Annotated in this window: 46 protein-coding genes and 1 pseudogene; 26 read left to right on the forward strand and 21 right to left on the reverse strand. The window is 60.1% G+C overall.

Going from position 1 to position 57,671, the window contains the following annotated elements:
* From msrB to msrA, 3 genes are all read left to right on the forward strand, one after another.
* Positions 1-498, forward strand: a 498-nt coding sequence (msrB, locus tag K0H48_RS13545; RefSeq protein WP_257626936.1) for a peptide-methionine (R)-S-oxide reductase MsrB, incomplete at its 5' end; no start/stop codon positions are given.
* A 38-nt stretch (positions 499-536) separates the two neighbouring features.
* Entirely contained in the window at positions 537-2,297 is a 1,761-nt protein-coding gene (locus K0H48_RS13550) for a cytochrome c biogenesis protein DipZ (RefSeq protein ID WP_219267854.1), read from the forward strand.
* Positions 2,298-2,365: 68 nt separating this feature from the next.
* On the forward strand, positions 2,366-3,061 hold the full coding sequence (gene msrA / locus K0H48_RS13555; RefSeq protein WP_219267855.1) for a peptide-methionine (S)-S-oxide reductase MsrA: 696 nt from the start codon (positions 2,366-2,368) through the stop codon (positions 3,059-3,061).
* Between the two features lie 122 nt (positions 3,062-3,183).
* Here msrA and K0H48_RS13560 read toward each other — a convergent pair whose 3' ends face one another.
* The 3 genes from K0H48_RS13560 to K0H48_RS13570 all read right to left on the reverse strand — a co-directional run bounded on the left by K0H48_RS13560 (position 3,184) and on the right by K0H48_RS13570 (position 6,083).
* Positions 3,184-3,612 carry a nuclear transport factor 2 family protein gene (locus tag K0H48_RS13560; RefSeq protein WP_219267856.1) on the reverse strand — a complete coding sequence of 143 codons (429 nt, stop codon included), beginning with the start codon at positions 3,610-3,612 and terminating at the stop codon, positions 3,184-3,186.
* A gap of 108 nt (positions 3,613-3,720) precedes the next feature.
* Positions 3,721-4,671, reverse strand: a complete 951-nt coding sequence (locus K0H48_RS13565) for an alpha-E domain-containing protein (protein ID WP_219267857.1) — start codon at positions 4,669-4,671, stop codon at positions 3,721-3,723.
* A gap of 2 nt (positions 4,672-4,673) precedes the next feature.
* Positions 4,674-6,083 (reverse strand): circularly permuted type 2 ATP-grasp protein, encoded by a 1,410-nt coding sequence (locus K0H48_RS13570; protein ID WP_219267858.1) that lies wholly within the window; start codon positions 6,081-6,083, stop codon positions 4,674-4,676.
* A 365-nt stretch (positions 6,084-6,448) separates the two neighbouring features.
* On the opposite strand from K0H48_RS13570, the gene K0H48_RS13575 reads away from it, so the two are divergent.
* The 3 genes from K0H48_RS13575 to K0H48_RS13585 all read left to right on the forward strand — a co-directional run bounded on the left by K0H48_RS13575 (position 6,449) and on the right by K0H48_RS13585 (position 7,431).
* The gene (locus K0H48_RS13575; RefSeq protein WP_219267859.1) at positions 6,449-6,994 is read left to right on the forward strand and encodes a hypothetical protein; all 546 of its coding nucleotides are present in this window, start codon (positions 6,449-6,451) and stop codon (positions 6,992-6,994) included.
* Positions 6,995-7,066: 72 nt separating this feature from the next.
* Positions 7,067-7,279, forward strand: a complete 213-nt coding sequence (locus tag K0H48_RS13580) for a hypothetical protein (RefSeq protein WP_219267860.1) — start codon at positions 7,067-7,069, stop codon at positions 7,277-7,279.
* An 11-nt stretch (positions 7,280-7,290) separates the two neighbouring features.
* Positions 7,291-7,431: a hypothetical protein gene (locus tag K0H48_RS13585; protein WP_178112669.1), complete on the forward strand. Its 141-nt coding sequence runs from the start codon at positions 7,291-7,293 to the stop codon at positions 7,429-7,431.
* Here the strand turns inward: K0H48_RS13585 and K0H48_RS13590 are convergent.
* The 3 genes from K0H48_RS13590 to K0H48_RS13600 form a co-directional block, all read right to left on the reverse strand.
* Positions 7,422-8,774 carry a sodium:proton antiporter gene (locus K0H48_RS13590; RefSeq protein WP_219267861.1) on the reverse strand — a complete coding sequence of 451 codons (1,353 nt, stop codon included), beginning with the start codon at positions 8,772-8,774 and terminating at the stop codon, positions 7,422-7,424. The two genes, K0H48_RS13585 and K0H48_RS13590, sit on opposite strands and share 10 nt — an antisense overlap.
* Before the next feature lie 71 nt (positions 8,775-8,845).
* Positions 8,846-13,750: a glycosyltransferase gene (locus K0H48_RS13595; protein WP_257626938.1), complete on the reverse strand. Its 4,905-nt coding sequence runs from the start codon at positions 13,748-13,750 to the stop codon at positions 8,846-8,848.
* A gap of 149 nt (positions 13,751-13,899) precedes the next feature.
* On the reverse strand, positions 13,900-14,826 hold the full coding sequence (locus K0H48_RS13600; RefSeq protein WP_219267862.1) for a LysR family transcriptional regulator: 927 nt from the start codon (positions 14,824-14,826) through the stop codon (positions 13,900-13,902).
* 112 nt (positions 14,827-14,938) lie between these two features.
* Here K0H48_RS13600 and K0H48_RS13605 point away from each other — a divergent pair, with 112 nt between their 5' ends.
* The 8 genes from K0H48_RS13605 to K0H48_RS13640 all read left to right on the forward strand — a co-directional run bounded on the left by K0H48_RS13605 (position 14,939) and on the right by K0H48_RS13640 (position 23,509).
* Entirely contained in the window at positions 14,939-15,922 is a 984-nt protein-coding gene (locus K0H48_RS13605; RefSeq protein WP_219267863.1) for an aldo/keto reductase, read from the forward strand.
* Between the two features lie 57 nt (positions 15,923-15,979).
* Positions 15,980-16,735 (forward strand): CDP-diacylglycerol diphosphatase, encoded by a 756-nt coding sequence (locus K0H48_RS13610; protein WP_219267864.1) that lies wholly within the window; start codon positions 15,980-15,982, stop codon positions 16,733-16,735.
* A gap of 30 nt (positions 16,736-16,765) precedes the next feature.
* Complete coding sequence (locus K0H48_RS13615; RefSeq protein WP_219267865.1) at positions 16,766-17,755, forward strand: DUF3443 domain-containing protein; 990 nt, start codon at positions 16,766-16,768, stop codon at positions 17,753-17,755.
* A 475-nt stretch (positions 17,756-18,230) separates the two neighbouring features.
* Positions 18,231-20,225: an aminotransferase class I/II-fold pyridoxal phosphate-dependent enzyme gene (locus tag K0H48_RS30950; protein WP_219267866.1), complete on the forward strand. Its 1,995-nt coding sequence runs from the start codon at positions 18,231-18,233 to the stop codon at positions 20,223-20,225.
* Positions 20,226-20,249: 24 nt separating this feature from the next.
* Positions 20,250-21,104 carry a transporter substrate-binding domain-containing protein gene (locus tag K0H48_RS13625; RefSeq protein ID WP_219267867.1) on the forward strand — a complete coding sequence of 285 codons (855 nt, stop codon included), beginning with the start codon at positions 20,250-20,252 and terminating at the stop codon, positions 21,102-21,104.
* A complete protein-coding gene (locus K0H48_RS13630) occupies positions 21,104-21,808 on the forward strand; it encodes an ABC transporter permease (protein ID WP_219267868.1) in 705 nt (234 codons plus the stop codon). The genes K0H48_RS13625 and K0H48_RS13630 overlap by 1 nt, the downstream gene beginning before the upstream one ends.
* A 7-nt stretch (positions 21,809-21,815) precedes the next feature.
* The gene (locus tag K0H48_RS13635; protein ID WP_219267869.1) at positions 21,816-22,514 is read left to right on the forward strand and encodes an ABC transporter permease; all 699 of its coding nucleotides are present in this window, start codon (positions 21,816-21,818) and stop codon (positions 22,512-22,514) included.
* Positions 22,511-23,509, forward strand: a complete 999-nt coding sequence (locus tag K0H48_RS13640) for a DMT family transporter (RefSeq protein ID WP_219267870.1) — start codon at positions 22,511-22,513, stop codon at positions 23,507-23,509. Before K0H48_RS13635 ends, K0H48_RS13640 begins: the two co-directional genes overlap by 4 nt.
* Here the strand turns inward: K0H48_RS13640 and K0H48_RS30775 are convergent.
* Positions 23,465-24,010 (reverse strand): annotated as a pseudogene (locus K0H48_RS30775) (TetR/AcrR family transcriptional regulator); the annotation flags it as partial. The gene K0H48_RS13640 and the pseudogene K0H48_RS30775 sit on opposite strands and share 45 nt — an antisense overlap.
* Positions 24,011-24,094: 84 nt before the next feature.
* On the opposite strand from K0H48_RS30775, the gene K0H48_RS13645 reads away from it, so the two are divergent.
* A complete protein-coding gene (locus tag K0H48_RS13645) occupies positions 24,095-25,093 on the forward strand; it encodes a succinylglutamate desuccinylase/aspartoacylase family protein (RefSeq protein WP_219267871.1) in 999 nt (332 codons plus the stop codon).
* A 293-nt stretch (positions 25,094-25,386) separates the two neighbouring features.
* Here K0H48_RS13645 and K0H48_RS13650 read toward each other — a convergent pair whose 3' ends face one another.
* The 3 genes from K0H48_RS13650 to K0H48_RS13660 are packed head-to-tail and all read right to left on the reverse strand — an operon-like array spanning position 25,387 to position 28,355.
* Entirely contained in the window at positions 25,387-26,634 is a 1,248-nt protein-coding gene (locus K0H48_RS13650) for an EAL domain-containing response regulator (protein ID WP_219267872.1), read from the reverse strand.
* Positions 26,635-26,643: 9 nt separating this feature from the next.
* Complete coding sequence (locus K0H48_RS13655; protein WP_219267873.1) at positions 26,644-27,027, reverse strand: response regulator; 384 nt, start codon at positions 27,025-27,027, stop codon at positions 26,644-26,646.
* Complete coding sequence (locus tag K0H48_RS13660; RefSeq protein ID WP_219267874.1) at positions 27,027-28,355, reverse strand: HAMP domain-containing sensor histidine kinase; 1,329 nt, start codon at positions 28,353-28,355, stop codon at positions 27,027-27,029. Before K0H48_RS13660 ends, K0H48_RS13655 begins: the two co-directional genes overlap by 1 nt.
* A gap of 286 nt (positions 28,356-28,641) precedes the next feature.
* Between K0H48_RS13660 and K0H48_RS13665 the strand changes: the two genes are divergently transcribed.
* Positions 28,642-29,310 (forward strand): DUF3313 domain-containing protein, encoded by a 669-nt coding sequence (locus tag K0H48_RS13665; protein ID WP_219267875.1) that lies wholly within the window; start codon positions 28,642-28,644, stop codon positions 29,308-29,310.
* A gap of 88 nt (positions 29,311-29,398) precedes the next feature.
* On the opposite strand, the gene K0H48_RS13670 is transcribed toward K0H48_RS13665, so the two are convergent.
* From K0H48_RS13670 to K0H48_RS13680, 3 genes are all read right to left on the reverse strand, one after another.
* Positions 29,399-30,799 (reverse strand): DUF1254 domain-containing protein, encoded by a 1,401-nt coding sequence (locus K0H48_RS13670; RefSeq protein ID WP_219267876.1) that lies wholly within the window; start codon positions 30,797-30,799, stop codon positions 29,399-29,401.
* A 225-nt stretch (positions 30,800-31,024) separates the two neighbouring features.
* The gene (locus tag K0H48_RS13675) at positions 31,025-31,390 is read right to left on the reverse strand and encodes a response regulator (protein ID WP_219267877.1); all 366 of its coding nucleotides are present in this window, start codon (positions 31,388-31,390) and stop codon (positions 31,025-31,027) included.
* Between the two features lie 206 nt (positions 31,391-31,596).
* Positions 31,597-35,508 (reverse strand): hypothetical protein, encoded by a 3,912-nt coding sequence (locus K0H48_RS13680; RefSeq protein WP_219267878.1) that lies wholly within the window; start codon positions 35,506-35,508, stop codon positions 31,597-31,599.
* Between the two features lie 277 nt (positions 35,509-35,785).
* Here K0H48_RS13680 and K0H48_RS13685 point away from each other — a divergent pair, with 277 nt between their 5' ends.
* The 5 genes from K0H48_RS13685 (at position 35,786) to K0H48_RS13705 (ending at position 42,353) form a co-directional block, all read left to right on the forward strand.
* A complete protein-coding gene (locus K0H48_RS13685; RefSeq protein WP_219267879.1) occupies positions 35,786-39,283 on the forward strand; it encodes a response regulator in 3,498 nt (1,165 codons plus the stop codon).
* A gap of 15 nt (positions 39,284-39,298) precedes the next feature.
* Positions 39,299-40,114 (forward strand): protein-glutamate O-methyltransferase CheR, encoded by an 816-nt coding sequence (locus K0H48_RS13690; protein WP_138817694.1) that lies wholly within the window; start codon positions 39,299-39,301, stop codon positions 40,112-40,114.
* Complete coding sequence (locus K0H48_RS13695) at positions 40,111-40,710, forward strand: chemotaxis protein CheB (protein WP_219267880.1); 600 nt, start codon at positions 40,111-40,113, stop codon at positions 40,708-40,710. The genes K0H48_RS13690 and K0H48_RS13695 overlap by 4 nt, the downstream gene beginning before the upstream one ends.
* Positions 40,704-41,897: a hybrid sensor histidine kinase/response regulator gene (locus tag K0H48_RS13700; protein WP_219267881.1), complete on the forward strand. Its 1,194-nt coding sequence runs from the start codon at positions 40,704-40,706 to the stop codon at positions 41,895-41,897. Before K0H48_RS13695 ends, K0H48_RS13700 begins: the two co-directional genes overlap by 7 nt.
* 78 nt (positions 41,898-41,975) lie before the next feature.
* Positions 41,976-42,353, forward strand: a complete 378-nt coding sequence (locus K0H48_RS13705) for a response regulator (RefSeq protein WP_003217591.1) — start codon at positions 41,976-41,978, stop codon at positions 42,351-42,353.
* A 26-nt stretch (positions 42,354-42,379) separates the two neighbouring features.
* Here K0H48_RS13705 and K0H48_RS13710 read toward each other — a convergent pair whose 3' ends face one another.
* From K0H48_RS13710 to K0H48_RS13725, 4 genes are all read right to left on the reverse strand, one after another.
* The gene (locus K0H48_RS13710) at positions 42,380-44,050 is read right to left on the reverse strand and encodes an ATP-binding protein (RefSeq protein ID WP_219267882.1); all 1,671 of its coding nucleotides are present in this window, start codon (positions 44,048-44,050) and stop codon (positions 42,380-42,382) included.
* A complete protein-coding gene (locus K0H48_RS13715) occupies positions 44,047-45,549 on the reverse strand; it encodes an ATPase domain-containing protein (RefSeq protein WP_219267883.1) in 1,503 nt (500 codons plus the stop codon). Before K0H48_RS13715 ends, K0H48_RS13710 begins: the two co-directional genes overlap by 4 nt.
* Positions 45,550-46,058: 509 nt before the next feature.
* Positions 46,059-47,117: a HEAT repeat domain-containing protein gene (locus K0H48_RS13720; RefSeq protein WP_219267884.1), complete on the reverse strand. Its 1,059-nt coding sequence runs from the start codon at positions 47,115-47,117 to the stop codon at positions 46,059-46,061.
* A gap of 77 nt (positions 47,118-47,194) precedes the next feature.
* Complete coding sequence (locus K0H48_RS13725; protein ID WP_219267885.1) at positions 47,195-48,088, reverse strand: bestrophin family protein; 894 nt, start codon at positions 48,086-48,088, stop codon at positions 47,195-47,197.
* 227 nt (positions 48,089-48,315) lie between these two features.
* On the opposite strand from K0H48_RS13725, the gene K0H48_RS13730 reads away from it, so the two are divergent.
* From K0H48_RS13730 to K0H48_RS13750, 5 genes are read left to right on the forward strand one after another with little or no spacing between them, the layout of a single operon-like run.
* A complete protein-coding gene (locus tag K0H48_RS13730; RefSeq protein WP_219267886.1) occupies positions 48,316-49,962 on the forward strand; it encodes an AMP-binding protein in 1,647 nt (548 codons plus the stop codon).
* A gap of 21 nt (positions 49,963-49,983) precedes the next feature.
* Positions 49,984-50,751 carry an SDR family NAD(P)-dependent oxidoreductase gene (locus K0H48_RS13735; protein ID WP_219267887.1) on the forward strand — a complete coding sequence of 256 codons (768 nt, stop codon included), beginning with the start codon at positions 49,984-49,986 and terminating at the stop codon, positions 50,749-50,751.
* A 12-nt stretch (positions 50,752-50,763) separates the two neighbouring features.
* Complete coding sequence (locus K0H48_RS13740; protein ID WP_219267888.1) at positions 50,764-51,951, forward strand: acetyl-CoA C-acyltransferase; 1,188 nt, start codon at positions 50,764-50,766, stop codon at positions 51,949-51,951.
* A gap of 9 nt (positions 51,952-51,960) precedes the next feature.
* A complete protein-coding gene (locus K0H48_RS13745) occupies positions 51,961-53,088 on the forward strand; it encodes an acyl-CoA dehydrogenase (protein WP_219267889.1) in 1,128 nt (375 codons plus the stop codon).
* 11 nt (positions 53,089-53,099) lie between these two features.
* Positions 53,100-53,873 (forward strand): enoyl-CoA hydratase, encoded by a 774-nt coding sequence (locus tag K0H48_RS13750; protein ID WP_219267890.1) that lies wholly within the window; start codon positions 53,100-53,102, stop codon positions 53,871-53,873.
* A gap of 310 nt (positions 53,874-54,183) precedes the next feature.
* Here K0H48_RS13750 and K0H48_RS13755 read toward each other — a convergent pair whose 3' ends face one another.
* The 4 genes from K0H48_RS13755 to K0H48_RS13770 all read right to left on the reverse strand — a co-directional run bounded on the left by K0H48_RS13755 (position 54,184) and on the right by K0H48_RS13770 (position 57,614).
* Complete coding sequence (locus K0H48_RS13755; protein ID WP_138817683.1) at positions 54,184-55,335, reverse strand: acyl-CoA dehydrogenase family protein; 1,152 nt, start codon at positions 55,333-55,335, stop codon at positions 54,184-54,186.
* 3 nt (positions 55,336-55,338) lie between these two features.
* A complete protein-coding gene (locus K0H48_RS13760; protein WP_219267891.1) occupies positions 55,339-56,442 on the reverse strand; it encodes an enoyl-CoA hydratase/isomerase family protein in 1,104 nt (367 codons plus the stop codon).
* Between the two features lie 117 nt (positions 56,443-56,559).
* Entirely contained in the window at positions 56,560-57,273 is a 714-nt protein-coding gene (locus K0H48_RS13765) for an HPP family protein (RefSeq protein ID WP_219267892.1), read from the reverse strand.
* A 164-nt stretch (positions 57,274-57,437) separates the two neighbouring features.
* On the reverse strand, positions 57,438-57,614 hold the full coding sequence (locus K0H48_RS13770; RefSeq protein ID WP_219267893.1) for a hypothetical protein: 177 nt from the start codon (positions 57,612-57,614) through the stop codon (positions 57,438-57,440).
* Positions 57,615-57,671: the final 57 nt, after the last annotated feature.

The raw sequence follows: 57,671 nt of genomic DNA on the forward strand, positions 1-57,671 counted from the left end.
TACTCACGTCGACAAATGCTGCTGGCCGGTGGTGGCCTGGGCGTCGCCGTCCTGGCCGGGGGCCTGCTGAAGCAGCTGAACATGGTCACCGAAGTCGAAGCGGCCGAGACCTTTGAGGTCAACCACACCGAAGCCCAGTGGCGCAGTTTGCTGACAGCTGAGCAATTTGACGTGCTGCGCGAGGCGGGCACCGAGCGCCCCTACAGCAGCAAACTCAATGACGAACACCGCGCCGGCACCTTTGCCTGTGCCGGTTGCGCATTGCCGCTGTTCTCCTCGACCACCAAGTTTGACAGCCATACCGGCTGGCCGAGTTTCTGGCAGCCGCTGGACAACGCGGTCGCCAGCCACGTCGACACCACCTATGGCGTGGTGCGCAAGGAAATCCATTGCCGCCGTTGCGGTGGCCACCAGGGCCACGTGTTTGACGACGGCCCGGCGCCTACCGGCCTGCGCTATTGCATGAACGGCGCCGCCATGACGTTCACGGCGGCTTAAGCCGATGTCCATTTTTAATTCGTATAAGGGTCGATCCCATGTGGCTGCTGGTTCTCGCGTATCTGGGCGGCGTGCTGACAATTGTCAGCCCGTGCATCCTGCCTGTTCTGCCTTTTGTCTTCGCTCGCACCGGGCAGCCGTTTATGCGCAGTGGCTTGCCGCTGTTAGCGGGGATGGCGGTGACATTCGCCCTGGTGGCCTCACTGGCTGCGGTGGGCGGCGGTTGGGTGGTGCAAGTCAATCAATACGGGCGTTGGCTCGCGTTGCTGTGCGTTGCCCTGTTCGGGCTCACGCTGTTGCTGCCGCAACTGTCGGAGCGCCTGACGCGGCCCTTGGTGGCCGCCGGCAGTCGCTTGTCGGAGGCCGCCGGGGCCGATGCCAAACCGCGTCCGGGCGCGTCGTTCCTGATCGGCGTGGCCACCGGTTTGCTCTGGGCGCCTTGCGCCGGGCCAATCCTCGGGTTGGTGCTGACCGGCGCCGCGCTGCAAGGGGCCAGCATCGGCACTACCTTGCTCTTGCTGGCTTACGCCGCCGGGGCTGCCACCTCCCTGGCCTTGGCCTTGCTGGTCGGCGGTAAAGTCTTTGGCTTGATGAAAAAATCCCTGGGCGCCGGCGAATGGCTGCGCCGTGGCCTGGGGGCGCTGATGCTGGCCGGTGTGGCCGCCATCGCCTTGGGCCTGGACACTGGCGTGCTGTCGCGCTTGTCGACCGCCTCAACCGGCGGCCTGGAGCAGAGCCTGGTGGACCAACTGAGCGCCAAGCCTGCACAGAAGAGCGGGGCGATGATGGCCGGTGGCGCCATGATGGCGGCGGCCAACCACAGCGACTCGTTGCCAATCGAAGGCACGCTGCCGCCGCTGGACGGCGCCGTGCAATGGCTCAACAGCCCGCCGCTGAGCGCCGAAGCACTCAAGGGCAAAGTGGTGCTGGTGGATTTCTGGACCTACTCCTGCATCAACTGCCTGCGCACCTTGCCGTACGTCAAAGCCTGGGCCGACAAATACAAGGACCAGGGCCTGGTGGTGATCGGCGTACACGCCCCGGAGTTTGCCTTTGAACGCGATGTGAACAACGTCACCAAGGCCATGAAAGACTTGGGCATCACCTACCCGGTGGCGATCGACAACAACTACAAGATCTGGCGCGCCTTCAACAACCAATACTGGCCGGCGCATTACTTTGCCGATGCCAAGGGGCAGATTCGTTACCACCACTTCGGTGAAGGCGACTACGCCGAGTCGGAGCGCGTCATTCAGCAACTGCTGCGTGAGGCCGGCGCGACCAACGTCGCCGGTGGTTTGATCGAGGCCGATGCCAAGGGTGTGCAGCAAGCGCCGGACATGAACGAGGTGCAATCGCCGGAAACCTACCTGGGCTTCCAGCGTGCGGAAAACTTCGTCACCACCGGCACGTTGGGCACCGACACAGTGGTGAATTACCCGGCGGCCGGCCACCTGGCCCTGAACAACTGGACCCTGGAAGGCCAATGGAATGTCGGCGGCCAGCAAGCCACCCTCGACCAGGCCGGTGGGCGTGTGGTTTATCGCTTCCATGCCCGTGACCTGCACCTGGTGCTGGGGCCGGGTGCCGATGGCAAGCCGGTGCGCTTCAAGGTGACGATTGATGGCCAAGCGCCCGGCGATGCCCATGGCACCGATGTAGCGCCGGATGGCAGCGGCACGGTGACCGAGCAACGCCTGTACCAGCTGGTGCGTCAGCCAGCCGGGGTTAAGGACCGCACGTTCAGCATCGAATTCCTCGACCCGCATGTGTCGGCCTATGCCTTCACCTTCGGCTAAGCCTCACATGAAGTGATAACCCAATCAGTTTCCCCCCCTGTTTATTCAGTTGCACTGGAGTGACTGTGATGAAGCTGCTCAAATTTTTACCCGCACTGGCCTTCGCCGCTTTTGTCGGCCAAAGCTCGGCGTTCTCCTTCGGTGGCACCGAAGACGCGGTGATGATCGCGCCGCCGGCCATGGACCTGCCGGCCGAGTCCGGCAACCTGCAAACCGCGGTGTTCGCCGGTGGTTGCTTCTGGGGTGTCCAGGGCGTGTTCCAACATGTGCAAGGCGTCAAAAACGCGGTATCCGGCTATGACGGCGGCGCGGCAAACACGGCCCAGTATGAGTCGGTCAGCGACGGCGATACCGGCCACGCCGAGTCGGTGTCGGTGACTTACGACCCGAGCAAGGTCAGCTACGGCAAGCTGTTGCAGATCTACTTCTCTGTAGCCCACAACCCCACCGAACTGAACCGCCAAGGCCCGGACAGCGGCACCCAGTACCGTTCGGAAATCTTTGCGCAGAACGCCGAGCAGCAAAAGGTCGCCCAGGCTTACATCGCTCAGTTGGACGCCGCCAAAGCCTTCGACAAGCCGATTGTCACCAAGGTGGAGATGGGCAAGGCGTTTTACCCGGCGGAGTCCTATCACCAGGACTTTCTGACCGAGAACCCGTCTTACCCTTACATTGTGATCAATGATTTGCCCAAGGTAGCGCAGCTCAAAAAACTGTTCCCCGACCAGTACCGCGCAGAGCCGGTGTTAGTCAAAAACCAATAACCACCCGGACTGATCGTTCCCACGCTCTGCGTGGGAATGCAGCCCAGGACGCTCCGCGTCCCAAGGGGTGACGCAGAGCGTCACAAGAGGCATTCCCACGCGGAGCGTGGGAACGATCGTCATCAGGATTTGGCCTTGGCCAGGTACGGCGCCAGCCGGCGGCCCATTTCTTCACCCAGCGCCTGCAGCCCGCTCAATGGGCGCACCATCACTTCAAACTCGACGATCTGCCCCTGTTCGTTGAAGCGAATCATATCGATACCTTTGAGCTGTTTTTCACCCACGCGCGCGCTGAACTCCAGCACCACGTTAAGCCCGTCGGCACTCGCCAGTTCGCGGTGATAGGCAAAATCTTCGAACACCTTGATCACCGTGTTGAGGATCATCGACACCACCGGCGCACCGGGGTAGGGCGTGTGAGCCATGGGCGAGCGAAATACTGCGTCGGGCGCGAGCAATTCGGGCAGGGCGTTGAGGTCGCGAGCGGCCAGCATGGTGTGCCAGCGTCGAAGGGTTTGGGCGGCGGCGGGGTTCAGGTGGAGTTCGGACATGGGCTGTACCTGTTCTTATGTTGGGAAGGTCGTTCACCTGCCCAACATAAGAGCGGCACTCAAGCAGGGTCAATCACCCGAATTGACAGATAAGTAACCCGAATGCACTCACACCACTTCCAGGTACGAGCTGTGAATCGCCCGCGCCAGTTCGCGCACCGTGTCGATAAAGTCCGTGAGCCGGCTGTGCAAGCCGTCCTCCAGGATCTCATCAATGCCGGTATAACGCAGGCGCGCTTCGAACTCGGCCGCCAGGCGCTGGGCCGTGCGCCCGTAACTGCCCGGCAGGTCGGCGAGGATATGGCTCAACTCCTCGATGCACGCATGCAGTGAGCGCGGTACATCACTGCGCAACAGCAGCAACTCCGAGACCGAGCGCGCATTCAGCGCATTCGGGTACAGCTCGGTATAGGCTTCGAACGATGACAGCGCACGGAGCAGGGCGCTCCACTGGTAATAGCCGCGTGCCGAAAGGTCGCTGACTTCCTCCGATTCCTCGCCGAACATTTCATAACGCGCGTCCAGCAGACGCAACGTGTTGTCCGCACGCTCGACAAAGGTGCCCAGGCGAATAAACCGGTAGGCGTCATTGCGCATGATAGTGCCGGAGGTGGCCCCGCGAAACAGGTGCGAGCGCTGTTTGACCCAGTCGCAGAAGTGGCTGATGCCATGGCGCGCCAGGCCGCCGGCGGCGATGCTGCGCATTTCCAGCCAGGTGGCGTTGAGGTTTTCCCACATGTCGGCGGTGATGCGCCCGCGCACAGCGTGGGCATTGCCACGGGCGGCACGCAGGCAGTTGTAGATGCTGGCGGGGTTTTCTTCGTCGAGGGCGAAGAAGTGCAGCATGCGTTCGGCGTCCAGTTGTTTGTGGCGTTCGAGGTAGCTGTCCAGTGTGCCGCTGCTGAGCAACGACATGGCCAGTTCGTCCAGCCCGTCAGTGTGTCCGGCCTGGGGCATCAACGACAGCGAATAACTGACTTCGAGCATGCGCGCCAGGTTTTCGGCACGCTCCAGATAACGGGACATCCAGTACAGATCTGCGGCGGTTCTACTCAACATACTCAGCCCTCCACCACCCAGGTGTCCTTGGTTCCGCCGCCTTGCGACGAGTTGACGATCAACGAGCCTTCCTTCAACGCCACACGGGTCAGCCCGCCAGGCACCAGGCGGGTTTCCTTGCCCGAGAGCACGAATGGGCGCAGGTCGATGTGCCGGGGTGCGATGCCGTTTTCGACAAAGGTGGGGCAGGTGGACAGGCTCAGGGTCGGCTGGGCGATATAGGCGTGAGGGCGCGCCTTGATGCGTTGGCGGAAGTCCTCAATTTCGGCAGCCGTCGAAGCCGGGCCGACCAGCATGCCGTAGCCGCCGGAGCCTTGGGTTTCCTTGACCACCAGTTCGGGCAAATGCGCCAGCACGTGGGACAGTTCATCCGGTTTGCGGCACTGGAAGGTCGGTACGTTTTGCAGCACCGGCTCTTCGTCCAGGTAGAAGCGGATCATTTCCGGCACATAGGGGTAGATTGACTTGTCATCGGCCACGCCGGTGCCGATCGCATTGGCCAGCACCACATTGCCGGCGCAGTAGGCGGCGACCAGGCCGGGCACGCCGAGCATGGAATCCGGGTTGAAGGCCTTGGGGTCGAGGAAGGCGTCGTCGATACGCCGGTAGATAACATCCACCGGCTTGGGGCCGTCGGTGGTGCGCATGAACACTTTGAGGTCGTGCACGAACAGGTCGGCGCCTTCCACCAGCTCCACGCCCATTTCCCGGGCCAGGAACGCATGCTCGAAAAACGCGCTGTTAAAGCGCCCCGGCGTCAGTACGACCACGTTGGGGTTGTCGAGCCGGCTGGAGCTTTTAAGGGTTTTGAGCAGCAGGTTGGGGTAGTGGTCCACCGGCGCGATGCGCTGCTTGGCGAACACCTCCGGGAACAGGCGCATCATCATCTTGCGGTCTTCGAGCATGTAGCTCACGCCGCTGGGGGTGCGCAGGTTGTCTTCGAGCACGTAGTAGGTGCCGTCGCCGTCGCGTACCAGGTCCACGCCGGAAATATGCGAATAGATGTCGCGGTGCAGGTCCAGGCCGACCATGGCCTTCTGATAACCCTCGTTGCCCAGCACCTGCTCCGCCGGGATGATCCCGGCCTTGATGATGCGCTGGTCGTGATAGATGTCGGCAAGGAACATGTTCAGCGCATTGACGCGCTGTATGCAGCCGCGTTCTATCAGGGCCCATTCACTGGCGGGGATGCTGCGCGGGATGATGTCGAAGGGGATAAGGCGCTCGGTGTCTTGCTCGTCGCCGTAGAGGGTAAAAGTGATCCCGGCGCGGTGGAACAGCAAATCGGCCTCGCGACGCCGTTGGGCCAACAGTTCCGGCGGCGTATTGGCCAGCCAGCGGGAGAAATCCTGATAATGCGCACGGCAGGCGCCGTTTGCGTCATTCATTTCATCAAAGAAAGATCGAGCCATTCCAGTACCTTGTCAGTGCCCAGGGTTGCCTTGGGTGGCACTGCCGCTTAAAAAAACGCATATTTTTATGAGCCTGTGGCTGAGGGTGCCATCGGGCCTGGTCCTTACTTTCTTATGGGGTCGGCTCTGGGTCGGGGGGTAACGAATGCTCCTGTATCCGGGCAGATGAATGCATTAAGCAATGCCTGTGCCGCAATGGCATTCCGGGCCGTGATTGCCTTGTTGCAGGGAGCAAGCTTGCTCGCCACAGCAAGTCCGCTCACTACAAGGGTGCAGCGGCTGCGCTCAATTGGTGCAGGAACAAACTTGAACTTCACCCAAGCCCGATTCTTCTAACAAGACTCGTCACCTTGTGGAGCACCGCCGTGCCCAGAATCATCTCGCCCAACACCCCGACCGCCGCCCTGGACGATCACAGTGAACACAATGCCAAGATCTTCGGTTCACCCAAGGATCGCCTCGACTTCTACCGCCGCGAAATCCAGTACGAAACCAGCATCCTGGCCAACCGCACCGACGCCTACCTTACGGCGCAGTCGTTCCTGGTGATCGCGTTTGTCTCGGGCATGGGCAACCTGAACCCGGAATGGGGCAAGTTTTTCACCTTGATCGTGCCGGCATTTTTGGCCTCCCTCGGCATTCTCAGCTCACTGAACGCCTGGCCCGGTATTCGCGCGGCCTACGAAATCATCGACCACTGGCACTACAAGCAGAGTGAGTTGCTGCGCAGCGAGCCGGTGATGGGCCTGGCCTATGACGATTCGCCGTTGTTCTGCGAGACCGAGTCATCCCACAAGGGCTATCGCAAGTCGTTGCTGTTCTCCATGCGGGCGCCATGGCTGTTTATGGTGTTCTGGGTGCTGCTGGGTGCGTACGCGTTTTATATCCAGGTGGATAACCCGGTCTCTTAAGCAATTTGAACTTCGTGGCGCTGCGCGCACCCTTAAGTTTACGCAGGCTGCGTTTTACATGAGAGGTGACCTATGAACACCAGCAACGACCCCCAAACCAGCAACCGTAACGACCCGGCCATCGATGGCGGCGAGCCGGCGCCCGGCACTGCTGCCGATGCGCCCAAAGACCCGAAACCTGCCAGTGACCCCAAAGCCCGGGAAAACGACTACAGTCCAGACTTCAAGCCCACGCGTGCGCCCAAGCCTGAAACCGATGCTGATATCGACACCCAGGGCGGTTAGAGGAGACGGTCATGTCACAAGAACTGGATGACGAGGAAGAACTCAATGACCCGGGCAACGAAGACCCAGGCTCATTGATGGATGATGCAGAAGTACCGCTGAACGATCTGGATGATGCAGCGGATGTAGGCAACACCGAAAATCAGGAGTGAGCGTTCACCTTGGCACGTCGTTCATACCACGCCAGCATCGGCTGGGTGCTCAGGCCATGAACGACGATGCTCAAGGCGATCACCGAAATCGTCAGGTCTACTGCCAACGCGCTGCTGGTGCCGACCAGCCCGTGGTTCAGCGCGTAGAACAGGTAGTAAATGCTGCCGATACCGCGAATGCCGAACCAGCCCATCAAGCCGCGTTGCCGCTTGCTGATCAGGCTGCCCCAAGGTATTACCCACACGCTGAACGGGCGGATTACGCAGAACAGCAGCGCAGCCACCGGCAGCGCACGCCAATCCCAGTGGCTGACCAGCACAATGCCCAGCACGGTCACCAGGAACACTTCCATCGAACGCTCCACCAAACTGCCAAACGAGAGCATGTCGCCCATCATCACGCCGGCGGCAATTTGCGTATCTTGCAGTTCACTGACATCGCCTTGCAGGGCCCGCTCCGGTTCAACTTCCAGATGGCCGACCACCGGCAGCGCCAAATGCTCCGAGGGCGTCTGCGAGTGCCCGGTGGAGCGGAACTCCGCCTGGCGCAAGCCCAGCCCTGCGGCGAACACCGACAAAAAGCCGTAACCGCCCACGGCCTCGGCGGCCACATAGGCCAGGGCGATCAGTGCCAGGGTCAGGTAGTCGTTGGGTGACAACGTGCTGTCGGCATGGGTGATGCGTAGCCACAGGGTCACACGGCCGATACCACGGCCCATCCAGTAGCCGATCAGCAACCCGGCGGGCACCGCCCACAGCAGGTTTTTCAGGACCCAGCCACCGAACCAGTCGCCATCAAACCCACCGTGTTGCATAAACAGCAGGGCAAAGATCACAAAGGGGAAAGCGGTACCGTCATTCAAGCCGGCCTCACCGGACAAGCCGAACCGCAACGCGTCATAGTCCTGGGCATTATTGACCTGCACCAACCCGGCCAGCACCGGGTCGGTCGGCGCCAGTATCGCGCCCACCAGCAGCGACACGCCCCAGGGCAACGCAAACACATAATGCAGCGCCAGGGAAACGCCGAGGATGGTCAGCAGCATCACCGGCCCGGCCATGCCAAAGGCCACGCGCCAGGTGCGATGCTTGAGCGGCAGGCGCAGTTTCAAGCCACTGACGAACAGCGAAAACAACACCGCGACTTCGGTGAGGTGTTCCATCCAGCGCGCCGAGCCTTTGATATCCAGGCCCAAGAGGTCGACGCCCAGCGGGCCGATGGCGATGCCCAGCAACAGGCACACCGCCGAGGTGGTGACCGGCATCCAGCGCAGGTAGGAGGAGGTGAGGGCAAGGGTGAGCAGTACGGCGCCGAGTACGGCCATCCATAGAATAAAAGTCATCGAGCGTGTACCGGGCCGTGGTTTGTCTCAGTTGGAGGACCACGGCTCGGTGCAGGTTCAATCGGGTTCGATCAGGTATTGATCCAGGAATGGTCAGCTCCAACGTTGACCCTGAACTTGTAGCGAAGCGGGAAGTAATGCTCTTTGGTCTTCTGAATCTGGAGTGGCACTGTTATCGGCGGCACCAGGCCCTGGCGCGCGTAGGCCTGACTCACGCTTTCTTGAACGTTGACGATCGTACCGTGCGGCACGAGCTTGCCATCGACCAACATGGCTTCTTTTGTGAGGCTATCGAAACCCAATTCGTACATGTCGGGTCTTTTGGTTTTAAGGATGTCATTAAACATATTTGGCCCCACGGTATCGAATATTTTTGCCTCATAAGCCTTGAACTCCGGGGTGTACCCAACTTTGCCATCGGGGCCTCGAGCGACGGTCGGTCGATTATTCGCAAAGTAGGATTTGTTCGTTGCAAACCGTTTATTCATCTCCTTGATCATCTCCTCAAGCACTGGGTTGCCAGGTCGAGTCGCGAAGTTGCTGGTGTTATAGAACGTTTTATAGTCGGACACCTGATGCGTTACCGGCAAACCGAGCAGCACATCATCGGCGCCTGCTGCTATTTGTGCGGCATCGACGTTGTTCTGGATGAGATCGTCGGTATCCAGATAAAAACCACCGTGCTTATTCATGATCGGGTAGCGGGCTACATCTGAGGCGGCAGCCAGGTTCTTGCCTTGCCCTTGTCGGAAGTAGCGGTACATTTCGCCGTTCTTCAATTGCTTGAATGCGGGATCTTCATTGAGGTTGAGCACCGTCACGCCAGGCACTTTCTCCTTCAATTTGCTTTCGATTTGTTTAAAAACAGCAGGGCTGTCGGCGTCCACGTGCAGGACTGATTTATACCCCGGGGTCCGCATGGCGTTTTGGGTCATGTTCTCGACCAAGTGGGAAGGTATTTCCTGGCCCGCCCAAAAATAATTGAGTGTTTTGGGCACGGGAGCCAGCTGTTTGGGAATGCTGGGAATCGACGAAACTTCAACAAAGTTATAGCGGTGGTCGCTGACTTTTTTGGCCTTTCTGGAGTCTGCAAGTGTTCCCCGTTGCCATTGGCCTTCGGCACTTCGCCAATAATAGTGATGGCCTTGTTCGTGGGGGCTTCTCCATGCGCCCGCCGTACTATCGAACGCAACTTCCTGATCGACGTTTTTGTAATTAATCCTGAATGGATTGCCTGACGTTTCCACGATTTTAATATCGTCCATCGGCACTACGTAGGTTCTATCCCCCAATCTGAAAGGCGTCGGTGTACTGCTTGCGCCGCCCGGCAAGCGTTCGGATCGGGACAAAGGTGCCCACCCTGAAGGGCCAAGTTCCTTGACCGGAATATCGGCGGCCGTGCCTTTCGGGTGGAGGATGACGCGCTGGCCGTCTTTGACCTGGGACTCGAAGAGCCTGCCATCAACCTTCACATATTCGCGTTTACTGCTGCCCACAAATACGTTGTTCTGCAAGCCCTTGGTCGATAACTGCTCCTCAGCGATGTAGCGGGTTTCATAGCCGTGCAGGTTATCCAGGGACCGTACTTCTCCACTGGCAGCAACGCGGTTAGGTTTAAAGTCTTTCAAGGGCGGGCCAATGGCGCGTTGCTTCAAGGCATCGTATTCATGCCAATTGCCCTGAAACATCACAGCCTGGCGCTCGACGGTTTCTTGCCCCACCTGGATCGTCCCGTTTGCTGCCAGGCCGTGCTGCTTGCTGACGTTCTGGATTGCATCGTCACTGGCGATTGCTCGCAAACTGTTCGAGTCGCCCGGCTTGGGTACGTCTGGGACGAAGTTCTCCAACGGTTTGCCGTAGGCCTGTTTCGTGCGCGGGTCCAAGGCGTACCACTTATGGGTTGCCTCATCGAACTTAGCCAGGGCTTTTGTGCTGCGAGCGCCGTTGGCGGCACTGAATGTGCCTTCAGCGATATCGGCCTTTTTGGCCAACGCCAACAGGTTGACGCGGCGGTACGAACCGCGCAGGTGATTGACACCTTTATAGGCTTTGCCGGCTACAAACTTTAAGCCCTTCAAAGCCCCACGCGCGAGGTCATCAATACCGCCCAACGGATTGAGCGCGCCCACTGCTGCCCGTCCAACAATCTTGAGCACCTGGGCAGCTTTTGACAGCGCCGAGGCACCGACAAATGAAGCTTTCGCGGCCTTGGCAGCGACACCGGCCCCGACCAGGAAACCAAAGATATCGAACGCCAAGTCGACAGCGCCTTCGCCAAGCTTGCCCTCGTTGAAGTTGTTGATCGCGGACCGGAACGGAATCAGGCCCAGTATGACCTCGCGAATAGTTTCGACAGTGCGGTGTTCAGTCTGAAAGGTCGTTGTTCCCCTGGAATAGGCGCCCAAAGCCGGCAACTCCATGTCCTCGACCATGGCATCGACCAGGTACTGGGTTCTGGCGCTGGCAAAGTTCTTCGGTACACCTGTGGCGCCTTCGCGTTCTTGCGTTATCCCTGCGGGGTACTCACCCTCGGGTTTTATCCGGTCGTATCGTTTGCCTCGGGCAGAATACCAACCCCCGGAGGGCTGGTTTTCTTTATAAGCTTTGCCCGGCCGCCGGGTAACAGTGCCCTTCAGTCGGTCGATGGCGTAGGTCATGACACTGATTTGGCCGTTGACGGTGCGTCGGGTCTCGACCAAAAGCACACCTTGTTCAGTGCGCAGGGGATGACTGGGGGTATCGTAGTCAATTTCTCTGCGCACGACGATTTCGCCGAACTCCAGATTCTGCCTGTCTTCCAGAGGCAATCTCGAAATCAGAACCTTGAGCTGCGCCGACGTGGCCTTTTTGACGGCGTCAGAGTGTGTGCGAAAGTCTTGATTAAATTGTTTTATCGGATCCGGCAGGGTTTTGAGGACTGGCAGCAGATCGCTGATATTGATTTTGTCTGATGATGAAACCCATACCCCAGGCTTTCCGTTGTCGGAATCAGGTGGTGGGGACCTGAGTGCTCTGCCATCAATGAGCAGGTCCAACAGTGAGTAGGGGCCGGGGAACACGCGCGTGGAGGGTTGCGACGTGATGCACTTTTTATCGAACAGCGCTGGGTCCATGGTCGGGCACGCTTGCTTCAGATATTCGATTGCAATGGCTTGGGTGGTCGGTGTCTCGAGGGGCGGCAGCGCGGCTGCTTCGCTCATTTCTCTGACATGCTGGTCGAACGCAGTGCGCACCTCGGACAGGGCGGTATCGGTTGTCGGATAGCCCAGGCCATAGGCAACCGCCCATGTTTTGATCGCCTCGTTCTGGGCGGCATATTCAACCTGGCGCTCCTCGTCCGAGATGGGTGCAGTGTCGGCCGCCAGCATGATTTGCGCATAGTTCATTCTGCTTGTTGCGCCCGGCGCTTTTGCTTCCACGCGGGCAACCGCCGTGGTGAAGCTGACCCAGCTGTGGGAGCTCATCGTCACTTCTTTCGGGATACCCCCGACCAGAAACTGGGGTGCGCGACTCGCGAACATGATGTAGGCCAGTGCTGATGCTTTTTGCTCGGAGTCGGCGAGGCCGCCGGCTAACAGATGCGCCTCTAGCTCCTTGACCACCGTCGAGGCCGATTTGTGGCTGTTGGTGGCTGACACCAGGGTGTAGCCTTCAATATTCGTTTCACCGCCGCGATCGGGGTATTTCCCTACGGCCAAGGCTGCCAGCAGCCAGTCGGTGGCACTGCCTTTAACGAAGCGTGCTTCGAATGTGGCCTGAATGGCCTGGCCCAGTGCAATGCCTCTGGGTGAATTGACCAAGTCGTCGATCAGTTGCCGTGGATTGAGCTGTTCCTCAGCGGAAATCGGCCTGCCATTGAGCAGATAGTCCAGGACACTCTTGAAGGGTTTTAAACTGAGGTCGCCGAATGTTCCCTCGTTTATAGACAGCCTCAGGCGTGCCTGGTCGTCAGGCGCCAGCGGTTCGGGCCATGTCAGCGCGCCGCCTAGATTGCCATGGGTGGCGGACCTGAAATTCGGCGCGAGCAGGGCGCTGGCCAGGTTCTCAAGTTGCCCGGAGTTGGTGGGGATGTCCCAGCCATGATCCTGCAGAAACTGCTGCAGGCTGACTTCATTGGGGGCGCCAATGCCCGTTGGCTGGTAGGTGCCGTGCGCAGACAGAGGGAGCGGCCGTGCTAGTTCGGTCTGGAGTTCCTCGATCTTTTTACTGCCATCTTCCAGGCTCATCGCCAGGCGTTGCAGTGCAGCGCCCGCCCGGTGCCAGTTGTGGATGTCACCCAGCTCCGCTTTCTGTTCCTGAAGTGTTTCTTCACTGAGCGACTGGATCTTGTCTGCAAAGCGGCCTGGATCGAGGGTCTTGAAGTTATACGTCTGGTGGCTGATTTCGCCCGATCGCCTGAGCATGCCAGACAGCGTCAGGTTCTGTGGCTCCTGATAAAATCGACCGACCAACTGCCAGGGCACAGGTGCGTCCGGGCTATTAACGGGAGGTGCAAAAGGCAATTCGCCCTCTATGACGCTCGCGGCCCGAAGGATAGGCCCGCTCAGCGCCGCCCACTGGCTGTCGTCCTGGCCCAGCGTGTGCAACGTGCCTGCCGGGTCAAGAAAACGCTCAAGAAAAAAGGATATCTTGCCTGATTTGGGATCGATTTTTACCGAGGTGGTATCAACCCCCAAGGCCTTCATCCACTGCTGAACATCGGGCGATTGGAAAGCATCATGCAAGTGTCTCCACCATTGGCCAAAGGTGGAGTGGGGAGGAATGTAATCGAAGTCGTTAACAGGCGTACGATGGCCAGCCAGGTTCAGGGCGATCGCGTATTGCATTGCCAGTTCGCTGTCTCCATTGGCACGTGTTGCGACCTGCTCTTGCTGCGGGGACGCGGTGTCACGTTTTAACCTTGAAAGCGGCGGGAGTAGAGGCAACGTTGGAGCAACTGCGGGGCGCGCGATGATCTGATTGGAGATACTGTTCATAGTGGGCTGCCCTTATGCGTATGGAAATAGAGCCTCGACACGAGGCACTTCCCTTACGTAACAGCCGCTTTGGTTTGATTCCCCGCTTCCGCCGATTCAGTCGTTACCCGATATTTCGCCCCCTCTGGGGCAGCCTGCCTGGCCCAGGTTCAAAGTGTTTCCATTAGCTGCGAACCGATGGTTTTCATGCGGATCATGTCCATCAACTGGCGCAACCCCGGTTGCGACTGGCGGCGGCTCGGGTAGTACATGCATAGGGGTTCGCCCATGCAGGCCCAGTCCGGCATGACCTCCATCAGGCGGCCGTCGGCAAGCTGCTGCTGCACGCGGTCGGACAGGCAGTAGGCAATCCCCACGCCTTGCAGCGCAGCATTGACGATGGTTTCGGTGTCGGCCGCGCTGAAGTTTCCCGGCACGTCGATGCGTTGCTGGCGCGCCCCATTGCCCAATTCCCATTTGTAGGTGGTCTTGTCGCCCAGGTACATGCGGATGCACGCATGCTCCAGCAGGTCCTTGGGCACTTGTGGGGTACCGCGCCGGGCGAGGTAGGCAGGGGAGGCGACCATTATCCAGCGCAGTGCACCGGTCAGCGGCACCGCGACCATGTCCTGGGGCACGGTGGCGCCATAGCGGATACCCGCGTCGTAGCCTTCGGCGATGATGTCGAGCATGTGGTCTTCGACGATCAGGTCCAGGCGCAGCTGCGGGTAGGCGTCGGTGAAGGCGCCTAGGATCGGCGCCAACAGCAGCACGGCCGCATCTCGCGGCACGTTGATGCGCAGGCGGCCAATCGGTGCTTCGCGGTGCAGCTCGAGGGTGTCGAGGCCGTCCTGGATGGTGGCAAAGCCCAGGGTGAGTTTTTCCGCCAACAGGGTGCCGGCGTCAGTCGGTTCTACCGCGCGGCTGGTGCGGTACAGCAGCTTGACCCCCAGGCGGGTTTCCAGGTTGCGCATGGTGTGGCTCAGGGCCGAGGTGGTCACGCCCAGCTCATGGGCGGCATGGCGAAAACTGCGGCGCCGGATGATCGCCATGAACACATTCAGATCGGCCAATTCGGAACGATTAAAAGCCGCCATATCAAGCCTCTTTACCAGGAGTACGGTTGCATGGGGCGTTGAGCCCTATTCAACCTCGGATGATCTAGAGTAATTGTTTTTCTACGTATTTTTGCAGTTCGAGGAATTTTTTATGCGCATCGAGACCATCCGGATTGCCGGCATCGACAAGGCCGTCTCGCGGATTGCCCTCGGCACCTGGTCCATGGGTGGGCATTTGTGGGGCGGTGCGGACAACGAGCAGTCGATCAAGACCATTCGCCATGCGTTGAACTGCGGCATCAACCTGATCGACACAGCGCCGGTGTATGGCCTTGGGCTGTCCGAAGAACTGATTGGCAAGGCCGTGCGCGGCATGCGCCACAGTGCGGTGATCGCCACCAAGGCCGGCCTGCAATGGGACGACGGCACCACCCGGCGCAATGCCACGGCGCGGCGCATCCGCAAAGAAGTCGAAGACTCGTTGGTGCGCCTGGACACTGACTATATCGACCTGTACCAGGTGCACTGGCCCGACCCGCTGGTGGCCCAGCAAGAAACCGCCGATGAGCTGGAGCGCCTGCGCCGTGAGGGCAAGATCCTGGCTGTCGGCGTGAGCAACTATTCCTGTGCGCAAATGGACGACTTCAGTCGGCACACGGCGCTGGCCACCGTGCAGCCGCCTTATAACCTGTTCGAGCGCGCCATCGACAGCGACATCCTGCCCTATGCCCGCCAGCACTCGCTGGTGCTGTTGGCCTATGGCCCGCTGTGCCGTGGCTTGCTGACCGGCAGCATGCACTCGGCCACCAGCTTTGCCGGGGATGATGTGCGCAAGCTTGATCCCAAGTTCAAGGCGCCGCGTTTCGAGCAGTACCTGGCGGCGGTGGCGGCGTTGGACAGCTATGCGCGCGAATGCCATGGCAAATCGGTGCTGGCGCTGGCCATGCGCTGGGTGCTCGACCAAGGCCCGACCATTGCACTCTGGGGCGCGCGCCGCCCGGAACAGTTGAAGGGCTTTGAAGAGGTGTTTGGCTGGCACCTGAGCGCCGACGACCTGACACATATCGACCGTATTCTCGCCAGCACGATAAAAGATCCAATCGGGCCGGAATTTATGGCCCCCGCCAAACGTTAGCCTTAACGACAGGGATGTCGGCACACAAACAACATCCCTGTTCGTCGAGGTTTTTGCATGAAGCGCGGTACCGTATTCAAGATCGCTGGTGGTGTGCTCGCTGTGCTGGCGCTGGTGGGAGCCTGGCAATGGCGGGGCAATCCTGACGCGTTGTGGCGTATCGTCAGCCAGCAGTGTGTGCCCGACCAGCAACAGCATCAAAACCCCAGCCCGTGCCTGGCGGTGGATCTGGACCGTGGCTACACCCTGTTCAAAGACCGCAACGGCCCGTTCCAGGACCTGTTGATTCCCGTGGATAAAGTCACCGGCATCGAAGACCCGGCCTTGGGGCGGCAGCTGCTGCCGCATTACTTTACCCAGGCCTGGCGGCACCGTGCCGTGCTGTCTGCGGGCCTGACCAAACCGATCCCCGACGCGTTTGTGTCAGTGGCGATCAACTCCCTTTATGGCCGCTCGCAGAACCAGTTGCACCTGCACATTGCCTGCCTGCGCCCGTATACCTTTGCCTTCCTCAACCAGCAAGGCGAGAGCCTCGATGAACAGTGGCGCGTACTGCCCACGCGCTTGATGGGGCACACCTATAGTGCCCGCACCCTGTCGGCGGCCGACGCTGATGCGCTCGACCCCCTGGCGGTGTTGCGTGAATACGTCGACGCCCAGGGCGGCAGCATGAGCCAGTACAGCCTGCTGATGGCTCCCCGCGACGATGGCAGCTTTGTGTTGCTCAGCACCCATGTGACCTTGACCGAACTGAACCTGGGTTCAGCTGAAGAGCTGCAAGACCCTCGCTGTGACCTGATGACCCAACTGTAAGCCTCTACTAACCTGATCCGGATCCTCTCCATGCGCTTGACCGTATTGGCCTCACTGTTCCTGTTCGCCGGTGCCGCCTTTGCTGCGACCCGTGAAGTTGTCCCGATCCACAGCAGCACCATGGCCAATGGTGATTTGCGCTACAGCGTGACGTTGAAGATTGGCGGCACCTCGGTCGAAACCCAGTTCGACACCGGCTCGGTCGGGTTACGTGTATTACCCGGCGTGCTCAAACCCCAGGATGCAGTGGCGCAGGGCACGCCTGCAGCGGTCCAGTACGGCAGTGGCGTACGCCTTAATGGCACGCTCGCGCTGGCCAATGTCAGTTTAGGCAACACCAGCGTGCGTGTGCCGATGCAGTTGGTCGATAGCATCAGTTGCAGTGATGCACGCCCCAAATGCCCTGCGTCCAAGGCGGGAGCCAAGGATTTCCTGATGGGCGGCAACCCACTGCGTGGCGAAGGCTACAAGGCAATCCTGGGCGTCGGCATGTTGCGTAACCCGGCGAGCAATCCATTGGTGGCCATGGGCGGGCGTTGGTTGGTGGTGTTGCCACGGCCGGGGCAGAGCACGGGTGAGTTGATCATCAACCCGACCGTGGCTGAAACCCGGGGCTTTCGCACCATCAGCTTGCAGCGCTTTGCAGTTAAGCCGGGGGATGTCAGTGCGTATTGGAAGGATCATGGGGTGCAGGGTTGCCTGAAACGTTTGGACAGTGCGCAGCAGGTCTGCGGTGACAGCATTCTGGACACCGGCGCGGCGGGGTTTCATATCTACGCCGATGCCTTGCAGGGCAACTGGCCGGTCGGCACGCCGGCGCATTTCAGCCTGGCCATGGCGGATGGAAGCCAGTTGGGGCAGCATTTCAAAGTGGATAACGGCGGTGGGCGGTATGTGCGCTACATCACGGCGCAGGGGGAGCATAACTTTCACGGGATCAATGCGGGGTTGCTGACTTACTTTGATAACGCGGTGTTGTATGACCAAGGAGCTGGGGTGATTGGCTTGAAGTCGCGGTGATTTTTCTAGGCGGGAGTGCATATTCCTTGTGCCTGATGTACCGAGGTGCCTGTATCGCAGCGGTGCGACGATTCGACAAGCCCGCTCCCACAGAAAAGCACATCTTCGGTGCATACAAATCCGCAGCCGATCTCATATTTAAAACCGCATGCGGTCAACTGTGGGAGCGGGCTTGCTCGCGAATGCGGTGGGCCAGTCAATTCATCTGTCTCTGATACACCGCATTCGCGAGCAAGCCCGCTCCCACATTTAGACCGCGTTGCATCAGGTAGATAGGCCGCCGTTACCGCAGCAACGGATATGCACTCATACTCACACCTCCAGGAAAAGTCATTCACGACCTGTTCACTCGATAAACGACACCCTCTCAAACATACCCATTGAACGACTGTTCAGTTTGCACTATGTTGACCGCATCCACCCGTTTGCACACAACCGGGTTCGCGCTTTTTAGTTTTTAACGAGAGGCTCTGGCATGCGGTTTTCCCCCTTCGTCGAACGTATTGCAGGGCAGGGCGTCGCCGCCTGGGACATCCACCACGCCGCGTTCCAGGCCGCCAGCCAGGGCGAAGACATCATCATCCTCAGCGTCGGCGATCCCGATTTCGCCACGCCGTCGTTCATCACCGACGCCGCTGTCAGCGCGCTGCACAGCGGCGACACCCACTACACCGAAATTCCCGGCCGCAGCGCCCTGCGCGAAGCCGTCGCGGCGCGCTACAGCAAGACCCTGGCACGCTCACTGAATGCCGACAACGTGATCATCGTGCCCGGCGCACAGAACGCGTTGTTCATCAGTTCCCTTTGCCTGCTGCAAGCCGGTGATGAAGTGCTGGTGCTCGACCCGATGTACGTCACTTACGAAGCCACGCTCAAAGCCAGCGGCGCCACGCTGGTGCGCGTGCCGTGTTCGCCGGAGTCCGGGTTTCGCCTGGATGCAGGCTTGCTCGCCGCCGCCATCACCCCGCGCAGCCGCGCCATCTTCTTCTCCAACCCCAATAACCCCACCGGCGTCGTACTCAACCCGCAGGAACTGCAAGCAATAGCCGACCTGGCCATCGCCCACGACCTGTGGGTGGTGGTGGATGAGGTCTACGAAAGCCTGGTGTTTGACGGCCAATACCACAGCCTCGCCGCGTTACCCGGCATGGCCGAGCGCTGCATCGTGATCGGCAGCCTGTCCAAATCCCACGCCATGACCGGTTGGCGAACCGGCTGGCTGATCGCCTCGCCGGAAATGATCAGCCACGCCGAAACCCTGGTGCTGAGCATGCTCTACGGCTTGCCGGGTTTTGTGATGGAAGCCGCCACGGCAGCGGTGCTGGCCCATGACGAAGTGACGGTAAGCATGCGCGACATCTACCGGCGCCGCCGTGACCTGGTCGTGGCTGGCCTGAGCGCGTGCCCGGGCATCAAGGTGCAGGCGCCACAAGCCGGGATGTTTGTGCTGGTGGACGTGCGCGGCACGGGCCTGGGCTCCTTGGATTTTGCCTGGCGCCTGTTCCGCGAGGCGGGTGTGTCAGTGCTGGATGCCGCGGCGTTTGGCGAACCGGCGCAAGGGTTTGTGCGGCTGTCGTTCACCTTGGGCGAAGCTCGCCTGGCCGAAGCCTGCCAGCGTATCGCCGGATTTGTCGCCAAGCTGGCCGGTGAGCCGCGTGTGACGCCGATGCCCAAGATCGAAGTGCTGGCGCCGGTCGAGGCGCGCAAGATGATTGAAGTGATCGACCTGCATAAGCGCTTCGGCAATATCGAAGTGCTCAAGGGCATTTCCCTCACGGCCAACGAAGGTGAGGTGATCTCGCTGATCGGTGCCAGCGGCTCGGGCAAGAGCACCTTGCTGCGCTGCATCAATATGCTTGAAGTGCCCGACCAGGGCAGCATTCATGTCGACGGTGAAAGCATCAAGCTCAATTACGGCATGCCCGGTGCGCCGCTGGTGGCGGATGCCAAGCAGTTGGTGCGCATCCGTTCGACCCTGGGCATGGTGTTCCAGAACTTCAACCTGTGGCCGCACCGCACCGTCCTTGAAAACCTTATCGAAGCGCCCACCCAGGTGCTGCGCGAAAGCCGTGCCGAGGCCATCGAACGCGCCGAAGCCTTGCTCGACCGCGTCGGCCTGGCCGCCAAGCGCAACGAATTCCCGGCGTTCCTGTCCGGCGGCCAACAGCAGCGCGTGGCGATTGCCCGCGCGTTGGCCATGCGCCCCAAAGTCATGCTGTTCGACGAACCCACCTCAGCCCTCGACCCCGAACTGGTGGGCGAAGTGCTGCGTGTGATCCGCTCCCTGGCCGAAGAAGGCCGCACCATGATCCTGGTCACCCATGAAATGGCGTTCGCCCGGGATGTGTCCTCCAAAGTGGCTTTTCTGCATCAAGGCTTGATCGAAGAAACCGGCACGCCGGACGCGGTGTTCCTCGACCCACGCAGTGAGCGTTGCCGACAGTTCGTCAACGCGCATCAAACTCGCTAACTCCAGAAAAAGACGGGGCAAATCATGAAATGCAAGCGCATGGCAACGTGGTTGGGCAGTGCAGTGTTGATGTTGACCGCAGGTTTTACCCTGGCGGCAGAAAAACCCATCGTGTTTGCGGTGGCGGCCGAACCCTATCCGCCGTTCACCGTAAAAGGCGGGAACGGCCAGTGGTCAGGCTTTGAAGTAGACCTGATCCACAAGCTGTGTGAAGGCATGAAAGCCGAGTGTCAGATCAAGGAAGTGGCGTGGGACGGCATCATTCCGTCGTTGCTGGCGAAGAAAATCGACGTGATTTTCTCCTCGATGTCGGTGACCGATGAGCGTGAAAAACAGATCGCTTTCAGCCGCGCCTATTACGATTCACTGCTGGGTGTGGCAGGCCCCAAAGGCGCTACGGTGGACATTACCCCCGAAGGCCTCAAGGGCAAGTTGATCGGCGTGCAGATCTCCACGGTCAGCGCCAACTACTTGAAGAAGTACTACGAGAACATCGCTGATCTTAAGTACTACGACACCCAGGAATCGGCGAATGCCGACCTGATCGCCGGGCGCATCGACTACATGATGGCCGACGACACCGCCATCGCCATGATGGTCAAGACCCCGGAAGCCAGCGGCCTGGCGCATATTGCCAGCGTGCCCTACGACCCGATCATCGGGCGTGGCGTCGGCGCCGGTTTGCGCAAGGAAGACACCGCGCTCAAGGCCCGCCTCGACAAAGCCATCGGCGAACTGCTGGTGAGCAAGGACTTTGACGACTTGTCCCAGCACTATTTCGGCCTGTCGGTCAGCCCGTGCAAGCGCGGCGACACGCCGGCCTATGTGAGCAAGACCTGTGACAGCCCCTATCAGCAAATCGCCCAGAAGACCGAATAATGCTCGATCTCCTCAGCTTTGGTGACCAAGGATGGGGCAACGCACTGCTCAAAGGGTTATGGATGACCCTGCAAATCTCCGTCGGCGCGTTTGCCGTGGGCTTGCTGATCGGCCTGGTGGTGGCCTGCGCCAAGCTCAGCGCGCCGCGCCCGATTGCACTGTTGATGCGCGGCTACACCACGGTGTTTCGCGCGGTGCCGGAACTGCTGCTGATCCTGCTGCTGTATTACGCAGGCTCCATGGGCCTTAACGTGTTGATGCTGTGGCTGGGTTTTGCCCAGGTCAATATCAGCGGGCCGTTGGTGGCGATCCTGGTGTTGGGGCTGGTGCAGGGTGCCTACGCGTCGGAGATTTTCCGCGCGGCGATCCTGGCGATTCCCCACGGCCAGATCGAAGCGGCGCGGGCCTTTGGCTTGAGCGGCTTTGGTCTGTTTCGCCGGGTGACTTTGCCGATCATGGCGCCGTATGCGCTGGCGGGCATGTCCAACCTGTGGATCAACCTGATCAAGGACAGCGCCTTGATCAGCGTGGTCGGCACCAACGAGCTGCTGTACACCGCCAAGCAGGCGGCGGGTTCCACACGTCATTACTTGCTGTTCTACCTCACGGCCGCCGCCTTGTATTACCTGGTGACGCTGGCTTCCAACTACCTGTCCGGGCGCCTGGAGCGACGTATTCGTCGCTGGATGCCGGTTGTCGAGTGAGGCGCGCATGCCTGAGTGGATAAGTTACTACGCGGGGCTGATCGCCAAGGGCTTGCAGACCACCTTGTCATTGCTGGTGATCAGCGCGGTGCTGGGTTTTGCCCTGGCGGTGCTGGTGGCGCTGGCGCGGTTGTCCCGGCGCAAATGGCTGGCACGCAGTGCGCTGGCCTACACCAGTGTGCTGCGCGGCACGCCGCTGCTGATCCAGATCTACATTTTCTACTACGGCCTGGGCAGCCTGTTCGCGCAGTTCCCGATGATCCGTGGCAGCTTCTTGTGGCCGTTCCTGCGTGACGGCTACTGGTACATCGTGTTTGCCCTGGTGCTGTCGGTGGGCGCCTATGTCGGCGAAGTGATTCGTGGCGGCCTGCTGGCGGTGCCCAAGGGCGAAATGGAGGCCGCTGCGGCGTTCGGCATGACCCCGCGCCAGGCGCTGCTGCGGGTGCGCTTGCCACGGGCGATGCGCCTGCTGTTGCCGACCCTGGCCGGTGAGACGGTGATGCTGCTCAAATCCACCGCGCTGGCGTCGACCATTGCCGTGGTCGACCTGCTGGGCGCGGCCAACGTGGTGCGCGCGCAGACCTTGCAGATCTATCAACCGTTGCTGTTGGTGGCCAGTGTTTACCTGTGCCTGACCTTCCTGATCGAGGGCGTCTACGCCATCGCCGAACGGCGCGGCACGCCGCTGCGCAGGTCCGTGGGATGAAACAGGACCGCGCGCTGCAAGGGATAGCCCTGTGCTCACTGGCCTACGCGTTTCTGGCGTTGCAGGACGCAGTGATCAAATGGCTGGTGGCCGATTATTCGGTGTTCAGCATTCTGTTCTGGCGCAGCCTGGTGGTGGTCGGTGCGTGTGTGATCGCCGGGCGCATGGGCCTGTTGCGCCGGGCGTGGACCTCAGTGAGCCGCAAGCTGCTGATCATTCGCGGGTTGCTCTCGCTGCTGGCGTGGTTGCTGTATTACACCGCCGCCAAGGACCTGACCCTGGCGGAAATGACCACCTTGTATTTCTCTGCGCCGATCATGGTCACGCTGCTGGCTGCGCTGATCCTCAAGGAGCGTGCGAGCCGTGGGCAATGGGTGGCGCTGATCATCGGCTTTGCGGGTGTGGTGATCGCCTGTCGCCCCAGCAATATGGTCGATCCAGTGCCCATCGCACTGACCCTGGCGGCCGCGTTGTGCTGGGCGTTCACCTATATCCAGCTGCGCCAGGTCGACCCGACAACCTCGGTGCTGGAGCAGATGCTGATCACCAACGTGGTCTTTGTTATCTGCATGGCGGTGACGTTGCCCTGGACCCACACGCCAGCGCCGACCCCGGCCTGGCTGGGGATGCTGGCGGCAGGTCTGGTCGGCGGCATAGGTCAGTTCCTGTTGTTTGCGAGTTTCCGCCGGGCCACGGCGACCTTGCTGGCACCGTTCGAATACACCGGGTTGATCTGGGCGTTTTTACTCTCGAGCCTGATCTGGGGCACCTCGATGGATGTGTCGCTGAGCATCGGCGCCGTGTTGATCGCGGTCAGCGGCACCCTGGCCATGCTCAGCGCCCGCCACCCGGAATCACAGGACGTGGTCGGCGCCGAATGCTCCGTGACGCAACCCCTGTACCCAGCAGCGACAGATGTGCAGCCCGTTGGCGGGGCTGAAAGTGCCGGGGTTGAGACACCCCTCGAGCCAAAGACCGTCGAGCATCGCCGATAGGCCAATGGCGGCCAGGTGGCTGTCGTCGATCTTCAGGTTTTCGCTGCGGGCCAGGTCGTCCAGCAGCTGCTGGATCAGCGCCAGGTAGGCGCGGTAGCTGTTTTCGTGGGACTGGTTTACGTGGGGCGAGTGGCGGATCAGGCTCCAGAACACCACCCACACGCCGAGCAGGTCGGGGTCCATGACACGCGGCGAAAACGAGGCGCGAAGAAACGCGTCCAGGCGCGCGGCGGCGCCTTCGGCCAGCTCGACTTGCGCCCATAACGCGCTGGTCAGCTCATTGGCGAGCTTGTGGTAGGTCTCGGCGATCAACGCGTCGATGCTGCCGAAATGGTGGTTGAGCAAGCCCACCGAAACGCCAGCTTGGGCGGCGATGCGGCGCACGGAAATCCCCGCGTGGCCGTCACGGGCCAGGCAGGTGAGGGTAGCGGCAACCAATAAGTCGCGGCGTTCGTCGGGGTCGGCACGGCGCAGTTTGGGAGGGTCGATGGTCACGGGCATGCCTTTGATAAAAGACCAGAGTGCTCAGGTTAATTGAACGTGTGTTCAATCTCTAGCGATTAAATCATCAGAGGAGGGCAAGGCATGGCAAAAGACCTTTCATGGCAGGTGCCAGGCGATGCGGGTAACACGCTGCACATCGGCGCCTGGCGGTTTGAAGGCGACGGCAGTGGCCCCAAGGTGCACCTGCAAGCCGGCGTACACGCCGATGAAATCGCCGGGATGCTGGTGCTGCACCACCTGCTGCCGCGCTTGCAGGCGTGCCAGGCGCAGGGCCGCCTGCGAGGCAGTGTGACCGTGGTGCCCCAGGCCAACCCCTTTGGCATTGGCCAGTTTCGCCAGGGCAAGCTGCTGGGGCGTTTCCATGAGGCAACCGGGCAAAACTTTAACCGTGCGTTCGACCATTCCCTGGCCATGGAGCGCCCGGCGAGCAACCTGGCGCAATGGCAAAAAAGTTTAGTGCGGTTGGCGGCCGACGCCGATCTGGTGCTCGACCTGCACACCGACGATGAGGCCCTGCCGTACCTTTACATTCATCGCAGTTTCTGGCCCGAACACGGCCTGGCACTGGCGGCCGCGTTGCAGGTCGAGGTGGTGATTGTGTGGGATGAAGGCGGTGACGGCTCCTTTGAAGAAACCCTCATCAATCATGGCGCGCCGCGCTTGGCCGCGACGGTCGAATTACGCGGGCAGGCGGATGTCAGCGATGCCCTTGCGCAACAAGACAGCAACGGCCTGTGGGCGTGGCTGTGCATTAATGGCGTGATTGATGAAGTCGCCGACATCCGCGAATGGCAGGGCGAGGTGGTGGACATGGGCTGCATGGAAACCGTTCTCGCGCCCTGCGCCGGCGTGCTGGTGTTTGAAAAAAACCTGGGTGACCCGGTTGAAGAGGGCGAGCGTTTCGCACGCATCATCGGCCGCCCTGGCGACCCGTCTTCGGAAGTGATTTTGCGCGCGGCGCAAACCGGGCGCATGGTGACAGGCCACCGGGAACGCCTGGTGGCCCAGGGTTCGGTGGTGGCCAAATTTACCGGGACGCGATTGTCGGACAGCTACAGCGGTGGGGTGCTGGACCCTTAGACTCTCAAATACACACACAACCCTTGTGGGAGCGGGCTTGCTCGCGAAGGCGGAGTGTCAGCCAATACATCTTTCACTGATACACCGCCTTCGCGAGCAAGCCCGCTCCCACATTGTTAATTGTGGTGTGGCTCACCAACCCAGGGGCTTGAACAGCTCAGGCACGCCGTCCAGGCTCGGCAGAGTCGCAGTTTTACCTGAAACAACTCAGCGCCTGGATTAGGGCCGCTTCGCAGCCCAACGCAGGACAAGCCTGCTCGCCACGCAGCATAGGCCTCGCCACATCGGCATCATCAGCCTCGTTCCAGGCTGCGTTTTTCCAGCAGCAAACGCTCAAGCTCCTGCATCGGTAAGGGCCGGCTGAACAAGTACCCCTGAATCTGATCGCAGCCGGCTGCCTTTAGAAAGGCCAACTGCGCCTGGGACTCGACGCCTTCAGCCACCACGCGCAGTTCCAGGCTGTGGGCCAGTTCAATGATGGTGCGGGTAATGGCTGCGTCCTGCGGGTTGCTGGTGACTTCGCGGATAAACGCGATGTCGATTTTCAACGTGTCGATGGGGAAGCGCCGCAGGTAGGCGAGGCTGGAGTAGCCGGTGCCGAAATCGTCGATGGAGATTTTCACGCCCATCGCGCGCAGGCGTTGCAGGCTGGCGATGGTGTGCTGCGTGTTTTCCATCAGTGAGCTTTCGGTCAGTTCCACCTCCAGCCAATGGGCCGCAACGCCGGTCTTTGCCAGGCTGGCGGCGATATCTGCAATCAGGTCGCCTTCAATCAATTGATGCCCGGAAACGTTCACCGAGACCTCCACCGCACCAATATCGCTGCGTTGCCACGCGGCGATCTGCCGGCACACGTTGTCGATGACCCAGCGGCCGACGGGCACGATCAGGCCCAGGGTTTCCAGCAGCGGCACAAACACTGCCGGCGACACCGCGCCATGGCCGGGGCGGTCCCAACGCAGCAGGGCTTCAAGGGCACACACGGCACCACTGGCCAGCTCGACCTTGGGTTGGTAATGCAGGGTGAAATCGCTGCGTTCGACCGCCAGGCGCAGGTCGTTTTCCAGCGCCTCGCGGGTCAGGTCATGCACGGTTTCACGGGTTTGATTCTGCAGCTGCTGTTCGAGCATCAGGCCATGGGTTTTCAATTGATCACCATGGGCCTTGAGCCGCAGCAGGTTGCGCACTCGCAGCCATAACTCGATGTGCTCCACCGGCTTGCTGAGGAATTCTTCCGCACCGGTTTCCAAACCACTGATGCGCGCCTCGGACTCGCTGAGCGCCGTGAGCATGATGATCGGGATATTGGCGGTGGCGGCATTGCCCTTGAGTTGGCTGGCGACGTCATAGCCGTCCATGCCCGGCATCATGATGTCCAGCAGGATCAAGTCGGGCGGCTGCTGCGCCACCAGCAGCAAGGCTTCCTCGCCGCTGCTGGCGGTCAGGGTCTGATAGCCCTCATGTTGCAGCAGGGTTTCCAGCAGCTTGCGAACCTGGGGTTCGTCATCAACGATCAACAGCGTTGCGGGTGAGCTGGCCATGGAGAGGACTCATGTAGAGGGTGTGGTGTGTGGGGGCAGCAGGGTGTCGATCACGCGGTACAGCTCTTTGTAGCTCAGGGGCTTGCTCACATACGCGTCGCAGCCGGCCAAGCGGGTTTTTTCGCAGTCTTCCTTCATGGCCATGGCGGTCAGGGCGATCACCGGGATGTGCGCGGTGTGCGGGTCTTGTTTCAGCAAGCGCGTTGCCGCCAGGCCGTCCATGCCGGGCAATTGGATATCCATCAGGATCAGCGCCGGTTGCTGTTCGCGGGCCAGGGTCAGGCCGGTTTCGGCGTCGGCGGCACACAGCACGGTGTACCCGGCATTGACCAGCAACAGGCGTGCCAGGCGCATGTTTGCCTCGTTGTCCTCGACGATCAGGATGCCGGTCATCAGCTTGCCTCCCTGGCGCTGTGCAGCGGCAACCACACTACAAAACGTGCACCCAGGTCGGGCTGGCTGGCCACCGCCACGCTGCCGCCCTGCAGCTCGGTCAACTGCTTGACCATGGCCAGGCCCAGGCCGGTGCCTTCGAATTTGCGCGCCAGGCTGCTGTCGATCTGGCTGAAGGCCTTGAACAGTTTGCCCATGTTGTCCACGGCAATGCCGATACCGGTATCGCTCACGCTCAATTCAAGGAAATGCTGCTGCGCACTGGGTGGCAGGGCAAAGCTGTGCACCGGCCAGTCGCCGGCGATCATCCCGACCTGATCGCGGCTGACCTCACGCACCGCCAGGGTTACGCAACTGCCGTGCGCGCTGAACTTCACCGCATTGGCCAGCAGGTTGTAGATGATCTGCTTGGTCTTGCGCAGGTCCAGCGCCAGGGTGCCGAAATCACCCTGGCTGTCGAGTTTCAGCTGGATGCGTTGCAGCGCGGCTTTTTCGCGCACGATCAGCAAACTGTTGGCCAGCAAGCCTGCGAGTTCAACCGGCTCCAGTTCCAGGTCCATCATCCCGGCTTCGACTTTGGACAGGTCGAGAATGTCATTGATCAGCGAAAGCAAGTGCTGGCCGCTGGTGAAAATATCGCCGATGTATTCGCGCTGGATGTCGCTCATGTCGCCCACCAGGCCGTCCTTGAGCGCCTCGGAAAAGCCGATCACCGCGTTCAGCGGCGTGCGCAATTCGTGGGACATGGTGGCGAGGAACTCGGACTTCATATGGTTGGCGTGTTCCAACTCCAGGTTCTTTTCCTCGAGGGCGCGTTCAAAGCCTTTGCGCTCGACTTCCTCCTGCTTGCGCGCAGTGTTGTCGGTGCCGATCAACAGGTAGCCGATGATCGTGTCGTGGCGATTGCGCAAGGCCGTGACCGAGACCATGGCCGACAGGCGACTGCCGTCCTTACGGATATAGGTCAGCTCGTAGATGTCTTCGATGCCCCGCGAAGCCTTGAACACCAAGGCTTCGAAGCCTGGGGTGATGGGTGTGTCGAGTTCCTCGCTGAGGGCGGCGGCGCGGGTGATCAACTCGGCGGGGTCGGAGATGTCGGCGGGAGTAATGCGGTTGACCACGTCAACGGCGGCATAGCCGAGCATGCGTTCAGCACCGACGTTGAAGATCTGGATCACGCCTTTTTCGTCGGTGGCAATGCTGGAGAAGTAGGCGCTGTTGAAAATGGCGTCTTGCAGCGCGCCGGTTTTCAGCAGGGTTTTCTGGCGTTTGAATTCGACGATCTTTTCAGCGCGCGATTGCGGCGGGTCGGGTAAGGCTGAGTCCATCGCATGGTTTCCGTGACATTCAGGCCCGACACCGGTGCAGCGGTGTCGCAGAGCATGCTCACAGAAGATCGCGTTGAAGCGATGAGGAGGAGATGAGGTCTTTGGACAATAGCAGAGATTATGGCGATTTGAAGGCTGAAAGCGTCCCCCCGGAAACTTTCAGCCTTCAAACGGATAGATCAGCCAAGGGCTGGGCGTTTCGAGCGCAGATGATCGAGGCTGATTGCACAAAGTTGGCTATACCTACAGTTCAGGGTCTCGACGATGACAGCCAGGGAGTTCAATGATGAAATCAAGGCGAATGATCAGCATGCTGTGCGTTGCAATGGCAATGGTCGGCTGTGCCAGCAAGGTAACGCAACCGGACGAATATTCAGGTTTTCTCTCGGATTACAGCCACCTCAAAGAAGCGAAGTCGCCTTCAGGGGCCGAGGTGATGCGCTGGGTAGATCCCGGCCTGAATCTGAATAACTACACCGCAGTGTTTATCGAACCGACGCAGTTCTACCCCAAGCCCCAAGCCACCGCGAAAATTCCGGACAGCACTCTCAATGGCATCAACACCTATTACAACCAGGCGCTCAAGCGTGAGTTGGCCAAGTCGCTGCCGCTGGCCAACGCGCCAGGCCCAGGCGTGATCGTGGTGCGCGCGGCCATTAGCGCCGTCAGCAGCAAGACCGAAAGCCTCAAGCCCTACGAGTACATTCCTGTGGCGTTGGTGGCTGCCGCAGTGAGCACGGGCACCGGCATTCGTGACCAGGAAACCACATTGGGCACCGAGGCGCAGTTCCTCGACGGTGGCAGCGGCAAGGTGATTGCCCAGGTAGTGCGAAAAGGCACCGGCAAGCCGCTCTCCAACGACTCGCAGGTGATGAAGGCCGATGACGTGAAAAGCGTGATCGACGGCTGGGCGTCGGATTTGCATCAGTCCTTTGTGAAGTTCAAGAAGAACTGACTAATGACTGTGGCAAGGATGCAAGCGGCCTGATGTCTTTAGGCGCGTGCCCGTGCTTGCGCACGGGCACGCTGCTCTTATCCGGGCATCACTTGAGCGGTGTCAGGGGCGGCAGCTTCCATTGACCATTCCCCACCTCGGGCTTGGGCAGGTAAATCCGCAGTACGGCGTAAAACGGACCGGGCGGGGCCGGCAACCAGTTGCTCTGTTCGGCTTTTGGCGGCTCGTGGTGCTGCAGGGCCAAGGTCAGGCCGCCGTCGGCGTCCCGCTTGAGGTTGGGCAGCATCGCTGAGTTGATCAGGTAGCGCTTCTTGAGGTTGGGCGCCAACAGTTTGGTCTTGGCGTCGTACATGGTCAGTGACCAGAAGGCTTCAGCCGGTGGCAGTTGATCCTTGGCAAAGTGCACGGTGTAGCTGTGGCGTGCGCCGTTGGCCGGTTTGCCTTCGCTGTCGACGAAATAGCTCATGTAGATGGCTTCGTCGGTGGAGTTGCCGAAAATGCCCAGGTTGGCGCCGGCGTAGCGGTACAGGTAGTTGTTTTTCAGGCGGTCACGGCTGCCGAACAGGTCGCTGCTGGTGACTTGGTGAGTGTCGACCTTGTCTTTCTTGAACGCAGCGAACTCGGCCCGGCCATCGGCAATCCCGTCTTCCAGGGCTTTGCGCTGTTCAGCGGTCAGGTCCTTGACCTTGAAGGGCGCGCCCGGGGCGATGCCGATCTTGGCAAAACGCGCCATCAGGTCTTTTTCGCTGTCCTGGGGCGCGGCAAAGGCCAGCATGAAGTTCAGGTAACGAAACAGCTGCGGGCCTTCGGTCATGGTTGCCATGGGTTTGGGCCATTCGATCCTCGGCGCCTTGGCCGGCGCAGGCTGCTTCACGTAGGCGCTCAGCGGCTGCACTTTGTAGCCATTCTGGATCTGCTTGACCTTGTTCAGGTCCTTTTCATCGAACAACTGCGTGCGATACAGGGCGTAGGCGATGTTGCTTTCGCTGTAGATCACGCGGTCGATGTCGACCGGTTGCTGACCTTTCCAGTCCGGCCCGGCGATCATGTAGTGGCCACCATTGTTGCCGGTGCTGCGGGTACCCAGGTAGGCGATGTTCTGGGTGTAGAGGTCGATCAACTGCACCGAGTAGTAACGGTTGTCTTCAATCTTGGGCAGGGTCAATACCAACGGCTCTTTGCGCAGGTCCATCCACACGAAGGAGTAGGGCGTGTCCGAGTTCGGGGTGACGAAGGCGGTGTCCCTGGGCGTGAACACCTGGGCGGTATTGCCGATATGGTTGAACGGTGCCTTGTAGTTGGCACCGCCTTTGTCGACGGCCTGGGTGTAGAGCGTCTTGTACATCTCCACTACCGGGTAGCCATACAGGTAGGCTTCCTTGGCAATGGCCCGGGCTTCAGTCGGGGTCGCCGTAAAATCGGCCCAGGCGCCGGTGCTCATGAGTATCGAGAGGCTCGCCAACAGCAGGCGCGTCGGTTTTCCAATCATGTTGTTGCGTCCTTCCTGAGTGCTTTATAGAGGGCGTGGGATCAAAGCGCCGAGTTTCCTGTTTTATTGGCCGAACGTCACGTTAATCCCTGCGAACAACGTGAACTGGAGTAAATCATCGCCTTTGCGTGCCACTGTCCATTGCGGTTCAGCAGGCTACCGGGCGAGGCGTCGATGGCGATGGCGGCACCAGGCGCGAGGGGCAAAGCGCCGCAGGTGTCGGGCTCAAACGGCGGGCAACATCGATTTGACCTTGTCACGCAGTTGATCAATGGAGAACGGCTTGGCAATTACCTGCATACCTGGGGGTACTTCGATGTTTTCGGCATAGCCGCTGGCGAAAAGGATCGGCAGGCTAGGGCGAAGCACGCGTACTTGGGTAGCCAGTTCCTTGCCGCTCATGCCTGGCAGGCCCATATCGGTCATCATCAGGTCGAGCTGTTGATCGGCATTTTCAGCCAACTTGAGGGCCTTTTCGGCATCGGCAGCCTCGAGCACCGAGAACTCCAACTCTTCGAGTACATCGACGATCAGCATGCGCACGATGGCGTCGTCTTCGACTACAAGGATGGTGGAGGGGGCAGCGCTCATATGGGGAATTCCTTAGAAATGTAAAGACAGGTCTCTGGCGGTTGAAAGACCGCTCTTGCTAATGAGTCGTGGCAATCTCGGCAAGTTCCCGCTGCAAGCAGGATATTGTGCAGGCAATAGGCCTCAATGTCTTGCAGGCTAGGAAATCTCTGGCGCGACGGCCGCCAGGAAAGCCGGCCGTCGCGTTGACATCGAGAGGGCTGGGCTTATAACGGCTTCAGGAAGAAATCCGACGGATCAATCTTCAATGACTTGGTGATGTCGTTCAGATCCGCGCGATCGAAGACCGAAATCTTATACTCCGGCACGCTGGCGTTGTCGCCATAATGCGCCAATAGGTTTTTGGTCCGCCCGCTATTTAGTGTGCTTTCCAGACCGGCTCGCATGGCGGCCTCGTTATCGAAGGTTGCCTTGCCGAAGTTGGGGTCAAAATAAAACCATTCCTTCTTGCCGTTGGACACTACCACGCCGGCTGTTATGCCATGGCCTGGACCATTGATAAGTAGTGTTTTAGAGCTACGGGCATTCGCGAGTTCTGAAATGAGGGCGGTGTAAGGTACTTGCCTGGACGCCATACCAAGGTGGAACTGGTTTCCTAATGCGCCTTGAAGCCGGTTGAGCTCCTTACGAAACTGCGCCACTGCAGGAGCTTTTTTTGCCCTGGCGACTTCAATTGCAGCCAGTGTTGGGCTGGTTTTTTCCAGAATGGCAATTTCGGCAGGGCTTAGGGTCGGTACCATTGCGGTAAACAGGTTTTCAAGCAGAGTGTCTTGTTTGCCTTGTTTAATGGCGGCTGCCATCAGGTTTGACAGTGCTGCACACTCGCCTTCTGACAGCAGGGAAACTTGACTGAGGTAAAAACCTTGCGGAAGTGCTGTGACCTTGCCTCCTGCGGCTGTTACCTCTTCACTGAATACTTTGAAATTTTCCAGGCTGATATTGACTCTTCGATTTTCCATGTACTTGACCAATTGCCCAATTTCTTCGGCGGATCGTCCGCGTGCTATCACCAGTTCTGCCAATTGATTGTTGGTCAACGCGCCCGAGAACCCAGTGATATTTTCTGGTGCTCCGGCGGAATACCCCCTCTTGTACGCATCAGGGTCAGTGATTTTCGCAGCATCGCGTGCTGCATTGAATCGTTCGGGGAGAACCTCCAGCTCATCTATCCGTTTGACCAGACTGCCGAGCGCCTCCGGTGTACGACGTTCTGCCACCGCCAGGCGTTTCAAGTCATCTATGCTCAAAGCTGTGGAGTAACCAAAGATTGAATCTGGCCGCCCTGTGTTTTGACCCCGAATGTAGCTGGTGCGGTCATCAAGTTTGGCTTTGGCGATCGCCGCTACAAAGTCTCTGCGAAAGTTGGGATTGGTCGCAGGCGGCGCCACCACGGCACCTATCATCTTACCTAACCAGGTTTCGGTGAAAGACAGTTTAATTTCTCCCTCGAGGGCGGCTACTGATGGCGTAAAACCTTTGAGCGCAGGACCATACGGTCTGTTGGTGGCAGGGTCATAGTTGTACCATTTGCCGTCCCGGAACACGGCGCTACCATCGATGCTCTGCTCTGCGACCTTGAAGGTGCCGATTGCCACGACACCCTGGCTTTTACTGGCAGCCTTGAGCAGGTCGTAACTGCCGCTTGCGCCTCTTAGCCTATTCGCCAATTCAACACTCTTGGTGGCTCCCTTGGCGAGCAGCTTTCCACCCCCAGTCAGCAGGTTACCCACTAGAGTAGTAGGGAGTGGGTTGAGCGCCTCCAATGTAGACGCCCCCAGGAATTTGATAACTTTTGAAGCTTTATGGGTGACGCCCAAACCTCTGCCCAAGGCTTTGGAGGCTTGCGCGACCTTCCCCGCGCCGAGGGTCACGAATCCAAAAATATCAAAGGCCAAGTCTCCAACGGCTTCACCGTAGCGACCGTTAGACAAGTTGACGATGGCGGCCCGAAACGGGATCAGATTGAGAAGGAAATTCCCAATGGCCTTGTCACCCAGGTGATCTTTATCGAAAGATGTCACGCCCTTGCAGTAGTTGAGGAAACTTTCGTCATCCAGCCCCAGGGAGTTGACGTAGAAATCGGCAATGTTATTGGTTCGGTCGGAGTTATAGCTGTCGGGAATTGCAGGTGTTTCTGTACTTTCTGCGCTATTGGGGGCCGGAGAGTCGTTGAAAGGGTGATAGGACCTCACCTTCGAAACAATTTTTTCCGATTTTTCATTAGTCGTTTCACGCTGATCGAGCAGTGTTGCCAATCGGTCATTTTGTTTTTCAATTGTCCCCTTCGTGGTGTCGATTTCATAAAGATTGGCCTCCCCATTGCGAGTGGTTTTCACAATCAGCGTGTGCCCGCGCTTCACCAATTCGAGTGGATTGCCGGGTGTGCTTTTGTAGTCATTGCTGTAGAAATACTCGAGCTTGCCGAATTCAAAGTTTTTGCGATCGGCTAATGGCATTTGGGAAATCAGGTGTTTGACCATCCCATAATGGCCTTCTTTCTGCGCCTTTATCGACGGCTCGAACTGGGCCTTGAAAACTTCGGGTGCGTCTAACTTATCGGTGCGTGCAAACGCATTGAATGCATCGATGGGAACACGGCGGTCATTGGTGATCCATTTGTATGTTTCCCCTAGTTTTTCCCCTTCCATCACAATATCAAGCATGGATCGTAATCTTGGATCGCCGGCGCGCGCGCGGCCTGTGTATTGCTTGGCCAGCACTTGAGCTTCAAAAACCGCTGGGTCAAGATCCGGAAACTCTGTCCTGAGGCAATCGAGCGCAATCTCTTTTCGAGAGGCCAATGGCGTGTATAAACCCGTAGAAGTCTGCGCCAGCGCCTGCAGCCGGCTGTTGTAGGCCACTCTGACCTGCTCCATTTGGGACTCTGTCGGCTCGGGAGTTGAGGGGACCAGTACGCCATCAATCGGCGTCCAGGCGGTTTGCAAGATCGGCAGCAAACCATTGGCCAATCCCCACTCTTTCAGATTTTCACGTTGGGCAACTTGAACGTCGACAGTGTTGGCCGGTATGGACTCCGCGTAGGCAATAACTTCGGCATAGGTCATGCCAGGCAGCAGGCCCGGGGTCTGGGCTTCGATCTTGGCTGCCGCTATAGCCAATTGCCCCCAGAGAACACTGCCAACTTTCACGTTCGCGGGAACATCTTTGATCAGAAAATGCGGTGCTCGGTTCGCCAACAGCACATGAGTTGCAAGTTTAGCCGTTGACTCTGACGCCAGACCTTCCTTGATCAGATACTTGCTCAGGTGCTCGGCCACCAGCGAGGGTGGTTGTCCCCAGTACACGGGGGAGTCGAGATAGATATCACCGATTTTTTTGGGTTCTGGATAAAACAGACCACTCAAGTCGAGCCCGTCGTTTATAGCGGTCAACAGGTAGTCATAAATACTGGTGGCTGTGGACACACCCTTAAGGTGTGTCTGTAACGCCTGCCCTAGTGCCTGGGCCCTGGGGGTATCGAATAATTTTTGTAGCGCCGCTTGAGGGTCGCCCTGCAGGTCACTGTGCGTCACCGAACTGCCTTGCAACAAGTAGTTCAGCGTGCCGTTGGTATATGTCGCCCGCAACGGCAAGCCAGGCAAGCCGCTTTTACCGGATAACAAGAACGAACGAATACTCTTCCTTTCCTCTTTCGACATCGGAATGGGCCAGGACAGTCCTCCGCCCAAGTTTCCCAGCACCGGTATTGAAGCCTTTTGCTCAATTTGCTTGGCCAGCGCAGCGACTTGATCGGCGGTAACCGGCATTTCATAACCCAGATCGGTAATGACGGTCGCTAATGTCGGCGGTGTGGAACGGGTCAAGGCGTAAGTGGAACCTACGAAAGGCGTGTCAATTTGACTTTTTAGAGCGCTTGAAATTTGGTCTGGGGTAAGGGGCTTGCCATCATTCTGAGTACTCATGAGCTTAAGCTGGTCGACCAAATTGAAAAGATTCTGTTGGTCTGCCTGTAACTGGTTTACGGGCTTGGTCAGTGTTCTTGGGACTGGGGGCGTATTTTGAGCTTCTGGAGGTGTTGAAGTCGGGGGGGCAAGCTCAAGTGCGTTCTGGCCGGCGGTGACGGTTATGGTTTTCTGAGTAACGTTGGAAATGCTCATTTAACTTACCTTGGTGGGTCATAAAAGACGCCTTCCAAAAAGACCTTCCATGTTCCTGAGGCGCAGTCCTGAGTGTGAGATCAATGAAGGGTCGTTCCTCTTTCGTCGTAGGATTCTGTTAGCAGTTGTGTAAATGAGTTGAAAAATCGAAGCTGGAACTGCGGAAAATCCGCACGCAGTGCCTACGCTTTTGCGTCAAATCAACCCAGAAACATAGCCTTGCCCCCTGATGTTCGGGCAAACTCCCCCTTTTTCCGCACTTGGCCAAGGCATGCCCATGACTCCCGCGTCGTCCGTCGATGAAAAGAGCTTCCGTACCCTGCTGAGCCGAAACGTCGCGTTACCCTTGGGCGTCGGCGTACTCAGCGCGGTGTTTTTCGTCTGCCTGATCACTTATTTGCTGTCGGTGATTCAGTGGGTGGAGCACACAGACCGGGTCATCAATAACCTCAATGAGTCGTCCAAACTGACGGTGGACCTGGAAACCGGCTTGCGCGGCTACCTGATCACCGGCGACGAGCATTTCCTCGACCCTTACGAAGTCGCCAAGCCGCGGATCATTGGTGACTTGCACAACCTGCAGGAGCTGGTGGCGGACAATCCGCAGCAGGTCGATCGCCTCAAACGCCTGGAGTCGATGCAGTACGAGTGGAACAAGTACGCGCAGTCGATGATCGACTTGCAGCGCAGCAGCGGTGACTACCGTGCGGCGGTCAAGGCCGGCCGGGGCAAGAGCCTGACCGACGCGATTCGCAACGAATACACGGATGCAGTGGCGATGGAGCAAGCATTCCGTGTCAGCCGCAATGCCGATGTCACCCGCACAACGATCATCAGCGTCACCTTGTACCTGGCTTTCGTGCTTGGGTTGAGCGGTTTCCTGGCCTATATCGGAAGAAAGAATTTAATAGCACTTTCAGATAGTTACAGTGCAAACCTCGCGTCACAACAGAAGATCGCGCGACGCCTGGAACAACAGGCCTGGCTGCGTAACGGCCAAACCGAACTGGCCGAACAGGTGCTCGGCCAGCTGACCCTGAACATGCTTGGGCGCAATATCCTGCAGTTTTTTGCTCAATACATGGGCTCGGCGGTCGCGGCGTTGTATGTGCGCGAAGAGCACGGCGGCCTCAAGCGTGTGGCCACCTACGGTTTCTCCCGTGAGCAGGAGCAAAAAGAGCAGGCGATCTACAACGACGAGGGCATCGTCGGCCAGGCGGCCCAGCTTGATCGCTCGATTCGATTGGACGATGTGCCGGTGGACTACTTCAAGGTCAGTTCCGGCCTGGGCGAAGGTTCGACCCGCAGTGTGCTGGTGGTACCGACCAGCGATGATGGTCGCGTCAACGGCGTGATTGAACTCGGCTTCCTGCGGCCGCTGGATGAGCGCGACGTCGAGCTGTTGGAGCTGATTGCCGGCAATATCGGCACCTCCATCGAAGCCGCCCGCTATCGCCAGCGCCTGCAGGAAGTGCTGGCCGAAACCCAGCAGCTCAACGAAGAGCTGCAAGTGCAGCAGGAAGAACTCAAAACTGCCAACGAAGAGCTTGAAGAGCAGTCGCGTATCCTCAAGGAGTCCCAGGCCCACCTGGAAACCCAGCAGGCCGAGCTTGAGCAGACCAACGAGCAACTGGCCGAGCAGACCCAGACCCTGGCCGAACAGCGCGACGCCATGGACCGCAAGAACGTGCAGCTGAACCAGGCCCAGCTGGAGCTGGAAGACCGTGCCGATGAGCTGCAGCGCTCCAGCAAGTACAAGTCCGAATTCCTCGCCAACATGTCCCATGAGCTGCGCACGCCGCTCAACAGCTCGTTGATCCTGGCCAAGTTGCTGGCCGAGAACCCGCAGGAAAACCTCAGCGCCGAACAGGTCAAGTTTGCCGAGTCGATCTATTCGGCGGGCAATGACCTGCTGAACCTGATCAATGACATCCTGGATATTTCCAAGGTCGAAGCCGGCAAGCTGGAAATGCGTCCGGAAAACTCCAGCGTGGCGCGTCTGGTCGATGGCCTGCGCGGGATGTTCGAGCCGCTGGCAGCTGACCGCAAGCTGGGCTTCCAGGTGGACATTCAAGCGGATGCGCCGCCGATGCTGTTCACCGACCGCCAGCGCCTGGAGCAGATCCTCAAGAACCTGCTGTCCAACGCGGTCAAGTTCACCGAGGCCGGTGATGTCAGCCTGTCGGTCTCCCGTGCGCCAGGCGAGGGCGTAGCCTTTACCGTGCGCGATTCGGGCATTGGCATCGCGCCGGACCAGCAGGAAAGCATCTTCGAAGCCTTCCGCCAGGCCGATGGCACCACCAACCGCCGTTACGGCGGCACGGGTCTGGGCCTGTCGATCTCCCGTGACCTGGCAACCTTGCTCGGTGGCTACATCAGTGTGACCAGCGAGCCGGGCAAGGGTAGCGTGTTCACCCTGGTGCTGCCTGAGCAGTATGTAGAACGTGAGGAGGGCGCCGCGCCGGTCGAGGCGCCACGCCAGGTTGTGGCGGCGCCTGCGCCCAAGCCAATAGCGGTCTCGCCGTTGCCGGTGGCTGACACCAAACAGATTCCGCGCTTTGCCGATGACCGTGACAAGGCACCGTTCGCCACCCGCTGCATCCTGGTGGTGGAAGATGAACCCAATTTTGCCCGCATCCTCTTCGACCTCGCCCACGAACTGGGCTACCACTGCCTGGTCGCCCACGGCGCGGACGAAGGCTATAGCCTGGCCGAGGAGTACATCCCGGACGCGATCCTGCTGGACATGCGCCTGCCTGACCACTCCGGGCTGACCGTGCTGCAACGCCTCAAGGAACACGCCAATACCCGCCACATTCCGGTACATGTGATCTCCGTTGAAGACCGCGTCGAAGCCGCCATGCACATGGGCGCAATCGGTTATGCAGTGAAGCCGACCACCCGCGAAGAGCTCAAGGACGTGTTTGCGCGCCTGGAAGCCAAGCTGACCCAAAAGGTCAAGCGCGTGCTGCTGGTGGAAGACGATGACCTGCAGCGCGACAGCATTGCCCGCCTGATCGGCGACGATGACATCGAAATCACCGACGTCGGCTACGCCCAGGCCGCGCTGGACCTGCTGCGTACCAACATCTACGACTGCATGATCATCGACCTGAAGCTGCCGGACATGCTCGGCAATGAGCTGCTCAAGCGCATGGCCACCGAGGATATCTGCTCGTTCCCGCCGGTGATCGTCTACACCGGGCGCAACCTGACCCGCGACGAAGAGGCCGAGCTGCGCAAGTACTCGCGCTCGATCATCATCAAAGGCGCGCGCTCACCTGAACGCTTGCTGGACGAAGTGACACTGTTTCTGCACAAAGTCGAATCCCAGCTGTCCCATGACCGCCAGAAGATGCTCAAGACCGCCCGCAGCCGCGACAAGGTCTTCGAGGGGCGCAAGATCCTGTTGGTGGACGACGATGTGCGCAACATCTTCGCCCTGACCAGCGCCCTGGAGCACAAAGGCGCCGTGGTGGTGATCGGCCGTAACGGCCGTGAAGCCATCGACAAACTCAATGAAGTCGACGATATCGATCTGGTGCTGATGGACGTGATGATGCCGGAGATGGACGGTTACGAGGCGACAGCCTTGATCCGCCAGGACCCGCGCTGGAAGAAACTGCCGATTATTGCGGTGACGGCCAAGGCCATGAAAGACGATCAGGAACGCTGCCTGGCGGCGGGCTCCAATGATTACCTGGCCAAGCCAATCGACCTGGACCGGCTGTTCTCGCTGATTCGCGTATGGCTACCGAAGATGGAACGCATTTAAGTGGAGCGAAGTTTTTTGGATAAAAGCAGCGATATTGAGCTGCGCCTGCTGATCGAGGCGATTTACCTCAAGTACAGCTATGACTTTCGCGACTATTCCGGTGCGTCGGTCAAACGGCGTGTGGCGCATGCCTTGCGCCAGTTCGACTGCGCCACCATTTCGGCGTTGCAGGAGCGTGTGCTGCACGACCCGTCGGCGTTTATGCAGCTATTGCAGTTTCTGACGATCCCGGTGAGCGAGATGTTTCGCGACCCGTCGCACTTTCTGGCGATCCGCCGGGAAGTGGTGCCGCTGCTCAAGACCTATCCATCGATCAAAATCTGGATTGCCGGCTGCAGCACGGGCGAGGAGGTGTACTCCATGGCCATCCTGCTGCGTGAAGAGGGCCTGCTTGAGCGCACCATCATCTACGCCACGGACATCAACCCGGCGTCCCTGGACAAAGCCAAGCAAGGGATTTTCTCCCTGGAGAACGTGCGTGCGTACACCGCCAATTATCAGCAGGCCGGTGGCCAACGTTCATTTGCCGACTACTACACAGCGGCTTACGATTACGCGATCTTCGACAAGACCTTGCGTGAGAACGTGACGTTTGCCGACCATAGCCTGGCAACGGACAGCGTATTCTCAGAAACTCAATTAATTTCATGTCGTAATGTATTGATTTACTTCAATAAAAAACTTCAGGATCGAGCGTTTGGGTTGTTTCATGAGTCGCTGTGTCATCGCGGCTTCCTGGTGCTGGGCAGTAAGGAAACCCTGGATTTTTCCGCCTACAGCAAGCAATTCGAACCCTTGGTCAAACAGGAACGGATCTACCGAAAATCATGAGTAGCGCCGCAACACACCCGCCGCGCGGGATTGAAGCCATCGTCGTCGGCGCCTCCGCCGGCGGCGTTGAGGCGTTGCTGAGTATTTTTGGCGGGTTGCCGGACACATTCGGCTTGCCGATCATTGCGGTATTGCACCTGCCGGACGAGCGCCGCAGCCAATTGGCCGAAGTCTTTGCGCGGCGCTTGAGCATTCCGGTGCATGAAGCGCGCGACAAGGAAATGATTGCGCCAGGCACCCTGTACTTTGCCGGCCCCGGTTATCACCTGTCGGTGGAAAACGATCGCAGCCTGTCGATGAGCCAGGAAGACCGCGTGCACCATTCCCGGCCCGCCATCGATTACCTGTTCGCCTCGGCTGCCGACGCCTATGGCAAGGGCCTGCTGGCGATCCTGCTGACCGGCGCCAACCAGGACGGCGCGCGCGGCCTTGCCCATGTCAAACAATCGGGTGGCACCACCGTCGTCCAAGACCCCACAGAAGCACGCATCGCCGTGATGCCCCTGGCGGCGCTGGCCTTGCACGCACCTGATCATATTCTCACCTTGAGCCAGATTGGCTCATTGCTGGCTTCCCTGGAATCTTCCCCATGTTAAGTACTGTCCAGGCCAAACTGCTGATCGTCGACGATCTGCCGGAAAACCTGCTGGCCCTCGAAGCGCTGATCAAGCGCGAGGATCGCCAGGTCTTCAAGGCCTTGAGCGCCGACGAGGCCTTGTCACTGTTGCTGGAGCATGAGTTCGCCATGGCGATTCTCGATGTGCAGATGCCCGGCATGAACGGTTTCGAGCTGGCCGAACTGATGCGCGGCACCGAAAAGACCAAGAACATCCCGATTGTGTTCGTCAGCGCCGCCGGCCGCGAACTCAACTACGCCTTCAAAGGCTATGAAAGCGGCGCGGTGGATTTCTTGCACAAGCCGCTGGATATCCACGCGGTGAAGAGCAAGGTCAATGTGTTCGTCGACCTGTACCGCCAGAGCAAGGCCATGAAACAGCAGGTCGAAGCCTTGGAGCGCAGCCGCCGCGAGCAGGAGCTGCTGCTGACGCGCCTGCAGGCCACCCAGGCCGAGCTTGAGCAGGCCGTGCGCATGCGTGATGACTTCATGTCGATCGTCGCCCACGAAGTGCGTACACCGCTTAACGGACTGATTTTGGAGACCCAGCTGCGCAAGATGCACCTGGCACGGGATAACGCCGCCGCCTTCACGCTGGACAAGATGCACGCCATGGTCGACCGCGATGAGCGCCAGATCCAGAGCCTGATCCGCCTGATCGAAGACATGCTCGACGTGTCGCGCATTCGCACCGGCAAACTGTCGATCCGTCCGGCGCGCTTTGACTTGGCGCAGCTGGTGCGCAACCTGGTGCAAAACTTCGCCCCGCAAGTGGCTTCCGCCGGCTCAACCATGCACCTGGTGGCCGATGAACCGGTGGAGGGCAACTGGGATGAGTTCCGCATTGAGCAAGTGGTCACCAACCTGCTGACCAACGCTTTGCGTTATGGGGCCAAAAGCCCGGTGGATGTGCGGGTGTACACCGAACACGGCGAGGCGCGGGTCGAGGTGCGCGACCATGGTATTGGCATCAGCGCAGACAACCAGAAGCGTATTTTCCAGCAGTTCGAGCGTGTTTCGGCCAGCCACGTAGCGGCAGGCCTGGGCCTGGGCTTGTTTATTTCCGAGCAGATCGTGACCGCCCATGGCGGCACCATCGAGGTCGAAAGCCAGATAGGCGAGGGCGCGTTGTTCAGGGTGTGCCTGCCGCTTGGCGAGCCGCAATGAAATCAATCGTCACCTCGACGCAACCTCTGCGTGACCCCATGGTCGTACTTGCAGCAACTGACCGGACAAAGGCTTCCCATGAGTGAAGATGCACAAGATGTCGTACTGATCGTCGAAGACGACGAATCCATTATGTTTGTGCTGGGTGAATACCTGGCAGGCCTGGGCTACCGGGTGCTGAAGGCGATTGATGGGGAGCAGGCCTTCGAGATTCTCGCCACCAAGCCGCACCTGGACCTGATGGTTACGGATTACCGCCTGCCGGGCGGGATTTCCGGGGTGCAGATCGCTGAGCCTGCGATCAAGCTGCGACCTGAATTGAAAGTGATCTTTATCAGCGGTTACCCGCAGGAAATCCTCGACTGCAATAGCCCGATCACGCGCAACGCGCCGATCCTGGCCAAGCCGTTTGACCTGGATACCTTGCAAGAGCATATCCAGCGCCTGCTGGCCTGAAGCACTGGGGCTGCCTCGCAGCAGCCCTATTGCTTGATCATCTCGCGTACCTTGGCGGTCAGCAGGTCGAAGGTGAACGGCTTGGTGATCAGCTGCATCCCCGGGTCCAGGAACCCGCCGCGCACCGCCGCGTGCTCGGCGTAACCAGTAATAAACAATACCTTCAGTTCCGGGCGCAATTGCCGCCCGATTTCTGCCAGTTGTCGCCCGTTCATGCCGGGCAAGCCCACATCACTGATCAACAGGTCAATGCGCTGATCCGACTCGATAATCGGCACAGCCGTGTTGGCATCACCCGCCTCGACAAAGGCATAGCCCAACTCCTTGAGCACCACGCTGACCAATACGCGCACGGCCGGATCATCCTCGACAATCAATACGGTCTCGCCTGCATTGGCGAACGGCAGCAGTGCCGGGTTGACGGCAACGTCCGCGATGCGTTCACCCATAAAACGCGGCAGGAACAGACTGACAGTGGTGCCCTTGCCAACCTCACTGTGGATGGTCACATGCCCATGGGATTGCCGGGCAAAGCCGTAGATCATCGACAGGCCCAGGCCGGTGCCCTGGCCGATCGGCTTAGTGGTGAAGAACGGGTCGAAGACACGGCCCAGCAAGCTTTCCGGGATACCGCAGCCGGTGTCACTGACGCTCAGCTCCACGTAATCGCCGGGCCGCAAGGTGCCATAGGCGGCGGTGAACACGCTGTCCAGGTGGCGGTTGGTGGTCTCCACGGTGAGGCTGCCACCCGTGGGCATGGCATCGCGCGCGTTGATCACCAGGTTGAGCAGGGCGCTCTCCAGCTGATTGGGGTCGGCCTCGGCGGTCCACAGTTCATCGGTAAGGCGCATGTCCAAGGCAATGCTTTCGTTGATACTGCGTTGCAACAGTTCGCCCATGGAGCTGACCAGCTGGTTGATCTCTACGGGCTTTGAGTCCAGCGACTGGCGACGTGAGAAGGCAAGCAGGCGATGAGTCAGGCCGGCGGCGCGGTTGGCCGACGTCACACCCAGGTCAATCAGGCTGTCCAGATCGTCCAGTTTCCCTCGGGCAACCCGCCTGCGCAGCAACTCCAGGCTGCCGATAATGCCGGTAAGCATGTTGTTGAAGTCGTGGGCAATCCCGCCGGTCAACTGGCCGACAGCCTCCATTTTCTGTGACTGGCGCAGGGCTTCTTCGTTATTGCGCAGTTGCGCCGTGCGTTCTTCAACCTGCTGCTCAAGGGTCTCCAGGGTGCTTTGCAGGCGCCGTTCGCTTTCGCTCAAATCAACCAGGCGGTCACGGGCCTCGTATTGGCGGCGTCGCCCACGCAGCGCGGCGCTCACTAGGCTGATCAAGGTCACCGGATGGAAAGGGCGCTCCAGGAAGGTCACGTTGCCCAGCAGGCCGCTGAGGTGGGATGAGCCGTTCTGTTCAGTGCCGCCATGGTGGGTCATCAGCACGATGGGCAAGTCGGACCAGGCCGGTTGCTCGTGCAGGTAGCGCAACAGGGGTTCCAGATCCGCACCGCGCAGGGCTTCGGCGGCAATCACCAACATGCCGACGCCTTGCTCAAGTGCTTCGCAGAGTACAGACAGGTTGGCGGCAACCATGCCGGTGTAGCCGGCTTCCTTGAGCATCATCAACGCCAGGGAGCCGTCACGGCCCAGTGGCGCGAGGATGATTGCGCGCTCGGAGACGGGAGTAAGGCCGGTCACACGCCCTCTTCCTTGAGCAGTGGGGAACCGGCGCCCATATAGGTTGGGATACCGCGTAGTACGCCCTGGAAGTTGTCCAGAGGCTCGCCCACCGTCAGGCCATTGCTGGCGATACGGTATTCGCGAATGGTCGACTCGTGGGTGCCGGTGCGTTTCTTGATGATCGAGATGGCACGGCGCACCTTGCCGAGGGCTTCGAAGTAACGCAACAGGATCACGGTATCGGCCAGGTAGGTGATGTCGACGGGGGCTTGCATGTCGCCCACGAGCCCATGTTGAGCCACCGTCATGAACGTCGCCGCGCCGCGACGGTTCAGGTACAGCAACAGCTCGTGCATATGCAGGATCAGAGAGTTTTCTTCAGGCATCGCCGCCTGGTAGCCGTTGATACTGTCGATTACCACGGTTTTGATCCCACGTTCATCGACGCAACGTCGCACACGGTGGGAGAACTCGCCGGGCGACAGCTCTGCCGCGTCCACCTGCTCGATCAGCAGGTTGCCGGTGTCTCGCAGCGCGGCGAGGTCGATGCCCATGTTTTTCATGCGCTCGAACAACAGGCCCAGTTCTTCATCGAAAATAAACAGCGCGGCTTTTTCGCCACGCCCCACGGCGGCGGCGGCGAAGATCATCGAGATCAACGATTTGCCGGTACCGGCCGGGCCGAGGATAAGCGTGCTGGAGCCGGTTTCTACGCCGCCGCCCATCAAGGCGTCCATTTCACGGATGCCACTGCTCAAAGTCTGACGCACGTAACCGCCACGATGCTCGGCGGCCACCAGGCGCGGGAACACGTGAATGCCGTCTTGCATGATGGTGAAGTCGTGAAAGCCGCCACGGTATTTCTGGCCACGGTACTTCACCACGCGGATACGGCGGCGTTCAGCGCCGTAGGTAGGCGTCAGTTCTTCCAGGCGAATCACGCCGTGGGCCACGCTGTGTACGGTTTTATCCAGGGATTCGGTGGTCAGGTCGTCAAGCAGCAATACGGTGGCGTCGTAGCGCACAAAGTAGTGCTTGATGGCCAGGATCTGGCGGCGATAGCGCAGCGAGCTTTGCGCCAGCAGGCGGATTTCCGAAAGGCTGTCGATCACCACGCGGGTCGGCTTGACGCGTTCCACTACCTCGAATATCTGCCGGGTGGCTTCACCCAGTTCCAGGTCGGAGGAGTACAGCAGGCTTTGCTGGTGATCCGCGTCGAGCAGGCTTTCAGGTGGGGTCAGTTCGAAGATGTGAATGTTGTCGTCCAGATCCCAGCCGTGGGACTTGGCGCCCTGGCGCAACTCGCGTTCGGTTTCTGACAGGGTGATGTACAGGGATCGCTCACCGTTTTTCGCGCCGGCTTGCAGGAAGTGCAGCGCTACGGTGGTTTTCCCGGTGCCGGGTTCGCCTTCCAGCAGGAACAGGTGGCTGCGCGATAGCCCCCCGGAAAGAATGTCATCAAGACCTTCGATGCCGGTGGCCGCCTTTTCACTGAACAGCTCTTTGGATGTAGACAAGAAGTGCCCTCGGGTCACGTACAAGTAAAGGGAGGCGCGTCGGCTTGGACGCGCCATATTTACTTGACCGTGGCGGTTTGTGGCGGTTCAACCTGTCGTATAAATCGTTGGGTACATATTCGTTGCTGCGGTCAGGGCTACTTAGGGTTCCGCCCTGACCCCGGAATGCCGGCCATCGTGGTTAACGGGGCGTCTCAGATCAAAAGCAGATCAAGATCTACAGCACGGCGGCCTGAAAGCCGACCTGAGTGGTTGAAGCAAGAGCCAGCTCAAGTGCAAAGCAAAAGCCTATCTACCTGATGCAACTGGGTCTAAATGTGGGAGCGGGCTTGCTCGCGAATGCGGTGGGTCAGTTACAGGTGAGTTGGCTGACCCACCGCATTCGCGAGCAAGCCCGCTCCCACAGTTGACTGCATCCAACCTTGACATTCCGGGCCTTGCAAAAGTGAGCCGCCGTCAGGGCATAACCCTAGGCCGCCGTTACCGCAGCAACGGATATTCACGCGAAGCTAAAGCCCCTGCTGCAACGCCGGATCATCCGGATTCTGCTGCTCCAACTGCGCCAATAACACCTGCACATTCTGCAACTGCCCGGTTTCCTTCCAATAGCTGACCAGCAACACACGCGCCTTGCGATTGGCCGGATGCCGCTGGACGATTTCCTCCAACTGACGCTGAGCGGCATCCACTTCTTCTTGGGCGTGCAGGGTGGTAGCAAGGTCAAAGCGATAATCCTGATTGCCCGGCTCAAGCTCAACGGCTTTGGACAGCCCAAGCAGCGCGTACGGCCGCTCCCCATGGTGCAACAGCCACATGCCCAAGGCGTGTTGCAGGTAGGCCGACTCTGGATGCGCCGCCAATTGCCGCGCCAGCAACTGGCGGGACTCGTCGGTCTTGCCCTGTTTATCGAGCAATTCGATCTGCGCCACCACGGCTTGCAGGTTGTCCGGCTGCAGGCGCATGGCCTGCTCCAGCGCATGTTGCGCGTCCGGCAGCAGGGCGCTGTGGATATACAAGCGCGCCAGCTGAATCCAGCCATCGGCGGTTTCCGGCTCAGCCTTGAGCTTTTTCACAAACTCATCGAGCACTTGCTGCAAAGGCCCGAAATACAGGCCCAGGGTATCTGGCGACAGGCCGAGCAAGGCATTGGCGGCCGCAAAGCGTACTTCCTGCTCAGGGTCATCCAGCGCCGGGCCAAGCAGCAAGGTGCGTTGGCCGCTGGGCACCAGGCCGACAATGCTGTGAATCGCCGCCTCGCGAACTAACGGCGACTCATCCGCCAGGTCTTTATCCGCCAGCTTCAGCGCTTGGGGGCTTGGGTAATTGGGCAGTTCGGCGTGCAAGGCGGCGCGACGTTCCGGCGACAAATCTGGTCGACCGAGCTGTTGATACAGCACACGGGCGGCGCCTGGTTCACCGTTGCGCGCCTGTTTCAGCGCCTTGGCATAACCATGGGCAATCGCCGGCGGCACGGCCACCGGGGTGGAGCGGGAGAAATACCAAGTGACCAGGACAAGCAACAACAGGGCGCACAGGCCGATGATGGAGTAACGGCGTGACTTTGACATGCAGGCGTCCAAAAGCTGGGGGCAGCTATCGCAAAGCCTCAAGCTTCGGCCAGACCACGACGAGTGTCAAACCCGCATCAGTCCAGCACGTATTCGACCGGTTCCAGGGCAGGCGGCAGGTCGCTTTCACCCAGGGCTGCGAAAATTTCGCGCTCCAGCGTGCGCACGATGGCGTTGCAGGGTAGATCGTTTTCATCAAAACCGAACGGGTCTTCCAGATCATCACCGATTTCATCCAAACCAAAGAACGTGTAGCTGACGATGGCGGTGAACACCGGCGTCAACCAGCCCAGCGGCTCGGCCATGGCGAATGGCAGCAGAATGCAGAACAGGTAAATGGTGCGGTGCAGCAGCAAGGTGTAAGGGAAGGGCAGTGGCGTGGTTTTGATCCGCTCGCAGGCCGCCTGCACCAGGCTGAGGCTGACCAACCGGGTTTCCAGCTGGGTGTAGCGCCATTCACTGATCACGCCCTGTTCGGCCAGCAGCGAAAACCGCGCGCCCAGTTGTTGCAGCACGTGGTCGGGAAGATTGGGATGCGCCCGGTCAACCGCTATCCAGGGTGTGATAACGCGGGCTTCATCTTCACGGCGCAGGTGCGCGACCAGGCCGTGGGCAAACCCGCACAAACCACGCAACAGGCTGGCGCGCTCGGGTGAGTCGCCCAGCACTTGGGTTTCGCGAATCAGCGAGCGCACCTCAATGATCATCTGCCCCAGTTGCTTGCGGCCTTCCCACCAACGGTCATAGCAGGCGTTGTTGCGAAAGCTCATGAAGATCGACAACGACAACCCGAGCAAGGTGAACGGCGTGGCATTGACCTTGGAGAAGTAGGCCGGGTGCAGGGTCTCTACCAGCACGATCACCGAGGCCAGCAGTGTGACCAACAGGCTGCGCAAGGCGATGCGCTTGGCAATCGAGCCTTTCAACGAAAACAGGATACCCACGAGGTTGGGTTTGGGGCGGACGATCATCGGCAGGCGGCTTCTTTGGTGGCGCAGGCCTAAAGATTAGGAGTTTGCCCCCGGAGCGTCCAATCACTGTGGCTGACCGGCTGATAAGCCGGGTCAATGATTGGCCAAACCAGTCAGCCAAATTGAAGGCTTTGACCATTGCCGCCACAGCGCTCTAGAGCGACTATTTCAGCGATTCTCGTCGTGACAAATGTCCTGAAAATAAAAACACATAAGGATTTGGAACCATGCGTGAGTATTTGGCTGCCACCACTGCGTTCGATTACCAGCACACCGTCAACGCCGCCTTGTCCGGCAACCTGCAAGCCCTGAATGCCTGTGTGGAGTGTTGCGACCGCCACGCGCTGCCGGGGCGCATCGCGTTGTTTTGGGAAGGCAAGGACGGGCGCAGCGCCACCGTGACCTTTACCCAATTGCAGGACCAGGCGGCGCGCTTTGCCAATTTCCTCCTGGCCCAAGGCGTGCAACGCGGTGACAAGGTGGCGGGCTTGCTGCCGCGCACGGCAGAGTTATTGGTAGTGGTGTTCGCCACGTGGCGTATCGGCGCGGTGTACCAGCCGCTGTTTACCGCCTTCGGGCCTAAAGCCATCGAGCATCGGCTGAACAGCTCCGGCGCCGTACTGGTGGTCACGGATGCGGTCAACCGCCCCAAGCTCGCAGACGTCGAAGGCTGCCCGACCATCGTCACGGTGGCCGGGGACAAGGGCGAAGGCATCGTGCGCGGCGACTATAGCTTCTGGGCCGAACTGCCGAATTATTCAAGCACCTGCGAGCCGGTGCTATTGGGCGCAGAAGACCCGTTCCTGCTGATGTTCACCTCGGGTACCACAGGCCCGTCAAAAGCGCTGTCGGTGCCGCTCAAGGCCATCGTTGCGTTCCAGAGCTACACCCGCGACGCGGTGGACTTGCGCCCTGAAGATGCCTTTTGGAATGTCGCCGACCCGGGCTGGGCCTATGGCATCTATTTCGGCGTGACCGGGCCACTGTCCATGGGCCACCCGATTACCTTCTACGATGGGCCCTTCACCCTGGAAAGCACCTGCCGGGTCATCAATAAGTACGCAATTACCAACCTCACCGGCTCGCCGACCGCTTACCGCCTGCTGATCGCCGGTGGCGAACAGTTTGCGCGCGCCATCAAGGGCAAGCTACGTATCGTCAGCAGCGCCGGCGAGCCGCTGAACCCGGAAGTGATCCGCTGGTTCGCCGATAACCTGGGCGTGGTCATTCATGACCATTACGGCCAGACCGAACTGGGCATGGTGCTGTGCAACCACCACGGCCTGGCGCACCCCGTGCACGTCGGCTCGGCGGGCTTTGCCTCGCCGGGCCACCGCATCGTGGTGCTCGATGATGCGTATCAGGAATTGCCGGCGGGCCAGCCGGGCATCCTCGCCATTGACCGTGAACAGTCGCCGATGTGCTGGTTTGCCGGCTACGACGGCGTCAAGACCAAGGCGTTTGTCGGCAAGTACTACCTCAGTGGCGACACCGTGGAGCTGAACCCCGATGGCAGCATCAGCTTTGTCGGACGCAGTGACGATGTGATCACTACGTCCGGCTACCGCGTAGGGCCATTCGACGTCGAAAGCGCACTGGTCGAACACCCGGCCGTGGTCGAAGCCGCCGTCGTTGGCAAGCCGTGCCCGGAGCGCACCGAACTGGTCAAAGCCTTTGTGGTGATCAACGAGCAGTACCGCGCCACGCCTGAGCTGGCCGAGGAACTGCGCCTGCACGTACGCAAGCGCCTGGCGGCCCATGCCTACCCACGGGAAATCGAATTTGTCAGCGACTTGCCCAAGACCCCGAGCGGCAAGCTGCAACGCTTTATTTTGCGTAATCAGGAAATTGCGAAGGCACAGGCCATCGCCTGATCCACTTTTAAGGAAACAATGATGCAGATTGAAAACAAGGTTTTCCTGGTCAGCGGCGGCGCTTCGGGCCTCGGGGCGGCCACCGCTGAAATGCTCATCGCCGCCGGTGCCAAGGTGATGCTGGTCGACCTGAATGCCGACGCCGTAGCGGCCAAGGCCAAGCAACTGGGTGACAACGCCCGCAGCGCCGTGGCCGATATCAGCCAGGAAGCCGCCGCCGAAGCGGCCGTACAAGCCGCCGTCGCAGCCTTTGGCGGCCTGCACGGCCTGGTCAACTGCGCCGGTGTGGTACGTGGCGAGAAGATCCTCGGCAAGAACGGCCCGCACGCGTTGGCCAGCTTTGCCCAGGTGATCAACGTCAACTTGATCGGCAGTTTCAACCTGCTGCGCCTGGCGGCTGCGGCGATTGCTGAAACCGAAGCGAACGCCGACGGCGAGCGTGGCGTGATCATCAACACCGCCTCGGTGGCTGCCTTTGACGGGCAGATCGGCCAGGCAGCGTATGCCGCCTCCAAAGGCGCCATCGCCAGCCTGACCTTGCCCGCGGCTCGCGAGCTGGCGCGCTTTGGCATCCGCGTGATGACCATTGCTCCGGGCATTTTCGAAACACCGATGATGGCCGGCATGACCGCCGAAGTGCGCGACTCCCTGGCCGCTGGCGTGCCATTCCCGCCGCGTTTGGGCAAGCCGTCCGAATACGCCGCGCTGGTACGCCACATCATCGAAAACAGCATGCTCAATGGCGAGGTGATCCGTCTCGACGGCGCCTTGCGTATGGCCGCCAAGTAAGGAGAGCACCCCATGAACAATGATCCGATTGTTATCGTCAGCGCCGCGCGCACGCCAATGGGCGGTTTCCAGGGCGACCTCAAAAGCCTGACCGCGCCGCAACTGGGTGCTGCCGCGATCCGCGCCGCCGTCGAACGGGCCGGGATTGCCCCGGATGCGGTGGACGAAGTGCTGTTCGGCTGTGTACTGCCCGCAGGCCTGGGCCAGGCGCCTGCGCGTCAGGCTGCCTTGGGCGCCGGGCTGGACAAGGCCACGCGCTGCACCACCTTGAACAAGATGTGCGGCTCGGGCATGCAAGCGACCATCCTCGCCCACGATTCGCTGCTGGCCGGCAGTGTCGACGTGGTAGTCGCCGGCGGCATGGAAAGCATGTCCAACGCGCCGTACCTGCTCGACCGCGCGCGCAGCGGCTACCGCATGGGCCACGGCAAAGTGCTCGACCATATGTTCCTTGACGGCCTCGAAGACGCCTACGACAAGGGCCGCCTGATGGGCACCTTTGCCGAAGACTGCGCCGAGCACAACGGTTTCACCCGTGAAGCCCAGGACGCCTTCGCCATTGCCTCGCTGACCCGCGCGCAAGAAGCCATCACCCATGGCAGCTTTGCCGCCGAAATCGTCCCGGTGCAGGTCACCGTCGGCAAAGAGCAAAAGACCATCCTGCATGACGAACAACCACCCAAGGCCAAGCTGGACAAGATCGCCAGCCTCAAACCGGCGTTCCGCGAGGGCGGTACGGTGACGGCGGCCAACTCCAGCTCGATTTCCGATGGTGCGGCGGCGCTGCTGCTGATGCGTCAGTCCGAGGCGCAACAGCGTGGCCTCAAGCCCTTGGCGGTGATCCACGGGCACGCGGCGTTTGCCGATGAGCCAGGGCTGTTCCCGGTGGCGCCCGTGGGGGCGATTCGCAAGCTGATGAGCAAGACCGGCTGGAACCTGGGCGACGTTGACTTGTTTGAAATCAACGAAGCCTTCGCGGTGGTCAGTCTGGTGACCATGAGCAAGCTGGAGATCCCCCACAGCAAGGTCAATATTCACGGCGGCGCCTGTGCCCTGGGCCATCCGATTGGTGCCTCCGGGGGGCGCATCCTGGTGACGTTGCTCTCGGCCCTGCGCCAGAAAGGCCTCAAACGCGGGGTCGCCGCCATTTGTATTGGCGGCGGTGAAGCCACGGCCATGGCCGTCGAATGTCTGTATTAAGGACTCAACATGCTGCCCAATGACGAACAACTGCAAATCAGCGAAGCGGCCCGGCAATTTGCCCAGGAACGCCTGAAACCCTTCGCTGCCGAATGGGACCGCGAGCACCGTTTCCCCAAGGAAGCCATTGGCGAAATGGCCGAGCTGGGCTTTTTTGGCATGCTGGTGCCGGAACAGTGGGGCGGTTGCGACACCGGCTACCTGGCCTATGCCATGGCCCTGGAAGAAATCGCCGCTGGCGATGGCGCGTGCTCGACCATCATGAGCGTACACAACTCGGTGGGTTGCGTGCCGATCCTCAAGTTCGGTAACGACCAGCAGAAACAGCAGTTCCTCACGCCGTTGGCCAGTGGCGCCATGCTCGGTGCCTTCGCGTTGACCGAACCCCAGGCCGGCTCCGATGCCAGCAGCCTGAAAACCCGCGCACGCCTTGAGGGCGACCATTACGTGCTCAACGGCTGCAAACAGTTCATCACCTCCGGGCAGAACGCCGGGATCGTGATTGTGTTTGCGGTGACCGACCCGGCCGCAGGCAAGCGCGGGATCAGCGCGTTTATCGTGCCGACCGACTCGCCGGGCTACACGGTGGCACGGGTGGAAGACAAACTCGGCCAGCATGCGTCCGACACCTGCCAGATCCTGTTCGAAGACGTAAAGGTGCCGGTGGCCAACCGTTTGGGCGAGGAGGGCGAAGGCTACAGGATCGCCCTGGCCAACCTCGAAGGCGGCCGCGTCGGCATCGCCTCGCAATCGGTGGGCATGGCCCGCGCCGCCTTCGAAGCCGCACGTGACTATGCCCGCGAGCGCGAAAGCTTTGGCAAAGCACTGATCGAACACCAGGCGGTGGCCTTCCGTTTAGCCGACATGGCCACGCAAATCGCAGTGGCCCGGCAAATGGTGCATTACGCTGCGGCCCTGCGTGACAGCGGCAAGCCGGCCTTGGTCGAGGCGTCAATGGCCAAGCTGTTTGCCTCGGAAATGGCCGAGAAAGTCTGCTCGGCCGCCTTGCAAACCCTGGGCGGTTACGGTTACCTGAGCGACTTCCCACTGGAGCGGATCTACCGCGATGTGCGGGTCTGCCAGATTTACGAAGGCACCAGCGATATTCAACGCATGGTCATCTCACGCAACCTTTAAGGAGCCGATACATGAGTTACGAAACCCTTTTGCTCGAAGTCCAGGGCCGTGTCGGGCTGATTACCCTCAATCGCCCGCAAGCCCTGAACGCCTTGAACGCGCAGCTGGTCAGCGAGTTGAACCAGGCGCTGGACGGCCTCGAAGCCGACCCGCAAATCGGCTGCATCGTGCTGACCGGCTCGAAAAAAGCCTTTGCCGCCGGCGCTGACATCAAGGAGATGGCCGAGCTGACGTACCCGCAGATCTACCTGGACGACCTGTTCAGCGACAGCGACCGCGTGGCCAACCGCCGCAAGCCGATCATTGCCGCCGTCAACGGTTTCGCCCTGGGCGGCGGTTGTGAACTGGCCTTGATGTGCGACTTCATCCTGGCCGGTGACGGCGCCAAGTTCGGCCAGCCGGAAATCAACCTCGGCGTACTCCCAGGCATGGGCGGCACCCAGCGCCTGACCCGCGCCGTGGGCAAGGCCAAGGCCATGGAAATGTGCCTGACCGGGCGCTTTATCGATGCCGTCGAAGCTGAGCGCTGCGGGATTGTGGCGCGCATCGTGCCAGCCGATGAACTGCTAGAAGAAGCGCTGAAAACCGCGACCTTGATTGCCGGCAAGTCTGTGCCGATCAGCATGATGGTCAAGGAAAGCGTGAACCGCGCGTTTGAGGTGAGCCTGTCTGAAGGCGTGCGCTTTGAGCGCCGGGTGTTCCATGCTGCGTTTGCCACCCAGGACCAGAAGGAAGGCATGGCGGCGTTTGTGGCCAAGCGCGCGCCTGAGTTCAAGGACCAGTAACCCGGCCTCAAAATCACTGGCGTTCAAAATGTGGGAGCGGGCTTGCTCGCGAAGGCGGTCGGTCAGTCAAAGATGCAGCGACTGATGAACTGCATTCGCGAGCAAGCCCGCTCCCACATTGGCTTTGTGTGGCAGTTAGAGCTGGTAGCTCTTCAGCTCCCTGGCAATCACCATCCGCTGAATCTTTTAGATCGTTCCCACGCTCCGCGTGGGAATGCCGCCCTTGACGCTCTGCGTCAGCTCTTGAGGCGTGACGCGGAGCGTCACCGGATGCATTCCCACGCAGAGCGTGGGAACGAGCAACTGTGAGTCAGAGCTGGTAGTTCTTCAGTTCCCTGGCAATCACCATCCGCTGAATCTCGCTGGTGCCTTCGTAAATCTGCGTAATCCTCGCATCCCGGTAGTAACGCTCCACCGGGTAGTCCTCAAGATACCCATACCCGCCATGGATCTGCATTGCCGAGGAGCAGACCTTTTCAGCCATTTCCGAAGCAAACAGCTTGGCCTGGGAGGCTTCCGACAGGCACGGTTTGCCCGCGCTGCGCAGGCGTGCGGCATGCAGGATCAGCAAGCGCGCGGCATTGAGCTGGGTCTGCATGTCGGCCAGCAAGTTGGCGATGCTTTGGTGCTCGATAATCGCCTTGTTGAACTGCACGCGATCACGCGCATACGCCAACGCCGCCTCAAATGCCGCACGAGCAATGCCCAAGGCTTGCGCGGCAATGCCGATGCGCCCGCCTTCGAGGTTGGACAGGGCGATGGCCAGGCCCTTGCCGCGTTCACCCAGCAGGTTGGCTTCGGGGACTGTGCACTGGTTGAGCGTGACGGCGCAGGTGTCCGAGGCGCGAATGCCCATCTTGTGTTCGGTACGGTCGACCACAAAGCCTGGGGTGTCCGTGGGCACCAGGAACGCAGAGATACCTTTTTTGCCCAGCTCCGGGTCCGTCACGGCAAACACGATGGCCAATTTCGCGCGCTTGCCGTTGCTGACAAACTGCTTGGCGCCGGTGATCACCCACTGGCCATCGCGCAGTTCGGCGCGGGTGCGCAGGTTATGGGCTTCGGACCCGGCCTGGGGCTCGGTGAGGCAAAAGCAGCCGATGGCCTGACCGCTGGCCAGCTCAGCCAGCCAGGTTTGCTTTTGCGCTTCGGTGCCGTAGTTGAGGATTGGCCCGCAACCGACTGAATTATGGATACTCATGAGCGCGCCGGTGGCGCCATCACCGGCAGAAATTTCCTCGACCGCCAGGGCATACGCCACGTAGTCGACATAGGTGCCGCCCCATTCTTCCGGCACCACCATGCCCAGCAGGCCGAGTTCGCCCATCTTCGCGACGAGGGCGTCATCGATCCAGCCGGCTTTTTCCCAGGCTTGCGCATGCGGGGCGATTTCGCCACGGGCAAAGTCGCGCGCCATGTCGCGAATCATCACTTGTTCTTCAGTGTATTCAATATCTTGCATGGCTTACTTCTCACTCTGCTTGAAGTCGCTGAAGAAGCTCTCGACATGGCTGGCGTCCAACTCTTGGACCGTCGCGGGGTTCCAGTGCGGGGTTTTGTCCTTGTCGATGATCAGTGCGCGAACCCCTTCGATCAGGTCGCCGCGTTCAAACCACTGGCGATCCAGGTGCAACTCCAATGCGAAGCACTGCTCCAGCGACAAGCGCCGGCCGCGGCGCAGCATCTGCAGGGTCACGGCCATCGCCAGCGGCGAGCGGGTCTGCATCAGGCTGGCGGTGGTGAGCGCCCATTCGTGGCTGTCGGCGACAGTAACTTGTTGCAGTTGCTCGACCATGCTCGGCACATCCGGCAACGCAAAGAAGTGGTCGATCACCGGTCGCAGTGCGGCCAGCGGGGCGTCGGGCAATTGTTGTACGGCAAGCTTGGCCAGTACGCCTTGCAGGTCCTTGAGCGGCGAGTCCTGCCATTGCAGGCGGTCGAGCTTCTGGTCGAGTTCGGCGAGTTTGGCGCTGTCGATACACCAGTCCGCGAGTCCGCAATACAGCGCGTCGGCAGCGCGAATCTGCACGCCGGTGACGCCGAGGTAAACCCCCAGCTCGCCAGGAATGCGCGAGAGGAAATAGCTGCCACCCACGTCAGGGAAATAACCAATCGCCACTTCCGGCATCGCCAGGCGGCTGCGTTCGGTCACCACACGCAAGTCGGCGCCTTGCACCAGGCCCATGCCGCCGCCGAGGACAAACCCGTCCATCAGGGCCAGCACGGGTTTGCGGTAATGGTGAATCGCCAGGTCGAGGGCGTATTCCTCGACGAAGAAGTCCTGATGCAGGCTGTCGCCCTGCTTGAAGCTGTCGTAGAGAGAGCGAATGTCGCCACCGGCGCAGAAGGCTTTTTCACCGGCGCCGCGCAGCACCACTGCATACACCTGCGGGTCATCTGCCCAGGCCTGCAACTGTGTGGTCAGGCTGCGGACCATCTCCAGGGTAATGGCATTCAAGCCGGCGGGGCGGTTGAGGGTGAGATGGCCAATATGGTTACGAACTTCGGCCAGTACCTCGTCCTGAAGAATCCTGGCCTGGCTTGCTTCGGATGAAACCTGAGCAGTCATCACTAACTCCCTGCTTTTATTGTTCTTTATCAAGATGTTCGCGCACGAACCATCTCGCGATCGTACCAGTGCAAATTTGCCCAGTACAACCCGGAATCATGCAGGTCGTTTTTGCATTTATGCAGCGCTGCGGCTACCGAGCACTTCGCCGATGCTACGGCGTCGGGCGTGGCCTTCTGCTGCGTGGATCAGCTGTTCCAGTTCAGTCGGCTCCACATCGAAGAACTGCTCCATGTCGGCCAGGGCCAGCTTCAGATCGGCCGCCGTAATGCCCGCATCGGTCACCGGCGCTGTGCTGCCCAGCACCACAGCGGGCGACTCGACCGCGCTCTTGGGGTAACGCGTGCGTGTCGCGTTGTTGTAGGCCAGTGCACAGGCCACCAGCGCGCCCGCACCGAGCATCACTGGGCCTACTTCCTGCCAGCCAAGGGCCACGGAGGCGGGGTCTGCGAGTACCAACGTCATCGCCAGGCCGCCGGCGGGCGGGTGCAGGCAGCGCAGCCAGCAAATCAAAACGACAGTAATGCCCGCCGCCAGGCAAGCGCTGCCCAGTGTGCGGCCAAGTACCCGCGCAACCAGCAGGGCCACAACGGCGGCGCACAAGTAGCTGCCGATAATCGACCACGGCTGTGCCAACGCACCGGAGGACACGGCAAACAGCAAAACCGCTGAAGCCCCCAGAGGGCCGAGCAAGTGCAAGGCGACTTCCATACCGAATACCTGGGCACACACCCAGACACTTATTAGCGTGCCCAAGGCCATGCCAATGGCGGCCCGGCTCCATTCGGCGGGGCGGGTATTGATTGGAGCAGGTAACCAGCGAGCGAGCATCGACACGATCCATTAAACAACAGGCGAAAAAAAAGGCTCGCCTGGTTGCCCGGATAAGCCCTTTGAAAGTTCCAACATTTGGGGGAGGAACCTGTGCAGTGTGCCGAGCTTGATGCCATGGCGCCAATGCATATTAATGAGGTTTAAATGCAAAAATACTGCAGTTAATGGTCCTCGCCATAGGTGATTCGATGCGTCGGTTGCGGCAGTGGCGTGCTGATGCGTCCGAGTACGCGACTATCCGCCTCTTCATTGAACAGCTGCCTATACAGGTTCTCCTGCAAGGCAGGATCGTCGGCCAGCGGCCCCTTCAGTGCCACCAAGGCGTCGCGCAACGCCATCAATCGATCCAGCCTCGGCGTAGGAATAAGCAACAGGTCTTCTGGCACGGCATTGCC

This window comes from Pseudomonas sp. Xaverov 259, assembly GCF_019352915.1.
Classification (GTDB): domain Bacteria; phylum Pseudomonadota; class Gammaproteobacteria; order Pseudomonadales; family Pseudomonadaceae; genus Aquipseudomonas.

Coding starts and splice junctions, on each gene's coding strand:
- K0H48_RS13730 (WP_219267886.1), top strand. CDS start 48,316: ATGCGTGAGTATTTGGCTGCCACCACTGCGTTCGATTACCAGCACACC.
- K0H48_RS13725 (WP_219267885.1), bottom strand. CDS start 48,088: ATGATCGTCCGCCCCAAACCCAACCTCGTGGGTATCCTGTTTTCGTTG.
- K0H48_RS13700 (WP_219267881.1), top strand. CDS start 40,704: ATGTTAAGTACTGTCCAGGCCAAACTGCTGATCGTCGACGATCTGCCG.
- K0H48_RS13605 (WP_219267863.1), top strand. CDS start 14,939: ATGCGCATCGAGACCATCCGGATTGCCGGCATCGACAAGGCCGTCTCG.
- K0H48_RS13550 (WP_219267854.1), top strand. CDS start 537: ATGTGGCTGCTGGTTCTCGCGTATCTGGGCGGCGTGCTGACAATTGTC.
- msrA (WP_219267855.1), top strand. CDS start 2,366: ATGAAGCTGCTCAAATTTTTACCCGCACTGGCCTTCGCCGCTTTTGTC.
- K0H48_RS13770 (WP_219267893.1), bottom strand. CDS start 57,614: ATGGCGTTGCGCGACGCCTTGGTGGCACTGAAGGGGCCGCTGGCCGAC.
- K0H48_RS13640 (WP_219267870.1), top strand. CDS start 22,511: ATGAAACAGGACCGCGCGCTGCAAGGGATAGCCCTGTGCTCACTGGCC.
- K0H48_RS13645 (WP_219267871.1), top strand. CDS start 24,095: ATGGCAAAAGACCTTTCATGGCAGGTGCCAGGCGATGCGGGTAACACG.
- K0H48_RS13580 (WP_219267860.1), top strand. CDS start 7,067: ATGAACACCAGCAACGACCCCCAAACCAGCAACCGTAACGACCCGGCC.
- K0H48_RS13635 (WP_219267869.1), top strand. CDS start 21,816: ATGCCTGAGTGGATAAGTTACTACGCGGGGCTGATCGCCAAGGGCTTG.
- K0H48_RS13755 (WP_138817683.1), bottom strand. CDS start 55,335: ATGCAAGATATTGAATACACTGAAGAACAAGTGATGATTCGCGACATG.
- K0H48_RS13585 (WP_178112669.1), top strand. CDS start 7,291: ATGTCACAAGAACTGGATGACGAGGAAGAACTCAATGACCCGGGCAAC.
- K0H48_RS13615 (WP_219267865.1), top strand. CDS start 16,766: ATGCGCTTGACCGTATTGGCCTCACTGTTCCTGTTCGCCGGTGCCGCC.
- K0H48_RS13735 (WP_219267887.1), top strand. CDS start 49,984: ATGCAGATTGAAAACAAGGTTTTCCTGGTCAGCGGCGGCGCTTCGGGC.
- K0H48_RS13590 (WP_219267861.1), bottom strand. CDS start 8,774: ATGACTTTTATTCTATGGATGGCCGTACTCGGCGCCGTACTGCTCACC.
- K0H48_RS13595 (WP_257626938.1), bottom strand. CDS start 13,750: ATGAACAGTATCTCCAATCAGATCATCGCGCGCCCCGCAGTTGCTCCA.
- K0H48_RS13630 (WP_219267868.1), top strand. CDS start 21,104: ATGCTCGATCTCCTCAGCTTTGGTGACCAAGGATGGGGCAACGCACTG.
- K0H48_RS13655 (WP_219267873.1), bottom strand. CDS start 27,027: ATGACCGGCATCCTGATCGTCGAGGACAACGAGGCAAACATGCGCCTG.
- K0H48_RS13685 (WP_219267879.1), top strand. CDS start 35,786: ATGACTCCCGCGTCGTCCGTCGATGAAAAGAGCTTCCGTACCCTGCTG.
- K0H48_RS30950 (WP_219267866.1), top strand. CDS start 18,231: ATGCGGTTTTCCCCCTTCGTCGAACGTATTGCAGGGCAGGGCGTCGCC.
- K0H48_RS13650 (WP_219267872.1), bottom strand. CDS start 26,634: ATGGCCAGCTCACCCGCAACGCTGTTGATCGTTGATGACGAACCCCAG.
- K0H48_RS13750 (WP_219267890.1), top strand. CDS start 53,100: ATGAGTTACGAAACCCTTTTGCTCGAAGTCCAGGGCCGTGTCGGGCTG.
- K0H48_RS13660 (WP_219267874.1), bottom strand. CDS start 28,355: ATGGACTCAGCCTTACCCGACCCGCCGCAATCGCGCGCTGAAAAGATC.
- K0H48_RS13625 (WP_219267867.1), top strand. CDS start 20,250: ATGAAATGCAAGCGCATGGCAACGTGGTTGGGCAGTGCAGTGTTGATG.
- K0H48_RS13695 (WP_219267880.1), top strand. CDS start 40,111: ATGAGTAGCGCCGCAACACACCCGCCGCGCGGGATTGAAGCCATCGTC.
- K0H48_RS13680 (WP_219267878.1), bottom strand. CDS start 35,508: ATGAGCATTTCCAACGTTACTCAGAAAACCATAACCGTCACCGCCGGC.
- K0H48_RS13705 (WP_003217591.1), top strand. CDS start 41,976: ATGAGTGAAGATGCACAAGATGTCGTACTGATCGTCGAAGACGACGAA.
- K0H48_RS13565 (WP_219267857.1), bottom strand. CDS start 4,671: ATGTTGAGTAGAACCGCCGCAGATCTGTACTGGATGTCCCGTTATCTG.
- K0H48_RS13760 (WP_219267891.1), bottom strand. CDS start 56,442: ATGACTGCTCAGGTTTCATCCGAAGCAAGCCAGGCCAGGATTCTTCAG.
- K0H48_RS13675 (WP_219267877.1), bottom strand. CDS start 31,390: ATGAGCGCTGCCCCCTCCACCATCCTTGTAGTCGAAGACGACGCCATC.
- K0H48_RS13570 (WP_219267858.1), bottom strand. CDS start 6,083: ATGGCTCGATCTTTCTTTGATGAAATGAATGACGCAAACGGCGCCTGC.
- K0H48_RS13720 (WP_219267884.1), bottom strand. CDS start 47,117: ATGTCAAAGTCACGCCGTTACTCCATCATCGGCCTGTGCGCCCTGTTG.
- K0H48_RS13560 (WP_219267856.1), bottom strand. CDS start 3,612: ATGTCCGAACTCCACCTGAACCCCGCCGCCGCCCAAACCCTTCGACGC.
- K0H48_RS13600 (WP_219267862.1), bottom strand. CDS start 14,826: ATGGCGGCTTTTAATCGTTCCGAATTGGCCGATCTGAATGTGTTCATG.
- K0H48_RS13745 (WP_219267889.1), top strand. CDS start 51,961: ATGCTGCCCAATGACGAACAACTGCAAATCAGCGAAGCGGCCCGGCAA.
- K0H48_RS13610 (WP_219267864.1), top strand. CDS start 15,980: ATGAAGCGCGGTACCGTATTCAAGATCGCTGGTGGTGTGCTCGCTGTG.
- K0H48_RS13665 (WP_219267875.1), top strand. CDS start 28,642: ATGAAATCAAGGCGAATGATCAGCATGCTGTGCGTTGCAATGGCAATG.
- K0H48_RS13740 (WP_219267888.1), top strand. CDS start 50,764: ATGAACAATGATCCGATTGTTATCGTCAGCGCCGCGCGCACGCCAATG.
- K0H48_RS13765 (WP_219267892.1), bottom strand. CDS start 57,273: ATGCTCGCTCGCTGGTTACCTGCTCCAATCAATACCCGCCCCGCCGAA.
- K0H48_RS13670 (WP_219267876.1), bottom strand. CDS start 30,799: ATGATTGGAAAACCGACGCGCCTGCTGTTGGCGAGCCTCTCGATACTC.